Below are 55,676 nucleotides of genomic sequence, written 5' to 3' on the forward strand. Positions count from 1 at the left end.
CCCCCCCCCCCCCCCCCCCCCCCCCCCCCCCCCCCCCCCCCCCCCCCCCCCCCCCCCCCCCCCCCCCCCCCCCCCCCCCCCCCCCCCCCCCGCCGCCGTACGGACGCGGGAGACGTGACCGGGGATCAGGCACCCATCGCGTGCAGGCCGCCGTCCACGTGGACGATCTCGCCGGTGGTCTTCGGGAACCAGTCCGACAGCAGGGCCACGATGGCCTTGCCCGTCGGCTCCGGGTCGTTCATGTCCCACTCCAGCATCGAGCGGGAGTTCCAGACGTTCGCCAGGTCCGAGAAGCCCGGGATGGACTTCGCGGCCATCGAGCCGATCGGACCGGCCGAGACCAGGTTGCAGCGGATGTTCTCCTTGCCCAGGTCGCGGGCGAGGTAGCGGCTGGTGGCCTCCAGCGCGGCCTTGGCCGGACCCATCCAGTCGTACTGCGGCCAGGCGAACTGCGCGTCGAAGGTGAGGCCGACGACGGCCGCGCCCTCGTGCGGGAACAGCGGCTTGCAGGCCATGGTCAGCGACTTCAGGGAGAAGGCCGAGACGTGCATGGCGGTCGCGACCGACTCGAACGGGGTGTTCAGGAAGTTGCCGCCGAGGGCGTCCTGCGGCGCGAAGCCGATGGAGTGGACGACGCCGTCGAGCCCGCCGAGCTCGTCACGGACCAGGTCCGCCAGGCGGGCCAGGTGCTCCTCGTTGGTGACGTCGAGCTCGATGACCTTGGCGGGCTTCGGCAGCTTGCGGGCGATGCGCTCCGTCAGCGTCGGCCGCGGGAACGCCGTGAGGATGACCTCGGCGCCCTGCTCCTGGGCCAGCCTGGCGGCGTGGAACGCGATGGAGGACTCCATCAGCACCCCGGTGATGAGGATGCGCTTGCCCTCGAGAATTCCGCTCATGGTGATCAGTGACCCATGCCCAATCCGCCGTCAACGGGAATGACGGCTCCGGTGATGTACGCGGCGTCGTCGGACGCCAGGAAGCTCACGGCTGCCGCGATCTCCTCGGGCTGCGCGTAACGGCCGAGCGGCACCTGGCCCACGATGCCGGCGCGCTGCTCGTCGGTGAGCACCTTCGTCATGTCGGTGTCCACGAAACCGGGGGCGACGACGTTGAAGGTGATGTTGCGGGAGCCCAGCTCACGGGCGAGCGAGCGGGCGAAGCCGACCAGCGCGGCCTTGGAGGCGGCGTAGTTGGCCTGCCCTGCCGAGCCGAGCAGTCCGACGACCGAGGAGATCAGGACGACGCGGCCCTTCTTGGCACGGAGCATGCCACGGTTCGCGCGCTTGACCACCCGGAAGGTGCCGGTGAGGTTGGTGTCGACGACCGACGCGAAGTCCTCCTCGGACATCCGCATCAGCAGCGTGTCCTTGGTGATGCCGGCGTTGGCCACCAGCACCTCGACGGCACCGTGCTCGTCCTCGATCTGCTTGTAGGCCTGCTCCACCTGCTCGGAGTCGGTGATGTCGCACCGCACCGCCAGAACACCGAGCGAGGTGAGCGCCTGCGGCGGCTCGCCCGACCGGTACGTGATCGCGACCTTGTCGCCGGCCTCCGCGAAGGCTCGGGCGATGGCGAGGCCGATGCCCCGGTTTCCTCCGGTGACGAGAACCGAGCGGCTCAACGGATCACCCTTTCGCTAGCGGTCTGAATACCAAAAACCTATAGGTCGCATCCCCCGTACGGAGAATCGACCCCCGACAGGGCCTTGAGACGGGCTCTGTCGAGTCCCTACAGAAAGAGGTAGGCACAAGGGCCCGGATCGCGACATGATCGGGGCGACCGGCCCCGACCCCGGGAGGACTTCCGTGCCCCATTCCATCGACGCGGCCTTCACCGCGCTGCCCTTGCGGGCGCTCGCCGACGCGGCGCTCGCCCGGGCCCGCGCGCTGGGCGCCGACCATGCCGACTTCCGGCTCGAGCGGATCCGCAGCGCCTCCTGGCGCCTGCGGGACGCCAAGCCCTCCGGCGGATCCGACACCACCGACCTCGGCTACGCGGTCCGCGTGGTGCACGGCGGCAGTTGGGGTTTCGCCTCCGGTGTGGACCTGACCATGGACGCCGCCGCCAAGGTGGCCTCGCAGGCCGTGGCCATGGCGAAGCTGTCCGCCCAGGTGATCAAGGCCGCCGGTTCGGACGAGCGGGTGGAGCTCGCCGACGAGCCGGTGCACGCGGAGCGGACCTGGATCTCCGCCTACGACGTGAACCCCTTCGAGGTGCCGGACGCGGAGAAGGCGGCGCTGCTCGCCGACTGGAGCTCGCGGCTGCTGGCGGCCGAGGGGGTCGCGCACGTGGACGCCTCGCTCCTCGCCGTGCACGAGAACAAGTTCTACGCCGACACGGCGGGCACCTCGACCACGCAGCAGCGGGTGCGGATCCACCCGCAGCTCACGGCCGTCGCCGTGAACGGCACCACCGGCGAGTTCGACTCCATGCGCACCATCGCCCCGCCGGCCGGGCGCGGCTGGGAGTACCTGACCGGCACCGGCTGGGACTGGAACGCCGAGCTGGAGGAGATCCCCGGCCTGCTCGCCGAGAAGATGCGGGCGCCCAGCGTGCAGGCGGGGCGCTACGACCTCGTGGTGGACCCGTCCAACCTGTGGCTCACCATCCACGAGTCCATCGGCCACGCCACCGAGCTCGACCGGGCCCTGGGCTACGAGGCGGCGTACGCGGGAACCTCCTTCGCCACCTTCGACCAGCTGGGCAAGCTCAAGTACGGCTCCCCGATCATGAACGTGACGGGTGACCGCACCGCCGAGCACGGGCTGGCCACGATCGGCTTCGACGACGAGGGCGTCCAGGCGCAGAGCTGGGACCTGGTCAAGGACGGCACGCTGGTCGGCTACCAGCTGGACCGGCGGATCGCGAAGCTGACCGGTCTCGGGCGCTCCAACGGCTGTGCCTTCGCCGACTCCCCCGGGCACGTGCCCGTGCAGCGGATGGCGAACGTGTCGCTCCAGCCGGATCCGGGCGGCCTGTCGACCGAGGACCTCATCGGCGGGGTGGAACGCGGGATCTACGTGGTCGGCGACCGCTCCTGGTCGATCGACATGCAGCGCTACAACTTCCAGTTCACCGGGCAGCGGTTCTTCCGGATCGAGAACGGCAAGCTGGCCGGGCAGGTGCGCGACGTCGCGTACCAGGCCACCACGACCGAGTTCTGGGGCTCGATGGAGAAGGTCGGCGGCCCGCAGACCTACGTCCTGGGCGGCGCCTTCAACTGCGGCAAGGCGCAGCCGGGCCAGGTCGCGGCGGTCTCGCACGGCTGCCCGTCCGCGCTGTTCCAAGACGTGAACATCCTGAACACCACGCAGGAGGCCGGGCGATGAGCTCGTCGATTCGAACGACCAAGCCCCACGAGATCGTCGAGCGGGCGCTGGAGCTTTCCACCGCAGACGGCTGCGTCGTCATCGCCGACGAGGAGTCGAGCGCCAATCTGCGCTGGGCGGGCAACGCCCTGACGACCAACGGCGTCACCCGTGGCCGGACCCTGACGGTCATCGCCACGGTCGACGGCAAGGAGGGCACGGCCTCGGGGGTCGTCTCGCGCTCCGCCGTCACGGCGGCCGACCTGGAGCCGCTGGTCCGGGCCGCCGAGGCGGCCGCGCGCGGGGCCGGCCCGGCCGAGGACGCCCAGCCGCTGGTCACCGGGACCCCGGCCTCGCCGGACTTCACCGACGTCCCGGCCGAGACCAGCTCGGCGGTGTTCGCGGACTTCGCCCCGGCCCTCGGCGAGGCCTTCGCCCGGGCCCGTGCGGGGGGCCGGGAGCTGTACGGCTTCGCCCACCACGAGCTTGTCTCCACGTACGTCGGCACCTCGACGGGCCTGCGGCTGCGCCACGACCAGCCCAACGGCACCCTGGAGCTCAACGCCAAGTCACCGGACCGCCAGCGCTCGGCCTGGGCCGGCCGCGCCACCCGGGACTTCAAGGACGTGGACCCGACCGCGCTGGACGCGGAGCTCGCCGTACGGCTGGGCTGGGCGGAGCGGAAGATCGACCTGCCCGCCGGGCGGTACGAGACCCTGCTGCCGCCGACGGCCGTGGCGGACCTGCTGATCTACCAGATGTGGTCGGCGACGGCCCGGGACGCGGTGGAGGGCCGTACGGTCTTCTCCAAGCCCGGCGGCGGCACCCGGCTCGGCGAGAAGCTGTCCGAGCTGCCGCTGACCCTGCGCAGCGACCCGAACGCGGAGGGCCTGGAGTGCCCGCCGTTCGTGATCGCGCACAGTTCCAGCGACGACGCGTCGGTGTTCGACAACGGTCTGCCGGTCCCGGCGACGGAGTGGATCCGTGACGGCGAGCTGAACCGGCTGATGACGACCCGGCACACGGCGGGCATGACCGGGATGCCGCTCTCCCCCGGCTTCGGGAACCTGATCCTGGACGGCGGCGGCGAGAAGTCGCTGGAGGAGATGGTGGCGGGGACCGAGCGGGGCCTGCTGCTGACCTGCCTCTGGTACATCCGCGAGGTGGACCCGGCCACGCTGCTGCTCACGGGGCTGACCCGGGACGGCGTCTATCTGGTGGAGAACGGGCAGGTCGTGGGCGAGGTCAACAACTTCCGGTTCAACGAGTCCCCCGTGGACCTGCTGTCGCGGGCCTCGGAGGCCGGGCGGAGCGAGAAGACCCTGCCGCGCGAGTGGAGCGACTGGTTCACCAGGGCCGCGATGCCCGCGCTGCGCATCCCCGATTTCAACATGAGCTCGGTCAGCAAGGGCGTCTGACCCACCTAGACTGAGTCCTGCAATGCCCTCGTGAGAAGGAGTCGAGAGACCGTGACGGACATCGTCGACGAACTGAAGTGGCGTGGGCTCTTCGCCCAGTCCACCGACGAAGAAGCGCTGCGCAAGGCGTTCGCGGACGGTCCTGTCACGTTCTATTGCGGCTACGACCCGACGGCGGCCTCGCTGCACGTCGGGCACTTGGTGCAGGTGCTCACCATGCGCCGGCTCCAGCTGGCCGGGAACCGGCCGCTCGCGCTGGTCGGCGGGGCCACCGGCCAGATCGGTGACCCGCGGCCGACGGCCGAGCGGACCCTGAACGACCCGGCCGTCATCGCGGAGTGGGTCGGCCGGCTGCGTTCGCAGATCGAGCCGTTCCTGTCCTTCGAGGGCGAGAACGCGGCGGTCCTGGTGAACAACCTGGACTGGACGGCGGGCATGTCCGCCATCGAGTTCCTGCGGGACATCGGCAAGCACTTCCGCGTCAACAAGATGCTGACGAAGGACTCGGTCGCCAAGCGGCTGGAGTCCGACCAGGGCATCAGCTACACGGAGTTCAGCTACCAGCTGCTCCAGGGCATGGACTTCCTGGAGCTGTACCGGCGCTACGGCTGCGTTCTCCAGCAGGGCGGCTCCGACCAGTGGGGCAACCTGACGGCCGGTCTCGACCTGATCCACAAGGTCGAGCCGGGCGCGGTCGTGCACGCGATGGCGACCCCGCTGATGGTCAAGGCGGACGGCACCAAGTTCGGCAAGACCGAGGGCGGGGCCGTCTGGCTCGACCCGGAGATGACCACCCCGTACGCGTTCTACCAGTTCTGGCTGAACGTGGACGACCGGGACATCTCCACCTACATGCGGATCCTCTCCTTCAAGTCCAGGGAGGAGCTGGAGGAGCTGGAGGCGCAGACCGCCGAGCGGCCGCAGGCGCGTGCCGCGCAGCGGGCGCTCGCGGAGGAGCTGACGACGCTGGTGCACGGCGCCGACCAGTGCGCCGCCGTGATCGCCGCGTCGAAGGCGCTGTTCGGTCAGGGCGACCTGGCGGAGCTGGACGAGGCCACGCTGGCCGCGGCCCTGTCGGAGCTGCCGCACGCCAAGGTCGCCGAGCCCGGCCTGGTCGTCGACCTGTTCGCGGAGACGGGCCTGGTCGCCAGCAAGTCGGCCGGCCGGCGGACCGTGAAGGAGGGCGGCGCCTACGTGAACAACGTGAAGGTCACCGCCGAGGACGCGGTGCCCGCCGCGGAGGACCTGCTGCACGGGCGCTGGCTCGTCCTGCGCCGCGGCAAGAAGAACCTGGCCGCGGTCGAGGTCACCGGCGCCTGACGCCTCGTAGCGCCGCACGACACGGAACACGGCACGGAACACGGCGGAGGGGCCGGTTCGGACACACGGTCCGGCCGGCCCCTCCGTCATGCTCCGCCGCGTCTCATGTCGTCCGCCGTTTGCCGCCCCGCATCGCCACGTAGATCATGTCGCCGAGGCCGACCACGACGACCGCTCCGGCGAGCTGCAGCAAGTGCCGGACCCAGTCGATGCCCCGGGTCTCGCCGACGCCGATCCAGGTGGCCACGGCGTTGCCGAGGACACCGCCGATGATGCCGAAGACGGTGGTGAGCCAGAGGGGCTGGTGCTGCTTGCCCGGCAGGATGGCCCGGGCAATCAGCCCCAGCACGAAACCGACGATGATCGCCCACAACCAATGCATGTCGAGCCTCCTCCTGGCGCGTTGTGCGCACGTGGGCCCAGTCTCGGCCCGCCCGGCGTACGGCGCATTTCGGGCAGCGCATTAGGGGGCACTCCCCAGGGGGCCCCTCTCCTCGCGGACACGGGCCCGCGTACCGTGGGGAGGGTCCCGGGACGGGGAGCGCCCGGCAGGTGATCAGGTGGTGGAACGTGGAGCGAACGAAGCGGCAGAAGCGGAACGGGGCCGAGGTCTTCCGGATCACCGGCGCGCGGATGGGGCTCGCCGAGGACGTGCGGGGCCGCCAGCGCCGATACGTGATCTCGATGGCCGTGCGGACCCTGTCGGTCATCGCGACCGTGCTCTTGTGGAACGTGCAGCGTCCCGTGGCCGTCGTGACGCTCATCGCGGGCGCCCTGCTGCCCTACGTGGCCGTGGTCATCGCCAACGCGGGGCGCGAGTCGACGCCCTCGCTGCCCTCGCACTTCATCCCGGCTCCCGTGCGGCCGGCACTCGACGGGGGAAACCTCAAGAAAAGCTCAGATCAATCATGAAGTTCCGGTGCACTCCACCGGGTCCTGCGTGACATACTGCTCACGCGCTCCGCATCCCCCGTCGGAGCGACGGACCGACGCCGGGCAGCTCCCCCCGTGGCTGCTCGGCGTCGCCTTTCCGTTCTAGGGTTGGGCCGTGACTTCCTCTGACATCTCCGGCCCGGACGAAACCCCCACCTGCTCCGCCAAGGGCTGCCGCGCCGCGGCCGTATGGGTCCTGGCGTGGAACAACCCGACGCTGCACACGCCGGAGCGGCGCAAGACCTGGCTGGCATGCGAGGAACACCGCGAACACCTCTCCCAGTTCCTGGGGGTCCGCGGTTTCCTCAAGGACGTCGTGAAGATCGACGAGTGGGTGCAGCCGGAGGGCTCGGAGCGCCTGCGCTGACCCGGGGGCGTCAGCCGCCGATCGCGGACATCGGGCGGTCGGGCTGCAGGAAGGACGGGTCGTCGAGGCCGGACCCGGCCTTCTTGCCCCACATGGCCACCTTCCACAGCCGGGCGATCTCCTCGTCCGGGGCGCCCGAGCGCAGGGCGGCGCGCAGGTCCGACTCCTCGGTGGCGAACAGGCACGTACGGACCTGGCCGTCGGCCGTGAGCCGGGTACGGTCGCAGGCGCCGCAGAACGGGCGGGTGACCGAGGCGATGACGCCGACGGTGGCCGGGCCGCCGTCGACCACCCAGCGCTCCGCCGGGGCGGAGCCGCGCTCGTCGGCGCCTTCCTCGGTGAGCGTGAAGCGGGTGCGCAGGGATGCGAGGATGTCCCCGGCGGTGATCATGCCCTCGCGCTTCCAGCCGTGCTGGGCGTCGAGCGGCATCTGCTCGATGAAGCGGAGCTCGTACTCGTTCTCCACGGCCCAGGCCAGCAGGTCGGGGGCCTCGTCGTCATTGAGCCCCGGCATGAGCACGGCATTGACCTTGACGGGGGTGAGGCCGGCCTCGCGGGCCGCGGCCATGCCGTCGATGACGTCGTGGTGCCGGTCGCGGCGGGTGAGGGTCTTGAAGACCTCGGGCCGCAGGGTGTCCAGGGAGACGTTCACCCGGTCCAGGCCGGCGGCCTTCAGGGCCTGCGCGGTGCGCTTGAGACCGATGCCGTTGGTGGTGAGCGACATCTTGGGGCGGGGCTCCAGGCCGGCGCACTGCTCGACGATCCCGACCAGGCCGGGGCGCAGCAGCGGCTCGCCGCCGGTGAAGCGGACCTCGGTGATGCCGAGCCGGGTGACCGCGATGCGGATCAGCCGGACGATCTCGTCGTCGCTGAGCAGGTCGGACTTGCCGAGCCACTGCAGTCCCTCTTCGGGCATGCAGTACGTGCAGCGCAGGTTGCACCGGTCGGTGAGCGAGACGCGCAGGTCAGTGGCCACGCGGCCGTAGGTGTCGAGAAGCACTGTGGGCCCCCTCCCCTGTCCGGATCCGTAGAGGTACGCGCGATGTTGGATCTACGTCACGCGTTCTAATTCCGAGCCTACGCGACGCCTGTGTCATGCAGAGGTGCCCAAATGAACGAGACGTAACGTGGCCGCGTCGTAGGGACCTACGACGCGGCCACGCTGGGTGTTCGGACGATCTCAGTGCGCCCCTGTTCCGGTGAGGGAACGGACTTCCAGCTCGGCGAACTTCTGGGGGTCGGCCTTCTCCTTGGAGAGTACGGTCCCCAGCCAGCCCAGCAGGAAGCCGAGGGGGATCGAGATGATGCCCGGGTTCTCCAGCGGGAACCAGTAGAAGTCGGCGTCCTTGAACATCGAGGTGGGCTTGCCGGAGACGACCGGGGAGAAGAGCACCAGGCCGACCGCCGAGATCAGACCGCCGTAGATGGACCACAGCGCGCCCTGGGTGGTGAAGCGCTTCCAGAAGAGGCTGTAGAGGATCGTCGGCAGATTGGCGGAGGCGGCGACCGCGAAGGCGAGCGCGACGAGGCCGGCCACGTTCAGGTCGCGGGCGAGGGCGCCCAGGCCGATGGCGACGGCGCCGATGACGACGGTGGACCAGCGGGCGGCGCGCACCTCCTCCTGCTCGGTGGCGTTGCCCTTGCGGATCACGTTCACGTACAGGTCGTGCGCGAAGGACGAGGAGGAGGCGAGGGTGAGGCCCGCGACCACGGCGAGGATGGTCGCGAAGGCGACCGCGGAGATCACGGCGAGCAGGATGGCACCACCGGTGGAGTCCGGTCCGCCTCCGATCTCCTGGGCGAGCAGCGGGGCCGCTGTGTTGCCGGCCTTGTTGGAGGCGAGGATGTCGGCCCGGTTGAGCAGGGCGGCGGCGCCGAAGCCGAGGGCGATGGTCATCAGATAGAAGGCGCCGATGATGCCGATGGCCCAGTTCACGGACTTGCGGGCGGCCTTGGCCGTGGGGACGGTGTAGAAGCGGATCAGGATGTGCGGCAGACCGGCGGTGCCGAGGACCAGGGCGATGCCGAGCGAGATGAAGTCCAGCTTCGTGGTCGCGTCCTTGCCGTACTTCAGACCGGGTTCGAGGAACTTCACCCCCTGCCCGCTGTTCTCCGCGGCCTTGCCCAGCAGCTCGGAGACGTTGAAGTTGAACTTCACCAGCACCAGGAAGGTGATCAGCAGGGCGCCCGCGATCAGCAGGACGGCCTTGATCATCTGGACCCAGGTGGTGCCCTTCATCCCGCCGATCGTCACGTAGAGGATCATCAGTACGCCGACCAGCGCGACCACGGCCACCTTGCCGCCGTCACTGGTGATGCCCAGGAGCAGCGAGACGAGCACGCCGGCGCCGGCCATCTGGGCGAGCAGGTAGAAGATCGAGACCACGATGGTGGAGGTGCCGGCGGCGGTGCGCACGGGCCGCTGGCGCATCCGGTACGCGAGGACGTCGCCCATCGTGTAGCGGCCCGAGTTGCGCAGCGGCTCGGCGACGAGCAGCAGGGCGACCAGCCAGGCGACGAGGAAGCCGATGGAGTAGAGGAAGCCGTCGTAGCCGAAGAGGGCGATGGCCCCGGCGATGCCGAGGAAGGACGCGGCGGACATGTAGTCGCCGGAGATGGCGAGACCGTTCTGGAAGCCGGTGAACTGGCGGCCGCCCGCGTAGAAGTCGGCGGCGTCCTTGGTCTGGCGGCCGGCCCAGATGGTGATGATCAGGGTCGCGACGACGAACAGTCCGAACAGGGTGATGATCAGCGGTCGGTGCTCGGAGGCGCCCGCGGCGACCGTCGTGACGTGGAGCGTGCCGTTCATCGCGCTCATTCCGCGGCCTCCATCCGCGCCTTGATGGCTTCCGCCTTGGGGTCGAGCTTGGCGGCGGCGTGCCGCGCGTAGAGCCAGGCGATGAGGAAGGTCGTCGCGAACTGGGCGAGGCCGAGCACGAGGGCGACGTTGATGTTGCCGAAGAGCTGGGTCCCCATGAAGTCGCCCGCGTAGTTGGACAGCAGGACGTAGAGCAGGTACCAGGCGATGAAGGCCACGGTGAGCGGGAAGGCGAAGGAGCGGTAGGAGCTGCGCAGTTCGGCGAACTCCGCGCTCTGCTGCACGCTCGCGAACTCATCGGCCGTGGGGCCCGCCGGTGGCGTTCCCGCGCTGCCCGGCGGCGGCGCTGCTTCGGTGGTCACGGGGGACTCTCCTTGTGACGCGGGTGCGGTGGGGACAACGGACAAAACAACCTCCGTGTGGGGGACGGTGGTGCTGATCCCCCCTGTCAACGGCACGGCCGGCGCGTCGGGACGGTTCAACACCCGGGGATTCTTCCGGAACTGATTGCTCGAACTGATGGCGCAGAGGGGAACGGCGACGCTAGGTTCACTTGTCATGGACCCGTCCGACGCGACCGCGTACGGACGGATTTTTCAAGGATGATCTGGAGAACCCATGGCTCATCTGGGATCCGGCCGCCGGCGACTCGCCGTACCGGTCGGCCTGGCGCTCACCGCTTCGCTCGCCTTCCTGCCCTCGGTCGCGGCCTCCGCCGCCCCGCTGGGCAACACGGCGGACGCGTCGACGACTTCGAAGGCCGACACCTCCGGCCCCAAGCTGTCGTACGTGGCGAACGTGAACGCGTACGCCACGGTGACGGCGGCGAAGAAGGCCATCGAGCGGGCCGGCGGAACGGTGGTGACGGCCTATGAGCAGATCGGGGTCGTCGTCGCACATTCCCAGAACCCGGACTTCGCCAAGCAGCTGCGGGCCCAGCGCGGCCTGTTCGTGTCGGTCGGCGCCACCCGGACGGCCCCGCTGCAGGCGGTGCAGACCACCGACGAGGGCGCGACCCAGCAGCTGAGCGCGGCGGACGCCGCCAAGGCGGCGGCCCAGGCCCAGGAGGGTCAGGAGCCGCTCGAGCCCAACCAGTGGGACCTGCGGACGATCAAGGCCGACGAGGCTCACAAGATCAACGATGGCAGCCAGGACGTCACCGTGGGCATCATCGACACGGGTGTCGACGACACCCACCCCGATCTCGCCCCGAACTTCTCCAAGGGCCAGTCGGCCAACTGCGTCGGCGGTGTCGCGGACACCACCGAGGGCGCCTGGCGCCCGTACGCCGACGGCAGCGACCACGGCACGCACGTGGCCGGCACCATCGGAGCCCCGCGCAACGGCGTCGGCATCAGCGGTGTCGCGCCCGGCGTGAAGATCGCCGCGATCAAGGTGAGCGAGCCCGGGACCAGCCTCTTCTACACCGAGGCGGTCGTCTGCGGCTTCATGTTCGCCGCCGAGAAGGGGATCGAGGTGACCAACAACAGCTACTACGTCGACCCCTGGCTCTTCAACTGCAAGACGGACGACGACCAGAAGGCGCTGGTGGAGGCCATCGGCCGGGCCACCAAGTACGCCGAGCGCAAGGGCACGCTGCACGTGGCCTCGGCCGGCAACTCCAACCAGGACCTGGCGGCCGACTCCCTCGTCGACGAGACCAGCCCGAACGACACCACCCCGGTGCCGCGCACCATCGACCCGAGTTTCTGCCTCGACCTGCCCACCCAGCTGCCGGGCGTGGTCACCGTCTCGGCGACCGGCGACAAGGGTCTGCGCTCGTACTACTCCAGCTACGGCCTCGGGGTCGTGGACGTCGCCGCCCCCGGCGGCGACAAGTGGCAGGTCCCCGCCACCCCGGACGCCAACGGGCGCGTGCTGTCGACCATCCCGGGCGGGCTCTACGGCTACAAGCAGGGCACCTCGATGGCGGCCCCGCACGTCGCGGGCGTCGCGGCGCTGCTCAAGAGCGCCCACCCGTCGGCCACGCCGTCGCAGCTCCAGGCGATGCTGAAGGCGCAGTCCACGAAGGCGGCCTGCCCGAGCCAGATATACAACAGCGCGGGCACGCTGATCGACGCCACCACCTGCGAGAGCAAGTGGGGTCAGACCGGCTACTACGGCTACGGCGTGGTCGACGCGCTCAAGGCCGTGAAGTAACGCCCTTCGGCGGGACAGCGGACGGGCCGGGCGGGGATCACCCCCGCCCGGCCCGTCCGTTTCATCCGGTCAGGGCTTGATCAGCACCTTGAGGGCGCTGCGGTCGTCCATCGCGCGGTAGCCGTCCGGGACCTCGTCCAGGGACACGGCCCGGTCGAAGACGGGCGCCGGGTCGATCGCGCCGCTGAGCACGTCCTCCAGCAGCTCCGGGATGTAGGCGCGGACCGGGGCGACGCCACCGCGCAGGGTGATGTTGCGGTCGAACATGACGCCGAGGTCGAGGCCGGTGCCGCTGCCGTGCGGGACGCCGACGTAGCCGACGGCGCCGCCGTCGCGGGTGATGTTCACGGCGGTGCGCATGGACATCTCGGTGCCGACCGCCTCGATGACCGCGTGCGCGCCCCGGCCGCCGGTGAGTTCGCGCACGGCCGCCTCGGCGGCCTCCCCGCGCTCGGCGACGACGTCGGTGGCCCCGAAGAGCTTGGCTATGTCCGTACGGGCGGTGTGGCGGCCCAGTGCGATGATCCGCTCGGCGCCGAGGCGCCGGGCGGCGAGGACCCCGCACAGGCCCACCGCGCCGTCGCCGACGACGGCGACCGTGGAGCCCTTGCGCACGCCCGCGCCCAGCGCCGCGTGGTGCCCGGTGCCCATGACGTCGGAGAGTGCGAGCAGGCCGGTCAGCAGGTGGTCGTCGGAGACGGCCGCGGCGGGCAGCTTCACCAGGGTGCCGTCGGCGTGCGGCACGCGGACGGCCTCGCCCTGGCCGCCGTCGTGGCCGACCGAGCCCCAGAAGCCGCCGTGCTCGCAGGAGGTGAACAGGCCCTCGGAGCAGTAGTCGCAGGTGCCGTCCGACCACATGAAGGGCGCGACGACGAGGTCGCCCGCGCGCAGGCCCGAGACGGCGGAGCCGGTCTCCTCGACGATGCCCAGGAACTCGTGGCCGATGCGCTGGCCCGGCCGGCGCTCGGCTTCGCCGCGGTAGGCCCACAGGTCGCTGCCGCAGATGCAGGCGCGCAGGACGCGGACGACGGCGTCCTCGGGGCGCTGGATCGCAGCGTCGGGCACCTCCTCCACGCGGATGTCGTGCGGGGCGTGGATGACGGTGGCGCGCATGGTGGTGCAGTCCTCCGGCTCGGGGTCGTTCAGTCTTGTACGACTGAGGGCCGTCCTACCGTACGCCTGCTTCGCGGGCGGTCACGCCGGTGGCCAGGAGGTACTGGGCGGCCAGATAGGTCGCCATGATCCAGAAGTCCGGGCGGGGCAGCTGGGGCCACTCGGCGACTCCGGTGGCGATGAGGGTGTCGGAGAGCAGGAACAGCGCCCCGCCGATCCCGGCCCGCAGGCCCAGCGCGCTGGAGCGCAGCGCCATGGCGGTGAGCAGCAGGCTGTAGCCGGCGACGGGGATCCGCAGGTCGGCCGGCAGGTCGGCCCACAGCAGGGCGACGGTCCCGAGGAGGGCGAGGGCGTACGCGCCCGCGAGCAGCGGGTTCGCGGCCCGCTTGCCGAAGAGGACGAGGTAGCACACGTGCCCGACGGCGAAGGAGCCCATGCCGGCGAGGAAGGCGGGCTCGGCGTCGAAGAGCAGGGCCAGGTCCCCGCCCCAGCCGAACAGCAGGGCGGCGATCAGCAGGCGGGGCGCGCCGCGGCCGGTCCCGTGGCGGACGACCACGTAGGCGACGAGCAGCGGCATCAGCAGCGGCTTGGCGATGACGTGCCCGAGGTGCCAGCCGGCCAGCAGCGACCCGAGGTCGACGGTGGCGGCGAGGGCGAGGGCGGTGAGCGCGGCGCGGCCGAGGCGGGCCCGGCCCGCCGACGGCCGGCCGGTGGCCAGGGAGGGCGCGGGGCTGCCCGGGGACTTCGCGGTGCTCACGCGGTGGTCTCCCGTACGGACGACCGGGAGTCGGCGGCGGTGTCGGCGGCAGCGGCAACCGGGGCCGCGGCGTCGGCAGGGACCGGGTTCGCGGCGACGGGCGCCGGTTGCCAGCCCGGACCGCGGAAGACCCGGCCGGCCCGCTCGCGCCAGTTCCCGGCGGCCCGCACGTCGCGGGCGATGGCGGCGTACTCGTGCGTGGCCACCCGCAGCGGGTTGTAGGTGTCGATGTTCTTGGTCAGCCCGAAGACGGGCTTCTCGCTCTCCCCCACCCACGAGCCGAACATCCGGTCCCAGACGATGAGGATGCCGCCGAAGTTCCGGTCCAGGTAGCCGCCTTGGGAGGCGTGGTGGACGCGGTGGTGGGAGGGCGTGTTGAGGACGTATTCGAAGGGTCGCGGCAGCTTGTCGATGCGCTCGGTGTGGATCCAGAACTGGTAGACGAGATTGACCGAATAGCAGAACGCGATGGCCGCCGGGTGCACGCCGAGGGCGATCATCGGCACGTAGAACGGCCAGGAGGTGGCGCTGGTCCAGGGCTGGCGCAGGGCGGTGGTGAGGTTGAACTTGCGGCTGCTGTGGTGCACGACGTGGCAGGCCCACAGGATGCGGATGACGTGGTGGCCGCGGTGCTGCCAGTAGTAGCAGAAGTCCTGGGCGAGCAGGATGAGCGGGAACGTCCACCACAGGAAGGGCACGCGCAGCGGGGTCAGTTCGTACACGGCGGTGTAGATCGCGACGACCGGAATCTTCCAGAGAAGGTCGAAACCGATGCTGCCGAGCCCCATGCCGACGCTGGTGACGGCGTCCTTGGTCTCGTACCCGGCGGCGTCCTCGTCGGGATGGATGCGGTAGCTCACCACCTCGATGACGGTGAGCAGTACGAAGGCGGGTATGGACCACAGCACGACATCGGGCAGGTTCGGCATGTCCGCACCATAGAGGCGCCTTCCGGGGTGCCGCTAGAGGTTGTTACCGATCGGTATCCGACCGGGTTACCAGCGGTTCGCGCGACGGGCCCGGGCGGGGGCAGGGCGGGGGCAGGGCGGGCGGATGACGGGGGTCGAGACGGTTCCCTTACGGCCGGCCGAGGCCCGGCGCCGGCTCCAGCCGTTCGGCCCCAGCACCGCCCGCACCCTGGTCCCGCCCGAGCGGATCCGGCGCCTGAGCCCCTTGTGATCCGCCCAGCCGGGAAGGATGGTCACCAGACCCGGACCGAGCCCCCTCGGGCGAAGGCCGGGCTGGTGGCCTGCGGGGGGACCGTCGTCAGGGGCTGCGCGATCTCCGAGACCAGGGGGCCGTGCTGGGCGGCGACCGCGTCCAGGAGGGAGAGGTCGAAGCCGTAGACGCGGGCCGCGTTGCCGCCGACCATCGCGGCGACCTCCTCGCGAGGGAGGCCCGCGTAGGCGATGCGGAGGCCTTCGCGGGAGAAGGGGGTGGTGCCCTCGTCGTGGGGGTAGTCGCTGCCCCACATGATCTTGTCGAGGCCGATCCGGTCCCGCAGCGGGACCTCGTGGGGGCGCATGAAGCTGGCTCCCACGAAGCAGTTGTCCCGCCAGACCTCGCTCGGGCCCCTGCCCATCGAGTCCGCGAGGCCCGCCCCGAATTTGGACTCGGCCGTGGCCGATGCGGCGACCAGGCGGCCGTGGTAGTAGTCCAGCATCTCCAGCACCCCGGGGATCCAGCCGGAGCCCTGCTCCGTCAGGACCAGCTTGAGGCCCGGGTGGCGGCGGAAGGCACCGCCGAAGATGAGGTGCCACAGGGCGCGGTGCGAGAACCAGGTGGTCTCCACCATGAAGACCGCGCGGGCGGCGGGTTCGTCCCCCAGCGGGGGCGAGGCCGAGCCGCCGTGGTGGTTGACCGGGACGTCCAGCTCGTCGCACACCGCCCAGATGGGGTCGTAGGCGGCGGAGTAGAGCTCGGGGACGCCGCTGCCGGGCGGGGCGCCCGGCAGGAGGACGCCGCCCGTGAGGCCGGATTCCCGCGTGCGGCGGATCTCGCGGACGGCCTCGTCGACGTCGTTGAGCAGGATCTGGACCACGCCCGCGCGCCGGCCCGGTGCGTCCGCGCAGAAATCGGCCAGCCAGCGGTTGTGGGCCCGCAGCCCCGCCCAGCGGAGCTGGAACTCGGCGGCCGTCGGCGCCGGGGCCATCAGCGAGGCGCTGGGGAAGAACGGCGGGATCGTGTTCGGGAAGAGCACCTCCGCCACGATGCCGTCGGCCTCGAGTTCGGCCAGGCGGCGCTGGGAGTTCCAGTTGCGGTCCGCCGTGTCCGCGAGGAGGTCCTCGTACGGGTTCACGTACGCGGCGGCCCAGGCGTCGAACTCCTCGTGGTGGCGCTTCTCCAGGTACGGCTTGTAGTCCAGCAGGTCGGCGCCCGCGTGGCAGTCCGCCGAGATGACCGTGTAGCGGTCCTGCGTGGAGCGGTCCTGCGTGTAGCGGTCCTGCGTCATGACGAGACCCCCAGCACGGGAAAGTCGTGGTCCGTCAGCCAGTGGCGGCCCACCTCGCGCGAGCGGGCCCAGGAGGCCTCCACCGCCGCCTGGTCCGGGGACTGGCCCAGCTCCGCCGGGGTGGGACCGATCCGGCGGGCGATCGGGGCCAGCCGGGCGGTGTCGAAGCCGAAGACCTCGGCCGCCGCCAGGCCCAGCATCCGGCGGCTCTCCGCGACCGGGATGTCGTGGAAGGTCTTCTTCAGCCAGCTCCGGGTGTTCGGCCAGGTGCCCTCGGGGTGCGGGAAGTCCGAACCCCACAGGATGTTGTCCACGCCGATCTCGTAGCGCTGTGCCAGCTCCCGGCGCTTGGTGTTCGTCGCGCAGATGAACACCTGGCGGTCCAGGTACTCGCTCGGCGGCCGCTTCAGCTCCTCGAACGGCGAGAGCTTCTTGCCTCCGTGCGCGCCCAGGTAGAGCCGGTCCATGAACCACAGTTGGTTCGGCAGCCACCAGCAGCCCGACTCGGCGACGCCGAACCTCAGGCCCGGGTGCCGCTCGAAGACCCCCGACCAGAGCAGGAACCACAGCGGGCGGGCCGGCCACCAGGTGACCTCGGAGACGAAGATGCCCAGGTGGTCGCCGTACTCGTGGCGCGGCGAGGAACCGGAGTGGGTCACTATCGGCATCCGCGTCTCGGCCGCCGCCGCCCAGACGGGGTCGTAGCGGCGGTCGTGGTAGGGCGCCTTGTCCACCCACATCGCGGGGATCATCAGCGCGCCCAGTCCGGACTCCTTGGCCCGGTGGATCTCCGCGACCACCTTGGACGGCTCGCCCGTGATGGGGAGCAGGGCGACTCCGCAGTGGCGTTCGGGGTTCTGGGAGACGAACTCCGCCAGCCAGCGGTTGTGCGCCTGCGCGCCCGCCATGCCGAGCTCGGGGTCCTGGTCGCCGGAGAGGCCGAGGCCCACCCCGAAGGGAGCCGCGGTCTGGCTGTCGACGGCGTCCGCGTCGGGGAAGACGACTTCGGCGGCCACGCCGTCGCCGTCGAGTTCCTTCAGCCGCTGCCCCGTGTCCCAGCCCCCCCGGAGGCCTTCCTCGTGGTCGTGGAACCACTTCTCGGCGAAGGCCTCGTTGCGGACGCCCAGGCGGGTGGCCTCGGCGCGGCGGGCGTCGCGCTCGCCGAGGAACTCGTCGAACTGGCGGTGGAAGCGGGAGTCGAGGTAGGGCCGGTACTGCTCCGTGGGCAGGCCCGCGTGGCAGTCGGAGGAGATGATCAGGTAGGGGTCTTCGGCGGGGTTCTTCGGATTCCTGTCGGACACGACTCAACGCCCCTCAGTCGAGGATGAAGCTTTCCAGGTAGGCGGGGTTGGACCGGTCGAGCATCGACTGCGACCGGGCGCGGATCTGCCGGTCGCTGTGTTCACTGGCCGGGAGCATCCAGAAGCGGTCGGCGCGGATGCCGTCGACGACGTGCTCGGCGACCTCCTCGACGGGGGTGAAGTGCACCTCGTGGCCGGCCTTCTTCATCGCGGCCTCGTACTGGTCGAGGCTGCGGTACGGGGACTTGCGCGGCCGCTCCTTCGCATAGCGCTCGGGCCGGTTGCGGTGCGACTCCCACAGCCCGGTGCGCAGCATGTGCGGTCCGGGGAAGAGGACGGAGGCCCCGATGTCCGCGCCCTCCGCCTTGAGGTGGGCGTAGAGCGACTCGGTCATGGTGACCACGGCCGCCTTGGTGACGGCGTACACGGAGGCGGTGGGCAGCGGGGCGATGCCGCCGTCGCCGGAGGAGGTGTTGACGACGTATCCGGGGGCACCCGCGGCGATCATGCGGGGGACGAAGGCCTGGATGCCGTGGAAGACGCCCCACACGTTGACGGAGAAGGCCCACTTCCAGTCGTTGGGTTCGTGCTCCCACATCCGGCCCTCGGCGCCGGAGCCGACGCCCGCGTTGTTGCAGAGCACGTGCACGGCGCCGAAGGTCTCGTACGCCGCGTCGGCCAGCGCCAGCACGGAGTCCCGGTCGCTGACGTCGACGGCCCGGGCGAGCACCCGGGCCCCGTCCGCGTCCAGTTCGCCGGCGGCCTCGCGCAGGGCGCCTTCCTCCACGTCGGCGAGGACCACCCGCAGTCCCTCGGCGGCGAAGCGGCGGGCCATCGCGAGGCCGATGCCGCTGGCGGCGCCGGTGACGACGGCCACCTGTCCCGGTTCGAGTCGCACGTCAGACGCTCCCCTCGGGCGGCCCGTCGAGGATCTGCATCGGGTCGTCGTAGCGCTGGTGGATGTAGGGGAGCAGGGCCTGGGCACTGACCCGTTCGACGACCTTGCCCTGCTGGTCGGTGGTCTTCTCGCCGATGGTGATCTCCACGATCCGGCGGACGGGGAGGTCGGCGACCGGATCGAACATCGACTCGCGGAGCACCACGTCCCCGGTGACGTGCTCCAGCTTGCGGACCCTCTCGTTGCGCGTGCAGTGCACGAGCACCGGGTCGGCGTCGAATCCCGAACCGTCCACGGCAGGCAGGAACTTGAAGTAGAAATCCGTCTTCAGGGTCGGCTCGGGCAGCGGCAGCTCGCGGTCCACCGCCCCGCGCACCTCCACGAAGGCGATCCCGTGCCGGGCGAGGGAGGCCCGTACGACGAGTCCTTCGCGCTCGACGGTGACCTCGCCCAGCTTCTTCGGCTCGCCGAAGACCTCGCGTCCGCCGATCAGGGCGCGCTCGTGTGTCATCGGCATGACCAGCGGGTACCAGCCCTCGACCCCGCCGTGCCGGGCGGCGACGGCCACCGAGCCGGCGCCGAGCGGGTAGCCGGGCAGGTCGACCTTGCTGATGTTGGCCCGTACGAGGGGCCGGTCGGCCGGCTTGAGAGGCGGCGGCAGGACCGCCGCCACCACGTCGGGGTCGCTCTCCCAGACGGCCACCACGCCGGTGGACCAGATGTCGGGGAGCTTGGAACTCTTCTCGCGCGCCGCCGCGATCTCGGCCTCGGTCCGCGCTCCGTACCGTACGCGTGCCATGTCTCGCACCACCCTTCGGTCGGTTCTGTAACACAGTTACACCGCCACCGATGAAGGGTAAAGACCCCTGCACACACCGAAACTGACACTGTGCCAGTTCCCGAGACTCGACAGATGGGTGGGCCGGATCCATGGCCAGAAGCACACTGACCCGCGAGGAGGTGCTGGACGCCGCCGCGTCCCTGGTCAAGCAGCACGGTCCGGCCGCCCTCACCATGCGCAAGCTCGCCGCCGAGCTGGGCACCGCGGTGACGTCCATCTACTGGCACGTCGGCAACCGCGAATCGCTGCTCGACGCCCTCGTCCAGCGGACCGTGGAGGAGATGGGCGCGATCAGCCCCACCGGCCGCACTCCGGCCGAGCGGATCCTGTCGGTGGCCCGGATCCTGCGCCGTGAACTGCGGACCCGCCCGCACCTGATCGCGATGGTCCACGAACGCGGGCTCACCGAGCGCATGTTCCTGCCCGCCCAGCAGGCGCTCGTCCACGAGGTGCACGCCGCGGGGCTGCGCGGGGCCCGGGCGGCCGACGCGGTGCGCGCCGTCCAGTTCCAGATCGTCGGCTTCCTGCTCGTCGAGCGCAATCGCGAACGCTCCCCCGCGCAGTCCCCGGCCGAGAGCGAGCTCTGGGACCCGGCCGCGGCCCCGCACGACCCGGCCCTCGCCCGCGCCCTGGCCCGCCCGGCCGATCCGGAACGGCTGTTCCTGCTGTCCGTACGGTCCCTCGTGCACACCCTGCTCGCACGGGGCGCCGCCGGCTGAGCTCCCCCGAGGTCGAAGCCCTCGCGGGCACCGCCGCTTCGAGGCGGTCGCTGTTCCTCGCGCTGGTGGACGGCGAGGTCGCGCCCGCCGGTGCGAGCGGCTGCGTATACCGGCTGTTGCCGGGGCCGGTTGACGGCTGCGGCCTCGAACAGCTCGCGGCGGGCGACCTCGTCGCCGCCCTGGGCTGACAACCGGGGGCAGGCCCGGCCGGGGAGCGGGGCCCGGGCCGTCCGGCGGCCCTGGGCGGTCCGGGGAGGGCGGTCGTCGCGGACATGGCTGTCAGTCGGGGCCGATATCCTCTGTGACCATGCTCTACGACCGTACGACCGCAGAGACGACGTGGCCGACCGCGTACCCACAGGGGTACGCGGTCGTCGACGTGGAGACCACCGGGCTCGCTCGGGACGACCGGATAGTCTCCGCCGCCGTCTACCGGCTCGACGCGCAGGGCAACGTGGAGGACCACTGGTACACCCTGGTCAATCCGCAGCGGGACCCGGGACCGGTGTGGATCCATGGTCTGACCAGTGCGATGCTCTCGGACGCGCCGCTCTTCAAGGACATCGCCGAGGAGTTCGCCGGCCGCCTCGCGGACCGGGTGCTGGTCGCGCACAACGCCATCTTCGACTGGCAGATGATCGCCCGGGAGTACGCGCGGGCCGCCGGGACCGCGCCGGTCCGTCAGCGGCTGTGCACCATCGCCCTGTCGAAGGAACTGAACCTCCCGCTGCCCAACCACAAGCTGGAGTCGCTCGCCGCGCACTTCGGCGTGGTCCAGCAGCGCGCCCACCACGCGCTCGACGACGCCCGGGTGCTGGCGGAGGCGTTCCGCCCGTCGCTGCACGCGGCGGCGCGAGACGGCGTACGGCTGCCCCTGCTGGAATGCCGCCCCCTGACGGAGTGGTCGGATTCCGCCGCCACGCCGCGGGTGGGCTACCAGGCCTCGTACCGGGGCAGCAGCTGGCGGCCTTCGCGCAAGCGGCCGCCGTGCCCGCACCCGAATCCGGGGCGCTACGAGGACGGCGAGCCGTTGAAGCAGGGCATGCGGATCGCCTTCTCGGGTGACACCTCGGTGGAGCGGGAGCTGTTGGAGGACCGTGCGGTCGAGGCGGGCCTGCACATCGCGACGAGTGTGTCGCGGCTCACCAGCCTCCTGGTGACGAACGACCCCGACTCGGCGACCTCGAAGACGGTCAAAGCGAAGTCCTTCGGCACGCCGGTCGTCGACGAGGCGGCCTTCACCCAGCTGCTGCGGGACGTGGCCCCGGCGGAGTCCTGAGCCCGGGAAGTGTGGAGCCGATCGGGCCGTTGCGCCGGTTGGGTGCAGGCGCGGCGACTCACCCGGCTGGATCTTGTTCCGGCCCCTCCCCGTGCGCAGCATTCGGCGCATGGCACGTTGTGAGGTCTGCGGAAACGATTACGGCATGTCCTTCGAGGTGCACGCGCAGGGCGCGGTGCACGTCTTCGACTGCTTCTCCTGCGCCATCCACCGCATGGCGCCCCTCTGCGAGCACTGCCGGGTGTCGATCATCGGACAGGGCGTCGAGGTCGAGGGCCAGTGGTTCTGCGGGGCGCACTGCGCCCGCGAGGAGGGGAAGGTGGGCATCGTCGACCACGTCTGACTCCCGCGCATCCCGCGCGCCCCATGCGCCCCGCGCCCCGAATCCCTTCCCCCTCCCCTCTCCCCCTCGACTTCCCCGCTCACGCACCCCCGTCCCGTACGCCACGACCCCGGACGGCCACCCGGCCGCCGGGGTCCCGCGCGCTCGGGGTACCGTCGTGGGCGTGTACCGCTTTGTGCTGACCCGGCAGTGGGTGTGCCTCACCCTGATCGCCCTCGCCCTCATCCCCGTGATGATCAAGCTGGGGTTCTGGCAGTACCACCGCCATGAGCACCGGGTCGCACAGAACCAGCTGATCGACGCGAACCTGCGGGCGAAGCCGGTCCCTATCACGGAGGTCACCTCCCCCGGCCACCGGGTCCCCCGCGCGGACTTCTGGCGGACGGTCACCGCGACCGGCACCTACGACACCGCGCACGAGGTGGTCGTACGGATGCGGACCTCGAACGACGACAAGGTCGGCTTCCACGTCGTGACACCGCTCGTCCTCGGTGACGGCCGGGTGGTGCTGGTCGACCGTGGCTGGGTGCCGGGCGGCGACGACCCCCGCGCCTACCCGCCGGTGCCGGCCGCGCCCGCGGGCGAGGTCACGGTCACCGGCCGGCTGAAGGCCGACGAGACCAGCGGCGGCAGCGGCATCAAGGACCGCAAGGGCCTGCCGGACCGCCAGGTGATGCTGATCAACAGCGAGCAGCAGGCGGAGTACCTGGGCCGGCCGGTCCTCGGCGGATACCTGGAACTGACCGCTCCGGCCCCCTCGGAGGGCAGCCCCGAGACCGTCGCCGATCCCGACCACGACTCGATCGGCCCCCACATGGCGTACGCCGTCCAGTGGTGGCTGTTCACCGGCGCGGTCCCGGTCGGCTGGGTGGTCCTCGTACGGCGGGAGAAGCGCGACCGCGAGGAAGCGGCCGCGAAGGCCGAGGCCGAAGCCGCCGAGCAGGAGCCGGCGACGGCGTAGCGTGTCGGCATGGATCTTGGACTGAAAGACCGTGTCTACATCGTCACCGGGGCCACGCGCGGCCTCGGCTTCGCCGCCGCCCGTGAGCTGACCGCCGACGGTGCGAAGGTTCTCGTGACGGGCCGGGACGAGAAGCGGGCCGCCGACGCCGCCGCCGCGCTGGGCCCGGACGCGGCCGGGGTGGCGGCCGACAACTCCGACCCGGCGGTGGCCGACCGGCTCATCGCCACCGCGCGCGAGCGCTTCGGCCGCTTCGACGGCATCCTCATCAGCGTCGGCGGTCCGGCCCCGGGCTCCGCGGCCGACAACACCGACGCGCAGTGGTCGGCGGCCTTCGAGTCGGTCTTCCTGGGTGCGGTCCGCCTCGCGCGGGCGGCCGCCGCCGAGTTGGGCGAGGGCGGGGTCATCGGCTTCGTCCTGTCGGGCTCGGTCCACGAGCCGATCGCCGGTCTGACCATCTCCAACGGCCTGCGGCCCGGGCTGGCGGGCTTCGCGAAGTCCCTGTCGGTGGACTTGGGCCCGCGCGGGATCCGGGTGGTGGGCCTGCTGCCGGCGCGGATCGACACGGACCGGGTGCGGGAGCTGGACGCGCTGTCCGGCGACGCCGACGCGGCGCGGGCCGGGCACGAGTCCCGCATCCCGCTGCGGCGCTACGGCGCGCCGGAGGAGTTCGGGCGCACGGCGGCCTTCCTGCTCTCCCCGGCGGCCTCGTACCTGACCGGCGTCATGCTCCCGGTGGACGGCGGCTCCCGACACGGCTTCTGACCCGCCGTCTCCCGGGGTTCCGCCCGTGCGGACGGCATCAGCCAAATTTAGCCCCGCCAGGGGGTCCCCCCGGACGGAGTCTGGGGGAGTTTGAGGCGCGGGGGTCCGGGGGCGGAGCCTCCGGCAACGGTGCCGCACCGGCCCGCGCAGCGGTCCACGCAGCGGGCCCACCCGGCCGGTCGAGCCCGCAGGGCGCACGGCAGGGCTACGTCACGCGCTGGGCTCGGTGCGATGTCACCTTCAGGCGGGCCTCCGTCGGCAGTTCGGCGAGGCCCGCCGAGGTGCGGGCGTGGGTCAGGACCGGGCCCGCGACGGCGGCCAGGGCGTCGGCGGGGACGGCGTGGGGTTCCAGTTCCAGCGCGACCCGCAGCGCGGGCGACCCGCGCCGCCCGCGCAGCGCGACCCGGCAGCCGGCGACCCCCTCCAGGGCGCCGGCCTCCGCGGCCACCGCTTCCTCCAGCGCCCGCCCGCGCAGCAGGGCGAACGACCCGTCCCCGGTGTCCACGACCACCGCCTGCAGCCGCGAGCTCCTCAGCTGGGACAGCAGCCACCACAGCGCCAGCAGCACGCACAGCCCGAGCGCGGCGAGCATCACCCACCACCACCAGCCCTCGGCGTGCCAGTACCGGCGCCTGGCCTCTTCGGTGAGCAGCGGCGCGTGGCGGCCGCCCAGCGGCCACGAGGCCGTCAGGAGCGTGACCCCGGCCGCCAGCAGCACCGCTCCGGCCACCGCGAGCAGGATCCGGTTCACCGTCCCGAGCATCCCGCTCACCTCGACCTCCTGACCCGTACGCGGAGCTGCGGCGGGTGTGCGAGGCCCAGTTCCCCGATGCCGACGGCGAGCACCGCGTCCAGGTCGGCCCGTACGTCGTCCAGCTCGCGGAAGTGCGAGGTGGCCAGCACCGTGCTGCGGGACCGGCCCACCTTGACCCGGACCGACCGCACCCCGGACACCTCCATGGCCCGGTCCCGCAGTACCTGCGCGGCGTCCTTGCGCCCGATCCCGGCCCGGACGCCGGCGCCTGCTTCCTGGGTCCGCATCGGCAGGATCCGGCGGAGCCCGGGGGTGAGCGCCAGCAGCAGGAGCACCGCCCCCGCCAGGGCCAGGGCCCCGCCGGTCAGCTGCACCGGGAGGTCAGCGGGGGTGCGCGTCTCCAACTGGTGGGCCAGTTCGCGGCGCCAGCGCATGCCGGGGCGGTGGGCCCGTACGGCGGCCAGGTCGTACAGGAACAGGACCGCAACCCCCAGCACCGCCAGGGCGGTGAGCGCGGCGGGGACGCGCCGGGCGGAGCGGAACCGGGCGGCCCGTCCGGCCGCGCGGGCCGTCACCGCAACCGCCGGTCCCGCCCGGCGGCGGTCCGGGTGTGGGGATGGGTCAGGGGGTGGGTGAGGGGGGAGTGCAGGTGCTCGATGTCGATGTCCACCTCGGGTACGGACATCGCCGCGCACTCCTCGATGCGCAGTGCGACCCGGCGGCGTACGGCCGCGCACTGGGCGGCGAGGTCGGAGGGGTACGCGAGCTCCAGGCTCACCCGTACCCGTGCGATGTCGTGGTGCACGGTGACGGTGGCGTGCGGGGGCGCGCCCGCGATCGTGTCGAGTGCCTCCCGCGCGGCCTGGGCGGCGATCTTGGCGACGACCCGGTCGGCGATGCGGGTGGCCCCGCGGTCGGCGGGGGCCACCCGGGGCGGGGTGGCCCGGGGCGGGATCGGCTGAGGCGGGGTGGGCTGAGGCGGGGTGGTCACCGGCGCCTCACCCGCGCCGGTCGTCGCGGCGGCGGAACAGGTCCCCGGGGTCCAGGTCTCCGTCGAGGAAGCGCCCGGCGACGAAACCGATGGCACCGAGGGCCGCCACCAGCAGGAAGGCTCCAAAACCGCCGAAGTAACCGGCGAACGCCAGGGCCATGCCGGCGAACAGGCCGGCGATCGCCATGCTCATTGCGGGCTCCTCTCGGCTACTGGAGACGGGACTCCGGCTCCTCTTCGGGCTCCTCGGGCAGCTTGACGTCGCTGACGGCGATGTTGACCTCGACGACCTCCAGGCTGGTCATCCGCTCGACCGCCGCGATGACGTTCTCACGGACCGCCCGCGCCACGTCGCGGATCGCCACGCCGTAGTCGACGACGATCTCCAGGTCGAGGGCCGTCTGGAGCTCGCCGACCTCCGCCTTGACCCCGCGGGCGGCGGCGGATTTCGCCCCGCCGGGGACGCGCTCGCGGACGGCGCCGAACGTACGGGAGAGGCCGCTGCCGCTGCCCATGGCGTGCACGCCGACCACCTCGCGGGCGGCCAGCCCGGCGATCTTCTCGACCACCCCGTCGGCGATGCTCGTGCGCCCCCGGTCGCCGGGCTGCCTGGCGGAGCCGCCGCCTGTGCTGGATTCGGTCATGGCGTTCCCTTCCCTGCGTGCGGACTCACTCCGCACCACGTTAGGCGCCCGACCGCCCCTCCGCCCCGGAACTACGCCGGTCGGCACCATCCGGCCCCGCGCTCAGTCCGAGAGCCCCGCCAGGTCGCGCAGGCGGCGGGCCTGGGCGGCGCGCTCGGCGGCGCGCTGATCGTCGTACGGGCGGGACGTGGCGGCGTGCAGCAGGGCCTTGGTCTCGATCACGGCGTCCCGCGGCGGCGCCAGCAGGGCGGTGGTGAGGTCCTGGACAGCGGCTTCGAGCTCGTCCGCCGGGACCACGAGATTGGCGAGGCCGACCCGCTCCGCCTCCTCGGCATGCACGAAGCGGCCCGTCGCACAGATCTCCAGTGCGCGCGCGTAGCCGACCAGGGAGGTCAGCGGCTGGGTACCGGCCAGGTCGGGGACCAGGCCCAGGCTGGTCTCGCGCATGGCGAACTGCACGTCGTCCGCGACCACGCGTAGATCGCACGCGAGCGCGAGCTGGAAGCCGGCGCCGATCGCGTGCCCCTGCACGGCGGCGACGGAGATGATGTCGCTACGCCTCCACCAGGTGAATGCCTCCTGGTACTCGGCGATCGTGGAGTCGAGCAGTTCGTCCGAACCGCGTGCCAGATCGAGGAAGGACGGCTCGCCCTCGAAACCCTCGGGGGTGAACGCCTGCCGGTCGAGCCCGGCGGAGAAGGACTTGCCCTCACCGCGCAGCACGACGACCCGGACGGTGCCCGGCAACGACCTCCCGGCCTCGGCCAAAGCCCGCCAGAGCGCGGGGGATTGGGCATTTCGCTTGGCCGGATTGGTCAGTGTCACCGTGGCGACCGTGTCGTCGACGGTGAGTCGTACGCCGTCCTTGTCGAGCAGAGCCATCTCTATGCCTCCGGTGTGCAGTCGGCCGCGGACTCGGCCTAAGTGACTGCACAGTAACCACCCAGTCGACCGGGGGCCGACCGGGGGTCACCGAAGGAACCGTCGGAACATATGACCTTGAAGCCGTTGGAGCGTTGTAACCGATGGGACCAGGGTCAGGCCGTAGCCGCCTTCTTGCCGCGCGTCGCGCCACCGCGACCACGAAGCGAAACCCCGGACTCACTGAGCATCCGGTGGACGAATCCGTAGGACCGGCCGGTTTCTTCGGCCAGCGCCCGGATACTCGCACCGGAGTCGTACTTCTTCTTCAGGTCTGCCGCGAGCTTGTCGCGCGCGGCGCCGGTTACCCGGCTGCCCTTCTTCAGAGTCTCGGCCACCCGTGCCTCCTCATGGGAAGTGCGCTCTGGACTTCTCATGATCACCCCTCCCCCGCTTCCTGGCCACCCATTCAGCAAGGTCGGTACGGCGGCATTTCTCAAGCAGTGGACACCCGCGCAGAACGGAATCTTCTCTTCCGCCGCATGACCTGCGTCACACTTCGCCGCCCTCGCCGGGAATCGCCAGGTCAGGGGCGGGGCGGCGGGAAACGAAAGGCCCCGGTCGCGCACCCTCGCGGGTGCGGCCGGGGCCGTCGTACGACGCGCAACGGTACGAGACCGTCTCACTCAGATGATGGATCACCCCTGAGCCGAATGATCCATAAGGAACTGGATCAGAGCGGACCGGAGCCGGCGCTGGGCCGGAGCAGGGCCCGCGGGGGTCAGGCGAGGGCCACCAGGTCCCGGTAGTCCGGTCCCCACAGGTCCTCGACGCCGTCCGGGAGCAGGATGATCCGCTCCGGCTCCAGCGCCTCCACGGCGCCCTCGTCGTGCGTGACGAGGATGACCGCGCCCTTGTACGTGCGCAGCGCGCCCAGGATCTCCTCGCGGCTGGCCGGGTCGAGGTTGTTCGTGGGCTCGTCGAGCAGGAGCACGTTCGCCGAGGAGACGACCAGCGTGGCCAGGGCCAGGCGGGTCTTCTCGCCGCCGGAGAGCACCCCGGCGGGCTTGTCCACGTCGTCACCGGAGAAGAGGAAGGAGCCGAGCGTCTTGCGAACGGCGACCAGGTCGAGGTCGGGTGCGGAGGAGCGCATGTTCTCCAGGACCGTGCGCTCCGGGTCCAGGGTCTCGTGCTCCTGGGCGTAGTAGCCGAGCTTGAGGCCGTGTCCCGGGGTCACCACGCCGGTGTCCGGCTTCTCGGTGCCCGAGAGCAGGCGCAGCAGGGTGGTCTTGCCGGCGCCGTTGAGGCCGAGGATGACGACGCGGGAGCCCTTGTCGATGGCCAGGTCGACGTCGGTGAAGATCTCCAGCGAGCCGTACGACTTCGAGAGTCCCTCGGCGGTCAGCGGGGTCTTGCCGCAGGGCGCCGGGTCCGGGAAGCGCAGCTTGGCGACCTTGTCGGAGACGCGGACCGCCTCCAGGCCGGACAGCAGCCGCTCGGCGCGCTTGGCCATGTTCTGCGCGGCGACGGTCTTGGTCGCCTTGGCGCGCATCTTGTCGGCCTGCGAGTTCAGGGCCGCGGCCTTCTTCTCCGCGTTCTGGCGCTCGCGCTTGCGGCGCTTCTCGTCGGCCTCGCGCTGCTGCTGGTAGAGCTTCCAGCCCATGTTGTAGACGTCGATCTGGGCGCGGTTGGCGTCCAGGTAGAAGACCTTGTTGACGACGGTCTCGACCAGGTCCACATCGTGGGAGATCACGATGAAGCCGCCGCGGTAGTTCTTCAGGTAGTCCCGCAGCCAGACGATGGAGTCGGCGTCGAGGTGGTTGGTGGGCTCGTCGAGGAGCAGGGTGTCGGCGTCCGAGAAGAGGATGCGGGCCAGCTCGACGCGGCGGCGCTGGCCACCGGAGAGGGTGTGCAGCGGCTGGCCGAGCACCCGGTCGGGCAGACCGAGGGCGGCCGAGATGGTGGCGGCCTCGGACTCGGCGGCGTACCCGCCCTTGGTGAGGAACTCGGTCTCCTGGCGCTCGTACTGGCGCAGCGCCTTCTCGCGGGTGGCGCCGGAGCCGGTGGAGATGCGCTCCTCGTTCATCCGCATCTTCTTCAGCAGGACGTCGAGACCGCGCGCGGACAGGATCCGGTCGCGGGCCAGGACGTCGAGGTCGCCGGTGCGCGGGTCCTGCGGGAGGTAGCCGACCTCGCCCGAGCGGGCGATGGAGCCGGCGGCGGGCTGGCCCTCGCCCGCGAGGCACTTGGTGAGGGTGGTCTTGCCGGCTCCGTTACGGCCGACCAGGCCGATGCGGTCGCCCTTGGCGACGCGGAAGGAAGCGGACTCGATGAGGACGCGGGCGCCGGCGCGCAGCTCGACGCCGGTGGCGGTGATCACGGAAATACTCCAGGGCGGGTCGGGACGGCGGAAGGGGGGCAGGACGCGATGCTTCGACGCCGCTAATCCGCGAGGAGATTTGCCATGAGAGACATTCTACCGGGGGTGCGCAACTACTTTCCGGGGCGCGGGCGGGGCGGACGGCCCGCCGGGCCGCTGCCGCGTGTCCCTCGTTCCGGTCAGGGCGCACACCGACGTTCCGGTCAGGGCGCACACCGGCGGGACCGGCGACATGGCCCGGTGCGACGCCTTCCGCTGACTGTCGGCGGCGCCTGCCATGCTGGTGTGACGCGGGTCACCGTCACGAGAGGGAGTGATCGTCATGGCAGGCGTTCCGTCCATCTGTCCCACGCTGGTCTACCGCGACGCGAAGGCGGCCATCAGGCTGCTGACCGAGGGCTTCGGGTTCAGCCAGGTCGCCGTGTACGAGGGTGAGGACGGCTCGGTGGTGCACGCGGAGCTGGCGTACGGAAACGGCATGGTGATGCTGGGCAGCAAGGGCACCGGCGGGGTCTTCGACAAGGCCATGGAGGGCGCCGGCCCCGCGGGGGTCTATGTCGTGGTCGAGGACGTCGACGCCCACCACCGGCGGGCCGCCGAGCACGGTGCGGAGATCCTGATGGAGCCCACCGACCAGAACTACGGCTCCCGCGACTACATGGCCCGGGACGCCGAGGGCAACATCTGGAGCTTCGGGACGTACGCGCCGCAGGTCTGAGACCGGCGGCGCGTCCGCCCCTGTTCGCAGAGGCCGTACGGGGCTACGCGCCACCGGTGTGGACCTGGAAAGCGGCCCGGCGGACCGCCTTGGCCAGGGCCGGGTCGGGGTGGGCCGCGGCCAGCGCCACCAGGACCTGCACGGTGCGCGGGTGGCCGACCGCGCGGACCTCGTCCAGCAGCCGGGGAACGGTGGTCCGCACGGCCGAGTCCAGGTGGCGGGCCAGCAGCCCGGCCTCGCCGTGGTCGGCGATGGCGGCCGCGGTGTCCACCCAGAGCCAGGTCGACTCCTCGGCGGTGAGGACGTCCTGCGCCTCGTCGGGGTCGATCCCGTCGTGCTCGGCGAGCCAGAGCAGGGCGTAGGGGCGCAGGGTGGCCTCGCGCACGGCGGCGCGCACCTCGGGCTCGGCCGGGGCGCCGACCACGCGCAGCGCCTCGAAGGCGAGTCCGCGCATGAGGGCGTCCTCGCCGCGGGCGGCCTGCAGCAGCTCGGCCACGGCGTGGCCGACGGGCCGGGCGGCCAGCCAGGCTTGGTACTCGGCGCGGGCCGGGCCCGGAGTGAGCCGGGCGCAACCGTGCAGCATGGCGGCGGCGGACTGCTCGATGTTCCCGGCGGGGCTCTGCGCGGCGACGCAGATCTGCTCCAGCTTGACCCAGACGGCCCAGCTGCCGAGCGGGGTGAGCGTGGCCCGGGCTGGGCCGAGGGTGACGGCGTCCACGGCGGCGAGTCCGCCGAGCGCCCAGCGCAGCAGCCGGGCGAGCGGAACGGGGCGGGGCTCCGCGGAGCCGGAGGCCGCGTGCTGGGCCTGCGCGGCGGGGGCGGGAGCGTCCGGTTCGCCGGAGGCGGGCGTCCCCACGGCCGCGGGCTCCGCGTCGTAGGGGATTTCGCACCGCTCGTCGCGCAGTTCGGTGACGCGCTGTCCGAGCAGGTCGAGCAGGTCCGGGACGGTCACCGGGCCGGCGGACAGCTGGAGCAGGGAGAGGAGCTGGGGCATCGCCTCGACGACCTCGGCGACGGCCGCGGGGGCGATGTCGGCGGGGGCCGGGTGGACCAGCGACCAGGCGTCGAAGAGGGCGACCCAGCCGCGCAGTACGGCGCTGTCGTCGCGGTCCCACGCGCGCAGCCGCCAGCCGGGCCGGGCGTGGCCGCCGTGCACCTCGACCAGGCCGGCGAGTCGGGCGCGGTCCCAGCCGACCCGGATCTGGCCGTGCGTCAGGCCCAGTTCCCCGGCGGCGCGTTCGACGTCGGAAGCCGGCAGGGCGCCCGTGGGGGCGGGTCGGCCCCCGCCTCCGGCGCCGAGATTGCGCTCGGCCCAGCGGGTCAGGCGTACGGCGTCGGCGAGGGAGGCCCGGGCCCGGTTCGCGAGGTCGGCCGTGGCGGGCGTGCCCGCCGGAGGCCTCGGGGCGGGCCGGGTGCGCCGGTCGGTCACCGCCTTGCGGGCCGCGGCGACGGAACGCGGCGAGACGAGTCGGAGTCTGGAGTCGCGAGCCAACTGCTCATCAGGCTTTCGGGACGTCACGGAAGCAGTCTCGCCCGTCACTGGCCGAAAGCCCAAACGGAATCAGCCGTTGTCACCGGCCACCCGCGGTGCAGACCGGGACAAGCCGCCCGCAGGGCCTTGTCCGTCACATGGCCTTCACATGACAGGCCCTCACATGAGGGGAGTGAGGAAGCGGCGCAGGGCTTCCTCGTAGCCGGCCGGGTCCGCGTTCCACATCGCCCCGTGCCCCGCCCCGCGCACGGTGCGCAGGGTGACGAGGTCGGGGCGGGCGGCGGCCAGCCTGCGGGAGGGACCCCAGGGGGCGAGCACGTCGTCCGGGCCGTGGAAGATCAGTACGGGGACGCGCAGCGCGGCGGGGTCCGCGCCCGGCGGCCGGCGGTCGGCGCGCAGTCCCGCACGGCTCTCGGCGGCCCGGACCGCCAGCGGCAGCACGGCGGCCGGGGTGCGGCGCGCCGCGGCGAGCGCGCGCAGGGTGGCGTGCCAGTCCAGCACCGGCGAGTCCAGCACCAGCCCGGAGATCCGGTGGGCCAGCGCCGAGCGCTCGGCGGCGTGCAGGGCCATCGTGGCGCCGGTGGACCAGCCGTGCAGGACCACGCGCCGGGCGCCGTAGCGCACGGCGTAGCGGATGGCGGCGTCCACATCCCGCCACTCCGATTCGCCGAGGTGACCGAGGCCGTCGGGGGAGGCGGGGGCGCCGAGGTCGCCGCGGTAGCCCAGGTCCAGGACGGGCAGCCGCTCGCGGTGCAGGAAGGGCATGACCACCATCGGCTGCTCGCGGCTGGTGCCGAGCCCGTGCACGGTGATCACCCAGGTGTCCCGGGCCGCGGGCACGAACCAGGCGGGCAGCGCGCCGAGCTCCCCGGGGACGTCCACGTCGGCGTGGTCGAGCCCGAGGGCGGTGCGCGGGTCGCCGAGGTGCACCTGGGGGGTGAGGGTGACCCGGGTGCCGGGGGCGAGGGCGCCGTGGGTGACGGAGAGCAGCCGCCGTACGACGGTGTCCGGGTCGTGGGCCGCGTCCGGGAGCACGGGCCCGACCACGGCGTGCACCCCGGGCGCGACCAGGCCGTAGGTGCCGGGGCGCAGGGAGGCGAGCGAGCGGGTCAGCACGATGCGGCCGGCGGCGGTGGAGTGGACGCTGAGCCGCGGCCCGCCGGGGAGCGGGCGTCCGGGCCGGGGCCGCAGGGCGGCGTCCGCCGCGTACCGGCCGGCCGCGACGGCGGCCGCGCCGGCGCCCAGCAGGGTCGTGGCGACGGCGGCTGCCGTCGCTGTCGCGGTACGCACCGCTCCAGTGTCGGGGCGCGGACTCCGGCGGGCCACCGGAGGGATTCGTTCCGCCGGCGGCGCGGACGGGGCGGGCACGGAGTGATCTGGGTCTCTTTCACCTCGCGGACGCGGGGGTCGCATGCACCCCGGAACCGGGGCGGAGGGGCTCATTCACCCGGCTTTGACGTGCATTAATAGCGATATCTCCGGCAGAATCAGGACGAATCTCCCGATCGCGCCCCGTGCCAGTACACCGCTCCGCCCGAGCCAGTTCACCTTCCGTTCATCCAGGTTGCCTACGGTCGCCGAGCCACTGACGTCAAACAGAAGCCTGGGTAAATGGAGCACATAACGCTTCTCCTCGGGATCGTGATCATCACCGCTCTCGTGTTCGACTTCACGAACGGTTTTCACGACACGGCCAACGCGATGGCCACCACCATCTCGACCGGCGCCCTCAAGCCCAAGACGGCGGTGGCCATGTCCGCCGTGCTCAACCTCGTCGGCGCGTTCATGTCCGTGGAGGTCGCCAAGACGATCTCCAAGGGCCTGGTCAACGAGGAAGGCATCCAGCCAGAGGTGATCTTCGCCGCCCTGGTCGGCGCGATCCTCTGGAATCTGGTCACCTGGCTGGTCGGACTGCCCTCCAGCTCCTCCCACGCCCTGATGGGCGGCCTGATCGGTGCCGCGGTCGCCTCCGCCGGTATCGGCGCGGTCAACGGCGACACGCTCGTCACCAAGGTGCTGATCCCGGCGATCGCCGCCCCGCTGGTGGCCGGCATCGCCGCGTACCTGGCCGCCAAGGTCACCTACAAGCTGGGTGACAAGGTCGGCGAGAAGACCTCCGCCAAGGGCTACCGCGCCGGTCAGATCGCCTCGGCCGGTCTCGTCTCCCTCGCGCACGGCACCAACGACGCGCAGAAGACGATGGGCATCATCACCCTGGCCCTCATCGCCGGCGGTGCGATCGCGCCCGACTCGAACCCGCCGGTCTGGGTCATCGTCTCGGCCGGTCTGGCCATCGCGATGGGCACCTACCTGGGCGGCTGGCGCATCATCCGCACCATGGGCAAGGGCCTGACCGACCTGGAACCGCAGCAGGGCTTCGCCGCCCAGACCTCGGCCGCGTCCGTCATCCTCGCCTCCTCCAACCTGGGCTTCTCGCTCTCCACCACCCACTCGTGCTCCGGTGCGGTCATGGGAGCGGGCCTGGGCCGCAAGGGCGGTGTGGTCCGCTGGTCCACCGCGACCCGCATGTTCGTGGCCTGGGGCCTGACCCTGCCGGCCGCCGCGCTGGTCTCCGCCGGTGCCGAGCTGGTCATGCGCACGGGTGACGTCGGCATCGCCGCGGTCACCGTCTTCCTGGTCGGCTCCTGCCTCGCCATCTGGCTCATCTCGCGCCGCCAGGTCGTCGACCACCACAACGTCAACGACGTGCCGGCCGCCGCCGAGGAGCCGGGTGTCGTCACCACGGCGATCGCGGCCGTCACCGTCCCGCCGACCGTCGCCGCCGCCGGTACGACCGCCGCGGTCACGGACGAGGACCTCAAGGCCACCATCCCGGCCGCGACGACGACCCCGGCTGCTCCCGCCGCCGCGGTCTGACCGAGACAAGACACACCGAGACACACCGAGACCGAGACATTCAGAAAGCGGCAGTATGAAGATCGACTGGGAAGCACTCGGCTCCGTCTTCGGGGTCAGCCTCTCCGCCACCGTCGCCCTCGTGGCCCTCTTCACCCTGGGCCTGATGGGCCTGTCCAAGCACGAGGCCGCCACCGAGCAGGGCGGCACAGCGACCCTGGCCCGCAGCGGCGCGTACGTCTGCTTCGCGCTCGTCGCGGCGGCCGTGACGTACGGGATCTACCTGATCGTCGCCTGAGCTGAGGCACCGCGTGGTGAAGGCTCCCTCCGGGTTCGTCCCGGGGGGAGCTTTCGCATGCCCCGCCCCTCCCCTACCTCTCACCTCCCTCTGCCGCACCGCAGGTCAACGGCGAGTTGACGGGCCTTCGACGTGCGTGGTGGACTGCCCGAGCCAACACGGCGGCATGGAGAGGAAGTCCGGTGCGAATCCGGCGCGGTCCCGCCACTGTCACCGGAGAACGCACGCCGCGCGTGCGTCCCGGGAGCCAGGAACTCTCGCCGCCGGACACGTCGAACCAGGGCGCGGACCCTGAGTGAGGACATACCTGCCACCATGCGTGCCGATCGCGTCTTCGCGTACGGCGTCACGGCGGGCCTGATCGGCGACCGGATCCTCGGTGATCCCCGCCGAGGGCACCCCGTGGCCGCCTTCGGACGAGCCGCCGCCGCCGTCGAGCGCGCCCTGTGGCGCGACGACCGCGCCCGCGGCCTCGTCCACACCCTGATCTGCGCCGGGGGCGCGGCCGCCGTCGGCGCGCTGGGCGCCCGCGCCGTGCGCTCCCGGCCCGCGGCCGCCCGTATCGCCCTGACCGCCGCGGCCACCTGGGCCGTCGTGGGCGGTACGTCGCTGGGCCGCGAGGCCCGCGCCATCGGCGGGGCGCTCGCCGCGGGGGACGCCGAGGTGGCCCGGGAGCGGCTGCCGCACCTGTGCGGGCGCGACCCGCACTCCCTGGACGAGCAGCAGATGGCCCGCGCCGTCGTGGAGTCCGTCGCCGAGAACACCTCCGACGCCGTGGTGGGGGCCCTGGTGTGGGGCGCCGTCGCCGGTGTCCCCGGACTGCTGGCCTTCCGCGCCGTGAACACCCTGGACGCGATGGTCGGCCACAAGTCGCCCCGCTACCTGCGTTACGGCTGGGCCTCCGCCCGGCTCGACGACCTGGCGGGCTGGCCGGGCGCCCGGCTCACGGCGGTCGCCGCCGTACTGGCCGGCCCCGACCGGCGGGGAGCCGTACGGGCCTGGCGCGCGGACGCCGCCGCGCACCCGAGCCCGAACGCCGGTCCCGTGGAAGCCTCCTTCGCGGGGGCCCTCGGCGTACGGCTGGGCGGGACCCTCGCCTACGGCGGGCGGGTCGAGCACCGGGCCGTGCTGAACGGCGGGGCGGGGCGGCCGGTGGAGGTCGCGGACATCGAGCGGGCGGTACGGCTGTCGCGGCAGGTGACCTGGCTGGCGCTCGGGGCCTGTGTGGCGGCCCGGATGCTGCTGTCGCGCACGACGAAGAGGGGGCGGCGCGCATGAGCGGCGCGAAGCGGGGCGGCGGACTGCTCGTCGCCGGTACGACGTCCGACGCGGGCAAGAGCGTGGTCACGGCGGGCATCTGCCGCTGGCTGGCCCGCGAGGGCGTGAAGGTGGCGCCCTTCAAGGCGCAGAACATGTCGCTGAACTCGTTCGTCACGCGGGAGGGCGCCGAGATCGGGCGCGCCCAGGCGATGCAGGCCCAGGCGGCCCGCGTGGAGCCGACGGCGCTGATGAACCCGGTGCTGCTCAAGCCCGGCAGCGACCGCAGCAGCCAGGTGGTGCTGCTGGGCAAGCCGGTCGGGGAGATGAGCGCACGCGGCTACCACGGGGGCCGGCAGGAGCAGCTGCTCGGCATCGTCACGGACTGCCTGGAGCAGCTGCGGGGCACGTATGACGCGGTGATCTGCGAGGGGGCGGGGAGTCCGGCCGAGATCAATCTGCGCCGGACCGACATCGTGAACATGGGGATCGCGCGGGCCGCGCGGTTCCCGGTGGTCGTGGTCGGGGACATCGACCGGGGCGGGGTCTTCGCGTCCTTCTTCGGGACGACGGCGCTGCTCTCCCCGCAGGACCAGTCGCTGATCGCGGGGTACGTGGTCAACAAATTCCGCGGTGACGTGTCGCTGCTGGAGCCGGGCATGGAGATGCTGCGCGGCCTGACGGGGCGGGCGACGTACGGGGTGCTGCCGTTCCGGCACGGGCTGGGCATCGACGAGGAGGACGGGCTGCGAGTCTCCCTGCGCGGCGCGGTACGGGAGTCCGTGGTGGCGCCGCCCGTGGGCGAGGACGTGCTGCGGGTCGCCGTGTGCGCGGTGCCGCTGATGTCGAACTTCACGGACGTCGACGCGCTCGCGGCGGAGCCGGGGGTCGTGGTGCGGTTCGTGGACCGGGCCGAGGAACTGGCCGACGCGGACCTGGTCGTCGTACCCGGTACCCGGGGCACGGTGAAGGCCCTCGCCTGGCTGCGCGAACGCGGGCTCGCGGACGCGTTGCTGCGGCGGGCCGCCGAGGGGCGGCCGGTCCTGGGCATCTGCGGCGGGTTCCAGGTGCTGGGCGAGCACATCGAGGACGAGGTCGAATCGCGGGCGGGGTCGGTGGACGGCCTCGGACTGCTGCCGGTACGCGTCCGCTTCGCGCGGGAGAAGACCCTGGCGCGGCCGGTCGGTTCGGCGCTGGGCGAGCCCGTCGACGGGTACGAGATCCACCACGGCGTGGCCGAGGTCCTGGGCGGCGAGCCGTTCCTGGACGGGTGCCGGGTCGGCTCGGTGTGGGGTACCCACTGGCACGGCTCGCTGGAGTCCGACGGCTTCCGCCGGGCGTTCCTGCGGGAGGTGGCTTCGGCGGCCGGGCGCCGGTTCGTCCCGGCCCCGGACACGTCGTTCTCCTCCCTGCGGGAGGAACAGCTCGATCTGCTGGGCGACTTGATCGAGGAACACGCGGACACGGACGCGCTGCTGAAGCTGATCGAGGGCGGAGCCCCGGGTGGCCTGCCGTTCCTCCCGCCGGGCGCGCCGTGAGGGGCCGGGCCCCGCGGGGCTGTTCCCCTACCCGCAAAATTCAGCCTCGCCAGGGGGTCCCCCCGGACGGAGTCTGGGGGAGTTTGAGGCGCGGGGTCCGGGGCGGAGCCCCGGCGACGGCGCCGCGCACGGCAACGGTCCGCACCACCCACGAAGGAGTGAGCAAGGCATGAGCACGCCCTATCCGTTCACCGCAGTGGTCGGCCAGTCCGACCTGCGGCTGGCGCTCCTGCTCAACGCCGTGAGCCCCGCGGTCGGTGGTGTGCTCGTGCGCGGTGAGAAGGGGACCGCCAAGTCCACCGCCGTGCGCGCGCTGTCGACGCTGCTGCCGCCGGTGGAGGTGGTTCCCGGCTGCCGGTTCTCGTGCGCGCCGACCGCGCCGGACCCGCTCTGCCCCGACGGCCCGCACGAGCCCGGCTCCGGCGGCGCCCGGCCGGCCCGCATGGTGGAGCTGCCCGTCGGCGCCTCCGAGGACCGCCTCGTCGGCGCCCTCGACATCGAACGGGCCCTCGCCGAAGGCGTGAAGGCCTTCGAGCCCGGTCTGCTCGCCGACGCCCACCGCGGGATCCTCTACGTCGACGAGGTCAACCTCCTCCACGACCACCTGATCGACCTGCTTCTGGACGCCGCGGCGATGGGCGCCTCGTACGTGGAGCGCGAGGGCGTCTCCGTGCGCCACGCCGCCCGCTTCCTGCTCGTCGGCACGATGAACCCCGAGGAGGGCGAGCTGCGGCCGCAGCTGCTCGACCGCTTCGGCCTGACCGTCGAGGTCGCCGCCTCCCGCGAGCCCGCGCAGCGGGTGGAGGTGGTGCGGCGCCGGCTCGCGTACGAGGACGATCCCGCGGGCTTCGCCGCCCGCTGGGCCGGTGACGAGAGCGAGGTCCGCGCCCGGGTGGTGGCCGCGCGGGCGTTGCTGCCGCAGGTCCGGCTCGGGGACACCGCGCTGCTCCAGGTCGCCGCGACCTGCGCCGCCTTCGAGGTCGACGGCATGCGCGCCGACATCGTGATGGCGCGGACCGCCACCGCGCTGGCCGCCTGGGCCGGGCGGACCACCGTACTGAAGGAGGACGTCCGGCAGGCCGCGCTGCTGGCGCTCCCCCACCGGCGGCGCCGCAACCCCTTCGACGCGCCGGGCCTGGACGAGGACAAGCTGGACGAGATCCTCGACCAGTTCGACGACGAGGATCCGGAGCCCGACCCGGACCCGGACCCGGACCCGGACACGGGCGCGGACACGGACACGGACCCGGATCCCGAGGGCCCGGACGACGACAACGGCGGCGGCCCCGACGGCGGTGGCGGGGTGCCCCCGCAGGGTGGCGGTCCCCGGACGTCCGACGCCCCGCCGGAGCCGGAGTCCACCGAGAGCGCACCCGCCGACGCCCCCGAGGCCCCGCAGCCCTCCGCGCGAGGAGCCGGCGGGCCCGAACAGGCCGCCGTACGGGCCGCCGAGCCGTTCCGGACCAAGATGCTGAGCGTGCCGGGGCTCGGCGAGGGCGCGGCCGGACGGCGGTCGCGCGCCCGCACCGCCCACGGCCGGACCACCGGGGCCCAGCGCCCCCGCGGCCAGCTGACGAAGCTGCACCTGGCGGCCACCGTGCAGGCGGCCGCCCCGTACCAGCAGGCACGCGGCCGCACCGGGCGCGGTCTGGTGATCCGCAAGGACGACCTGCGCCAGGCCACGCGGGAGGGCCGCGAGGGCAACCTCGTCCTCTTCGTCGTCGACGCCTCGGGCTCCATGGCCGCCCGGCAGCGCATGAGCGCCGTCAAGGGCGCCGTGCTGTCGCTGCTCCTGGACGCCTACCAGCGCCGGGACAAGGTCGGCCTGATCACCTTCCGGGGGGCCACCGCCGAGCTGGCGCTGCCGCCGACGTCCTCGGTGGACGCGGCCGCGGCCCGGCTGGAGCAGCTGCCGACGGGCGGCCGCACCCCGTTGGCCGCCGGGCTGCTGAAGGCCCACGAGGTGCTGCGGATCGAGCGGCTCAGGGATCCCTCGCGCCGGCCGCTCCTCGTGGTCGTCACCGACGGGCGGGCCACCTCGGCCGGGCCCGCGGGCGGCGACCCGCGCGAACTCTCGGGGCGCAGCGCCCGGCTGCTGGCCGCCGGGGGCGTGGCCTCCGTGGTCGTGGACTGCGAATCCGGGCCGGTCCGGCTGGGGCTGGCCGGGGTCCTGGCCACCGACCTCGGCGGGCCCGCCGTCACGCTCGACGGGCTGCGGGCCGACTCGCTGGCCGGACTCGTGAAGAACGTACGTACCGCAGTGGCATCCACTGCCTCACCCGACAGCAGCAACAGGAGGGCCGCGTAATGCCTCAGGGACAGCCGTCCGTCGTTCCGGACGACGGACTCACGACGCGCCAGCGCCGCAACCGCCCGCTCGTCTTCGTCCACACCGGCCCCGGCAAGGGCAAGTCCACGGCGGCCTTCGGGCTGGCGCTGCGCGCCTGGAACCAGGGCTGGCCGATCGGGGTGTTCCAGTTCGTCAAGTCGGCGAAGTGGAAGGTCGGCGAGGAGAACGCGCTCAAGGTGCTCGGCGCCTCCGGCGAGGGCGGCTCCGTCGTCTGGCACAAGATGGGCGAGGGCTGGTCCTGGGTCCAGCGGGACGCGCAGCTCGACAACGAGCAGGCGGCCAAGGAGGGCTGGGAGCAGGTCAAGCGCGATCTGGCCGCCGAGACGCACAAGCTGTACGTGCTCGACGAGTTCGCGTACCCGATGCACTGGGGCTGGATCGACGTCGACGAGGTCATCGAGGTGCTGCGCAGCCGCCCCGGTACGCAGCACGTGGTGATCACGGGCCGCAACGCGCCGGAGAAGCTGGTGGAGTTCGCGGATCTCGTCACCGAGATGACCAAGGTCAAGCACCCGATGGACACCGGCCAGAAGGGCCAGAAGGGCATCGAGTGGTGACCTCGTTCAACGTTCCCCGGCTGGTCATCGCCGCTCCGTCGTCCGGCAGCGGCAAGACCACCGTCGCCACGGGCCTGATGGCGGCCTTCTCGGAGCGCGGCCTCGCCGTGTCCCCGCACAAGGCCGGGCCGGACTACATCGACCCCGGCTACCACGCGCTGGCCACGGGGCGGCCGGGGCGCAATCTGGACGCCTTCATGTGCGGGCCGGAGCTGGTGGCTCCGCTGTTCGCGCACGGGGCCGCCGGGTGCGACCTCGCCGTGGTCGAGGGCGTGATGGGGCTCTACGACGGGGCCGCGGGCCGGGGTGAACTGGCCTCGACGGCGCAGGTCGCGAAGTTGCTGCGGGCACCGGTGGTGCTGGTGGTCGACGCGTCCTCGCAGTCGCGGTCGGTGGCGGCGCTGGTGCACGGCTTCGCGTCCTTCGACCCGCAGGTGCGGCTGGGGGGCGTCATCCTGAACAAGGTCGGCTCCGACCGGCACGAGGTGATGCTGCGGGAGGCCCTGGAGGAGGCGGGGACGCCGGTGCTGGGCGTCCTGCGGCGGGCTCCGCAGGTGGCCACGCCCTCGCGCCACCTGGGGCTGGTGCCGGTGGCCGAGCGGCGCGCCGATGCGCTGGCCGCGGTGGCGGCCCTGGCCGAACAGGTCCGGGCCGGCTGCGACCTTGAGGCCCTGATGTCCTTGGCCCGCACTGCCCCGGAGTTGGCCTGCGAGGCCTGGGCTCCGGCGACTGCGCTGGCGCGCAGCCGGGGCTCCGCCCTGGACGCCGCGCCTCAATCGCCGGAGGGGCTTGAATCGCCCTCCGGGCAATTCAGCCCGCCGGGCGGAGGCTCGCCGGGCGGACTGCATCAGCCAGATCCAGCCCCTCCGGCGTTTGAGGAGCGGGGTCCGGGGCGGAGCCCCGGCAGGCGGCCGGTCGTCGCCGTCGCGGGCGGGCCGGCGTTCACCTTTTCGTACGCCGAGCACGCGGAGCTGCTCACCGCCGCCGGGGCGGAGGTCGTCACCTTCGACCCGCTCAGGGACGAGGCGCTGCCCGAGGGAACCGCCGGCCTGGTGATCGGCGGCGGCTTCCCCGAGGTGTACGCGCCGGAGCTGTCCGCCAACGAACCGCTCCGCAAGGCCGTCGCCGACTTCGCGGCGGCCGGAGGCCCGGTGGCCGCCGAATGCGCCGGGCTGCTGTACCTCGCGCGGTCGCTGGACGGCAAGCCCATGTGCGGGGTGCTCGACGCCGACGCACGGATGTCGGATCGGCTCACCCTGGGCTACCGGGAGGCGGTGGCGGTGTCCGACAGCGCGCTCGCGCGGGCCGGGACCCGGCTGCGCGGCCACGAGTTCCACCGGACGGTGATCGCGCCGGGCGCGGGGGCCGCGCCCGCGTGGGGGTTCACGCATCCGGAACGCCGGGTCGAGGGCTTCGTACAGCAGGGTGTGCATGCCAGCTATCTGCACACGCACTGGGCGGCGGAGCCGTCCGTGGCCCGCCGTTTCACGGAAGCCGCGGCAGCGCGACGGTGACCTCCGTCCGCTGGCCGGGATCAGTCCGCGATGCCCACCACCAGCCAGATTCCGGCCACCCCGCCCACCGTACACATCAGCGTGGACAGGGCGGGGTGCTTGTGGTGCGCCTCGGGCAGGATCTCGGCGGCCGCGAGGTACAGCAGGACGCCGCCGAAGAAGCCGAGGTAGGCGCCGAGCGGTTCCTCCGGAAGGGTGAACAGCAGAGTGGACGCCGCGCCCACGACGGGGGCGAGGGCGTCCGCGAAGAGCATCATCAGGGCCTTGCGGCGGGCGTTCCCGTAGAGGCTGGTGAGCGTGTACGTGTTGAACCCGTCGGCGAAGTCGTGGGTGATGACGGCCAGTGCCACGGCCACACCCATCCCCCCGCCGACCTGGAAGGCCGCGCCCAGGGCCACGCCGTCGGCGAGGCTGTGGCCGACCATCGCGGCGGCCGCCGTGAGCCCGACCTGGGGGGTGCGGGCTCCCGCCCCGGTCCCGGTCCCGGCCCCGGCCCCGTTCTTGGCCCCGTGCGCGGCCTGACGGACGGCCAGGAGCCGCTCCACGACGTGCGCTGCGAGGAATCCGGCCACGAAGAGCAGCAGGGCGAGCGGGACGCCGAAGATCTCCGCCCCCGCCGCGTGGATGGCCTCCGGGAGCAGGTCGAGGCCGACGACGCCGAGCATGAGCCCGCCGGCCAGGCCCAGCACGAGGTGGCGGCGGTCGGTGACGCGCAGCGCCGTCCACCCGCCCGCCAGGGTCATCAGGAACGCGCCCAACGCCACGATCACGGCCATGTGCCCCTGAATACAGACTCCTCGCTCCGCGCGCACGTCCGCGCGCGGGTGGCGGGCGTCGCGCTGTTGACGACTGACCGGTGCCGGTGACGTGCCGGTGACGGTGACTGTGACTGTGACTACGGAGGGAGGACCCCCAGTGGGCGAGTACACGACGCAGCTGGTGGTCGGGGTCGGCGGACGCGCGGGGGTTTCCGTCGCGGAGGTCTGCGCCCTGGTCGAGGAGACGCTGCGGGGGGCCGGGCTGGCCACGCAGGCGGTGACGGCGCTGGCCACGGTGGAGTCGAAGGCGGGCGAGGCCGGGCTGGTGGGCGCGGCGAAACGTTTCGGCGTACCCCTGATCGGCTATCCCGCGCAGCAGCTGGCCGCGATCACCGTGCCGCACCCCTCGGACGCGGCGCGCACCGCCGCCGGGACCCCCTCGGTGGCGGAGGCCGCGGCCCTCGCGGCCGGCGGGGAACTCCTCGTGCCCAAGCGGCGGTCGGTGGCGGCGACCTGCGCGGTGGCCACGGCGCAGGCACACGACCTGCGCCACCACGGGGACGCGGAGGTGATCGACGCGGGCTCCGCGCTGGTGGACCTCGCGGTCAACGTACGGACGGACACTCCCCCGGACTGGCTCAAGCAGCGGATCGCCGCCTCCCTCGGGGACCTCGCCGCGTACCCCGACGGCCGGCCGGCCCGCGCGGCGGTGGCGGCCCGGCACGGGCTGCCGGTCGAGCGGGTGCTGTTGACCGCCGGGGCCGCGGAGGCCTTCGTACTGATCGCCCGCGCCCTGGGCGCCGTACGGCCCGTCGTGGTGCACCCGCAGTTCACCGAGCCGGAGGCGGCCCTGCGGGACGCGGGGCACCGCGTGGAACGGGTGGTGCTGCGGGCGGCGGACGGGTTCCGGCTGGACCCGGCGGCCGTGCCCGAGGACGCGGACCTGGTGGTGATCGGCAACCCGACCAACCCGACGTCCGTCCTGCACCCCGCGGCGACGCTGGCCGCACTGGCCCGGCCGGGCCGGATCCTGGTGGTGGACGAGGCGTTCATGGACGCCGTCCCGGGCGAACGCGAGGCCCTGGCGGGACGGATGGACCTGCCGGGACTGGTGGTGCTGCGGAGCCTGACGAAGACGTGGGGGCTGGCGGGGCTGCGGATCGGCTACGTGCTGGCCGAGCCGGACGTGATCGCGAAGCTGGCGGCCGCCCAGCCGCTGTGGCCGGTGTCGACCCCCGCGCTCGTGGCGGCCGAGGCCTGTGTGGCCCCTGCGGCGCTGGCCGAGGCGGAGGAGGCGGCCCGGCGGATCGCGGTGGACCGGGACCACCTGCTGGCCGGGCTCGCGGAGTTCGACGAGGTGACGGTCGCGGGGGTGGCGCAGGGGCCGTTCGTCCTGATCCAGGTGGCGGGCGGTGCGGAGGTCCGCACCCGGCTGCGTGCCCTCGGCTTCGCCGTCCGCCGCGGGGACACCTTCCCGGGGCTGGACCGCTCCTGGCTCCGGCTGGCGGTCCGCGACCGGGCGACGACGGGCCGGCTGCTCCAGGCCCTGGACCACGCCCTGGCGCTCACCGCGCCTTGAGCCGATCCCCGAGCCGGCCGGAGCACGGCGTGGCCACCGGGCCGGGCAGCCGCCGGTACGGCACGGGGTGGCCGGGGCGGCCGGGGCGGCCGGGGCGGCCCGGCGTGGGCGCCCTGAGGGACCCGACCGCCGCTCCCGAAGGGCACGGCTCGGGCAGCGCGCCTACGATGACGGCTGCGGGCAGAACACACCGGCCCCGCGCAAGCCGTGTGGCAACAGGGGGCAGCGATGAAGGCATCCGCGCGCATAGGCGCGGCCGCGGCCGGGCTGGCCGTCGTGGGCGGCGGGATCCTCGTCGTGCCGGGACTGCTCGACAAGGGTTCCGCGCCGGCCGCGGAGCAACGGCTCCGGGGCACCCCCGACACCGGGCCCGCCGAGCCGAGCGGCGCGCCACCGGTCCCGGCCCCGGCCCCGGCCGGGAGCCCGTTCACGCTGGTGGCGACCGGCGACATCATCCCGTACCCCTCGATCATCCAGCGGTCGGCGCAGGACGCCGGCCAGGCCGGGGAGTACGACTTCCGGAAGATACTCGCCGGGGTCAAACCCCTGGTCTCCGCCGCCGACCTGGCGATCTGCCACCACGAGATACCGTACGGGCGCCCCGGCGGCCCCTACACCGGCTATCCCCTGTTCAAAGCCCCGCACCAGCTGGCGGACGCCCTCAAGGATGCCGGGTACGACGGCTGTTCCACCGCCTCGAACCACACCTTGGACGGCGGCTACGAGGGCCTCACCCGCACCCTGGACCACCTCGACCGGGTGGGCATCGCGCACGTCGGCTCGGCCCGCAGCGCGGAGGAGGCCAAGGCCCCGGCCCTCCTGACGGCCGGTGGCGCGAGGGTCGCCCACCTCTCGTACACCTACGGAACGAACGGCATCCCGCTCCCCCACGACAAGCCGTGGGCCGTCAACCTGATCGACGAGAGCCGGATCACCGCCGACGCCCGCGCCGCCCGGGCGGGCGGCGCGAACGTGGTGGTGCTGAGCGTCCACTGGGGCACCGAGTGGCAGACGGCGCCCGACGAGCAGCAGAAGCAACTGGCGCGGGCGCTGACCGCCTCCCGCTCGGCCGACGGCCTGCCCGACATCGATCTGATCATCGGCACGCACAACCACGTGCCGCAGCCCTACGAGAAGATCAACGGCACCTGGGTGGTCTTCGGCATGGGCGACCAGGTCGCCAGCTTCGTACCGGCCGGCAAACTGCGCGGCAACCAGTCCTCCGTCCCCCGTTTCACCTTCGCCCCGGCGCCGGCCCGTCCCGGCCGCTGGGAGGTGGTGAAGGCCGAATACCTCACGCAGTACTCGGACATGGGGCCGCCCTTCCGCGTCGTCTGCGCCTCCTGCGCGGCCTCCGACACCACGCTCCCGGCCGCGAAGCGCAGCGAGTACGCCCGGATCGACCAGCAGGTCACCGAGGCCGTGATGTCACGCGGCGCGGGCGGGCAGGGGCTGGAGCACGCCACCCGTTGAGCAGGCCACCCGTCGAGCAGGCCACCCGTCGAGCACTCCCCTCCGTGTGCTCTCCGGGCGGCTCGGCCCGCGGCTCTCCGAGGCCCGCCCCGCTACGAGGCCCCGCTACGAGGCCCTGCCCCGCCGGGTGAGGAGGAGCGCGCCCCCGCCGATGCCGAGCAGGGTCAGCGCCCCGCCCGCGATGTAAGGGGTCAGTGAACCGCCGCCGGTCTCGGCCAGGTTGGCGTCGGCGGCGACCCCGGATGCGATGGCCGTGCCGGTGCCGGTCTGGGGCTTGACGTCCGGCTTCGCGGGCGGGGTCGAGGACGGGGTCGGCGCCGGGCCCGTCGGGGACGCGCAGTGCGCCTCGGCGAGCACGATCTCGCCCTCCACCTGCGCCACGTTCAGGTTCAGCGGGTTCACCGACACCTTCAGGCGGAGTGCGGCCGCGGCGGCCGTGGTGGAGGTGGTCTGCGTACCGGACAGCTCCAGGCTGACCAGGCCCACGCCCGGCACCTCGACCTTGGTGGGGCCGCCCGCCGCGAGGGTGACCCTCTTGCCGAGCGCCGTCACCGTCCCGAGGACGTTCGCGCTGGCCACCGGCTTCTTGCCCGCCTCGCAGACGGCCTTGGAGGTGACCTTCTCCACCTCGATCAGGGAGAGGAGCGGCAGCCCGGGCACGTGCACCGAGGCCTTGGCGAGATTCGCCTCGGCCTCGGCCCGGGTCTTGTCGGCGGTCGCCTTGGAGGTGGCCACGTCGGCGCGCAAGACGCTGACCGGCTTGTTCCCCTCGACCCCGTCGAGGGTGACGGTGAGCGCCGTCTTCTCGGCCGTCGCCGGGGCGCTGACCTCGTTGAGGGTCGCCTTCAGCGGGACGTGCACGGTCTTGTTGAGCAGGCCGACGTCCAGTCCGGCGCGCAGGACAACGGCGCCGGCCTTGCCCTCGCCCCCGGCTCCGCCGCCTCCCGTGGCGGAAGCGGGCGGGGCGGTGAGCAGGGCTACCGCTCCCGTGGCGAGCAGGACGGCCGCGGGCATGCGGAAGGTGTTGCTGTTCAAGGTGGTGGAACCCCCGGGGAGATGGGTGCCGTCGCGCCGCCAATGGGGGACATTGCGCGCGCCGACGGCCTCGACCCCGGAATCTTTACGCACTGTGGGTGAACGGGTGGCAACCTGAAGTGAGTTCACCCCAAAGGGTGGTTTCCACGCATGTATTCGATTTTCTTCGCCTCATGAAGAACGGGAGTTCCCTCCCGCCCCAGGAAGGGCTGCCGAGCGGGCACTTACAACGACCGCCGGGCCCCGGACGTCACGTGCCGTCAACGCCCGCGTCCACCGACGCTCAGCCCCTGACCTTGCCGTTCACGACGACCCGCAGCGGCTGCGCCAGCGCGCGTACGTCGGCCCGCGGATCGCTGCCGTAGACCACCAGGTCCGCCGGCGCGCCCTCCGTCAGACCCGGCCTGCCGAGCCACTCGCGTGCCGCCCAGGCCGTCGCCGAGAGGGCGTCCAGCGGCGGGATCCCGGCCTTGACGAGCTCCGAGACCTCCGCGGCGACCAGGCCGTGCGGCAGGGAACCCCCCGCGTCGGTGCCGACGTAGATCGGGATGCCCGCGTCGTAGGCGGCCCGGACGGTGTCGTAGCGCCCTTCGTGGAGCCTGCGCATGTGCGCCGACCAGCGCGGGAACTTCGCCTCGCCGCCCGCCGCCATCTTCGGGAAGCCCGCGATGTTCACGAGCGTGGGGACGATCGCGACCCCCCGCTCCGCGAACAGCGGGATGGTGTCCTGCGTGAGGCCGGTGGCGTGTTCGACGCAGTCGATGCCCGCCTCGACCAGGTCGCGCAGCGAGTCCTCGGCGAAGCAGTGCGCCGTGACGCGGGCGCCCAGCCGGTGCGCCTCGGCGATGGCCGCCTCGACCTCGGCGCGCGGCCAGCAGGCCGTCAGGTCCCCGGCGTCGCGGTCGATCCAGTCGCCGACCAGCTTCACCCAGCCGTCGCCGCGCCGCGCCTCGCGGCCCACGTACGCGACGAGGTCGGCGGGCTCGATCTCGTGGGCGTAGTTGCGGATGTAGCGGCGCGTACGGGCGATGTGCCGACCGGCCCGGATGATCTTCGGCAGGTCTTCGCGGTCGTCGATCCAGCGGGTGTCGGAGGGCGATCCGGCGTCGCGGATGAGGAGCGTCCCGGCGTCGCGGTCGGTGAGGGCCTGGCGCTCGGCGGTCGCGGCGTCGACCGGACCGTGGGCGTCCAGACCCACGTGGCAGTGCGCGTCGACCAGCCCGGGCAGGGCCCAGCCGGTCACCGTGGTGACCTCGCCGGCCCCGCGCGGGCGCTCGTAGGAGACCCGGCCGCCGACCACCCAGAGCTCGTCCCGGACCTCGTCGGGCCCGACGAGCACCCGCCCCTTCACGTGCAGCACATCGCTCATGTCGGCACTGTACGTGCGGACGGGGCACGGGCTCCCGCGAGGGCCCCGCCCGGCACCCGCTGGGCTCCGCAGCGGGTGTCAGGGCGCGGTGGACAGGGCATCCAGGAGCCGGTCCACGTCCGCCTCCGTGGTGTAGAGGTGGAACGAGGCCCGCAGGGCGCCCGCACGGGCCGATGTGACGATGCCGGCCGCCTGCAGGGCGGGCTGCCGGCCGGCGAGGCCCGGCACCGAGACGATGGCCGCCTCGCCGGGCACGGGCTCGTGGCCGAGGCGGGCGAGCCCGGCCCGGTAGCGGGCGGCCAGGGCGGTGTCGTGGGCGTGGACGGCCTCGATGCCGATCCGCTCGAGCAGGGCCAGCGAGGCCTCGGCGGCGTGGTAGGCGAGGAAGGCCGGGGACTCGTCGAACCGCCGCGCCCCGTCGGCCAGTTGCGGCATCGGCCCGTAGGTGGCGTCCCACATGGACTGCGCCGCCACCCATCCGGCGTGCAGCGGGGTCAAGGTCTGCTGGGCTTCCTGCGACACGGTGAGGTACGAGGCCCCGCGGGCGCCGAGCAGCCATTTGTAGCCGGCGGTGACCGTGTACTCGTACGGCGACGCGTCGAAGGGCAGCCAGCCCGCGGCCTGGGTCGCGTCCACCAGCATCCGCGCCCCGTGCGCCGTCGTCGCGGCGCGCACCGCGGCCAGGTCGGCCATCCGCCCGTCCGCGGACTGTACGGCGCTCAGCGAGACCAGGGCGGTGTCCGGCCCGACGGCCTCGGCGACGGACTCGAGCGGCGCGAAGCGCACCTTGAGGTCGCCCCGCACCACGAAGGGGTTGATGACGGAGGCGAAGTCGCCCTCCGCGCAGAGGACTTCGGCGCCGGACGGGAGCGACGCCGCGACGAGGCCGACATGGGTGGCCACGGCCGAACCGAGGGCCACCCGCTCGGTGTCCACCCCGACCAGCCGGGCGAAGGCGGCCCGGACCCGGCTCACGCGGTCGAAGTCGCCGAATCCGGCGGGGGTCGCCGCCCCCGCCGCCTCGGCCAGCTCCCGTACGGCCGCGACGGCGCGGCGCGGGAGGACGCCGCAGTTGGCGGTGTTGAGGTAGGCGGTGGAGGGAGCGAACTCGGCACGTGCCGCTTCGGCGAGAGGAAGATCCATGCCTTCAACTCTGCGCCAGGAAGAACTCAAAGTCCATTGCCGGATTCCCTTCCTTCACCCCAAGTCATCCTTATGACTTGGGCACCGCGCACGCTCCGTCGGGCTCGCACGCCCCGGCCGCGCCGGCCGGTTCCTCGATCTCGCGCCCGGCCCACGCCTGCTCCAGGGCCCGGGTGAACACCTCGGCCGGCTGCCCGCCGGAGATCCCGTAGCGGCGGTCGAGGACGAAGAAGGGCACGGCGTTCGCGCCCAGCTCGGCGGCCTCGCGCTCGTCGGCCCGGACCTCGTCGGCGTAGGCGGAGTCGTCGGCGAGGACGGCGCGGGCCTCGGCCTCGTCCAGCCCGGCCTCGATGGCGAGCGCGACCAGCACCTCGGGGTCGAAGACGGAACGCTCCTCACCGAAGTTGGCCCGGAAGACGAGGTCGAGCAGCTCCTCCTGCCGGCCCCGGGCGTCGGCCAGGTGCAGCAGGCGGTGGATGTCGAAGGTGTTGCCGTTGTCACGGCCCTCGGTCCGGTACTCCAGCCCCTCGGCGCGGGCGCTGGCAGCCACGTGCTCCTCCATGCCGCGCGCCTCGTCGAGGGTGCGGCCGTACTTCTTGGCGAGCACCTCCACGACGGGGGCGGTGACACCCTTGGCGCCGCCCGGGTCGAGCTCGAAGGACCGGAAGACGACCTCCACCTCGTCACGGTGCGCGAATCCGGCCAGCCCCTTGGTGAAACGGGCCTTGCCGATGTAGCACCAGGGGCAGGCGATGTCGCTCCAGATCTCGACGCGCATGATCCTTCTTCTCTCCGGGTTCGGGGCAAACGGTTTGCGGTTCAACCATCCGCCGCCCCTTCTCATTCCCCGGACGGGGCGTACGCCGGCCAGTGCAGCCCCGGATGACTCATGGTCATCCGGGGCTGCATACACACCTTCGGAGGCTCGTCCTAGCGCTGGGGCGGGCGCTCGCCGTCGGTGGGGGGCTGGTTGCCGATCTGGTCGTTGAGCTTCTGTTGCGCCGTGTCGACCTGGCTCTGGTACTTGTTCTGTGTCCTCGCGTCGAAGGCATCTCCGGCCTTCTCGACTCCTTGGCGGGCCTGGTCCGGGTGCCCCTTGATCAGACCTTTGAGCTTGTCGAGCATGGACATGAAGAGTCCTCTCTACGGATTGCCTGTCGCTCCCAGCTTCTCCGCGAACGCCCGTCCGTGCATCCGGAGCGTCTGGTCAGCCGGTCTCCGCCCGGCCTCGTCCCCCGGGCGGGGCGGGCGGGGCGGGCCGGGGGCCGACGTGCAGCCACAAGGTGCGGTGGCTGCCGGAGCGGGCGGCGGACGGGTCCGGGAGCCAGCCGTGGGTGGCGTAGAAGGCCTGGGCGCGCAGGTTGTGCTCGTAGACCTCCAGGCGGGCCCGGCGGATTCCGGCGCGGCGCCAGGCGTCCAGGCAGGCGGCGTGCAGGGCGGCTCCGGTGCCCCGGCGCCAGTGGACCGGGTCGACGTGGAGCTGGGTGAGGGTGGTCTCGCCGTCCTTCGTGCGGAAGGCGGCGACCCCGGTGAGCTCGCCCGCCTGCTCGGCGCAGAGCACCCCGCCCTCGGCGGCGTCGCGGGCGACGGCCCGGCACCAGCCCTCGCGGGTCCGCGCCAGTTCGGCGTCGCCGGCGTAGGCCTCCTCGGGGATGTGGCCCCGGTAGTAGGTGGCGCGGGCCCGGGTGTGCAGGGCGGCGATGGCGTCGAGGTCGGCGGGCTGCGCGGTTCTGATCACGGGGACCACGGGGATCATGGGGATCACGGGAAAGGAAACGCGCCGGGAGCCTCGGCGGTTCCCGGCGCGTCGGCAGTGCCGCGGCGTGGCTACTTCTTCAGCCACGCCTCCATCATCTTCTGGGCGATGGGGGCGGCCAGCCTGCCGCCGCCGATCTCGGAGCGGTCGGTGTCGGAGTTCTCGATCACCACGGCCACGGCGATCTGCTTGTCTTTCAGCTTGCCGTACGAGGTGAACCACGCCAGCGGGGCGAGGCTGTTGTTGACGCCGCGCTGGGCGGTGCCGGTCTTGCCGCCCACTTCGGCGCCCGCCACCTGGGCCGGCTTGCCGCCGCCCTCGGTGGCGACCGTGCGCATGGCGTCCCGGACCATGGAGGCGGTCTTCTCGCTCATGACCTGCTGGGACTTCGGGTCCTTGAAGCTCTCCAGCACGTTGCCGTTGGCGTCGGTGACCTCGGAGACCATGTGCGGCGCGACGAGCTTGCCGCCGTTCTCGATCGCGGCCGTCACCATCGCCATCTGGAGCGGGGTGGCCTGCACGTCGAACTGGCCGATGCCCGTCTGCGCGACCTGGTCGATCGACATCTTCTTCGACGGGTACTTGCTCGGCGGGTTGGTGCGGACCGGGGTGTCGATCTGCGCGTTGAAACCGAGCTTCTCGGCCGTCGCGCGCATCTTGTCCTGGCCGAGCTTGGACGCGAGCTCGGCGAAGACGTTGTTGCAGGACAGCCGCAGGGCGGTGCGCACCGAGACGTTGTTGCAGGCCGCGGAGCCCGCCTCGCTGGGCAGCGGGGTGCGGGTGCCGGGGATCGTGTACGGGTCGGGGATGCCGGTCTGCTGGTCGATGTTGGTGACCAGCCCGTTCTCGATCGCCGCGGCGAGGGTGACCAGTTTGAAGGTGGAGCCGGGTGCCTGGGGCTTGCGGAGCGCCACGTTCTCCATGGCCTTGCCCTTGTCGGCGGAGAGCTCGGTCCAGGCCTTCTCGTCATTGGCGCCGGCGATGCTGCCCGGGTCGAAGGAGGGGTTGTTCACCACGGCGAGGATCTCGCCGGTCGCGGGGTCGATGGCCACGGCGGCGCCCTGCTTGCCCTGGAGGGCGTCGTAGGCGGCCTTCTGCACGTCCTTGTCGATGGTGGTCAGGACGTTGCCCGGAGCGGCCCGCTTGTTGGTGAGCATGTCCATGACCGTCTTCAGCCGGCTGTCGGAGCCGTTGAGGACGTTCTTGTAGATGCCCTCCAGCATGGTGGTGCCGTAGGCCTGGGAGCTGTATCCGGTGACCGGCGCGTAGAGGGGACCGTCGACATACGTCCGCTTGTAGCCGAAGTCCTTGCCGCCCGTCTTGGCCGAGCCGGTGATCGCCTCCCCACCCACGATGATGTTGCCCAGCGGGTTCTCGTACTGCCCGATGAGGTTCCGACGGTTGTGCTTGTCGTCTGCGAGGGCCTGGCCTTGGTATGCCTGCACCCAGGTGACGCGGACCAGCAGGGCCAGCACCAGAAGCAGACAGAAGACCGACGCACGCCTGATCGTCTTGTTCATCCCCCAGAAGGACGTCTCAGCGGCCCCGGCCGTTCCGCTCTGCCCCGATTGTGGCCGGCTTCTCAGCTTTTCCTCATGAAGCCCCCCTCGTAGGCCGCGATGACCGCCTGGGTGCGGTCGCGGGAGCCGGTCTTGGCGAGGACCGCCGTGACGTGGGTCTTGACCGTCTGCGGTCCGACGCCGAGGCGTTCGCTCATCTCGTGGTTGGACAGTCCGGTGGCCATCAGGCTCAGTACGTCGGCCTCGCGGTCGGTGAGCCGGGCCACCCAGGGTGCGGTGCGGGGCGGGGCGGCGGCCGTGTGGGCGGCAGCGAGGGACCGGACGGCGGCCGGGAAGAGGAGCGAGTCGCCGCGGGCGACGAGCCGGACCGCGCCGATCAGCTCGTCGGGGTCGGCCCGCTTGAGGAGGAAGCCGGCGGCTCCGGCGCGCAGCGCGTCGTAGACGTAGGCGTCGTTCTCGAAGGTGGTGACGACCACGATCCGGGGCGGTTCGGCCATGGTGGCGAGGATCTTTTCGGTGGCCCGGATGCCGTCTATCTCGGGCATCCGGACGTCCATCAGCACCACGTCGGGAGCCAGCGAGCGGACCAGCGGGATCGCCTCGGCCCCGGTGGCCGCCTCGCCGACGACCTCCAGATCGGCTTCGGCCTCGAGGATGACCCGTAGCGCGGTGCGGACCATCCGCTCGTCATCGCAGAGCACGATGCGCAGCGGCGGCCGGCCCGCCGGGGTGGGCCCGGTCATCGGTCGCCTCCGGCGAGCGGAAGGACGGCCCGCAGCCGCCACAGGTCCTCGTGCGGGCCCGCCTCGACGCTGCCGCCGAGCAGTGCGGCCCGTTCCGCGGAGCCGCGCAGTCCACGGCCCCCGGTGGTGCGGGGCTCGCGGTCGCCGGGGGCGGCGGGCGGATTGGTCATGGTGATCTCCAGTTCACGGTGTGCGGTGTCGTGGCCGGCCTGGACGCGGATCCGCAGATCCACGGGGCCGGCGCCGTGGCGCAGCGCGTTGCTGAGGCCCTCCTGGACGATCCGGTACGCCTCGCGGGAGGTGATCGCCGGAAGCTGCGCCCAGTCCCCGAGGGGCCCGGTGTCCTGGTGTGCGGTGATGGTGGTGCCCGCGGCCCGGGTGCGGGCCAGCAGCCCGTCGAGGTCGACGGCGAGGGTGGGCGCGGGCGCGGCGTCCGGCCGGGCCGGGTCCCCGTCCCGCAGCAGCCCCAGTACGGCGTCCAGCTCGCCCACCGTCCGCCGGGTGGTGTCCTCGATCGCGGCCAGCGCCTCCCGTACGAAGTCGGGGTCGCGCTCCAGCATCCGCCGGGCGGCGACCGCCTGGAGGGTGACGGCGCTCAGCGCGTGCCCGACCGCGTCGTGCAGCTCCCGGGCCAGCCGGTTGCGCACGGCCAGATCGGCGGCCCGCTCCTCGGCGGCGGCCAGCCGGTCCGCCCCCGTCGGCCCGAGCAGTACGGGCGCCATCCGGGCCAGCAGCGCCCCGGACCCCTTGGCGGCGAGGGCGAGCCCGGCCAGCAGGCCGACCCCCATCAGGGGGGCGACGTACGGGTGGGCGTCCGTGGCGAACCAGCCGAGCCCGAGCCGGACCTCCTGCAGCCCGCTCACGAAGGGCAGCGCGATCAGCACCACCCCCATGGGCGGCACGGCGAGGCTCAGCGCGCTGATCAGCGCGCCGACCCCCAGGTGCAGGGTCCACCAGGCCGAGGTCCGCCCCCGGGCGGCCCAGGACCGCGCCGGCCCCTCGGCCAGCCGCTCCCCCGGTACGTCGCACATGGCCCGGACCGCCGTCACGGACAGCGGCCGGACCAGCCCGAACACGGCGGTGGCCGCGACGAGGGGCAGCGCTGCCGCGTAGGCGACGAGCGCCAGCGGGAAGGAGGCGAGGGCGTTCTTCCCGCCGGCCGCCATGCCGACCCCCACCTGGGTGAGGAGGAAGTACGGCATCAGCAGCGCCCCGCCGAGTATCAGGTGGACCCAGCGCAGCCGGGCCCGCGCCCCCAGCAGCCCGTTCACGGCGAACGGCGGGAGCTGAGGAACCGGTTGAGGACGGCGGCTGCGAGCAATCCGGTGATCATCTGGCCAGAGTAGGTCAGGTGGATCAGCGCGGAGGGCTGTTCTCCTTGGCCGAAATCCGGGCCCAGTACGGCCATCACCATCCACGCCCCCCAGCTCAGCGTCGCCGCCGAGCCCGTCCACGCCAGGACCAGCGGCCACCCCGCCCGGCGCGCCCCGCCCCGGGCCAGCAGCAGCGCCCCGGCGGCGGCGACGAGTGCGCATATCCCGTGGACCGCGGAGACCGTGCCCCTCTCGGCGGAGTGCGCCGCGACCTCCGCCGCGCTCAGCCCGGCCGTGCCTCCGAAGGCCCAGTACAGGTACACGGCGCCCACCGCTGTGCCCGTCGCCGCCGCGGCTCCCGCCACCACCCCCGTGGATGACGGGAGCCGCTGCCCCGGCACGCCCTGCCGCAGCAGCCGGCCCCAGCGCTCCCGCGCATAGGGCACGAACAGCGCGGCCAGGGCGAGTCCTTGGATCGTGAAGCCGGTGTAGACGACGTTGAACACCCAGGGATCCAGGAAGGGCTCCTGGGCCGCCTTCGTGGCCTCCTCCACCCCGAAGCCCAGGGCCCGTATGAGTATTTGGCCCGGGAACGCCAGGAGGATCGGGGTCAGCAGTCCGGTGGCGACGAAGACCGGGACGATGAGCAGCCGCGCCGGGACCCTCATGCCCCAGGGCCGGGTGAGCACCAGCACGAGCAGGATCACGCAGGCGTCCATGGCCAGCGTGACGGCATTGGCCACGGTGAAGAACACCCCGGGCTCGGCGAGCACACTGCCGTCCGGTATCCCGACCCGGCTCCCCGCCAGCCAGGCTGTCTTGAGCGTCAGATACGGCACGGTGGCGGCCAGGGCCACCGCCGACAGGATCCGCCGCCCGGTCCCCGGAGCGGGGGCCGGCGACTGCGTCGCGTACGTCGTGTGAACGGCTCGTGTGGTCATGACCCAACGGTCCCGTGCGCGGCTCCCCGCCACCTCCCCCTCAAAGGGGAACCGCCTCCCCCGGCCGGGGGAGGAACCACCCC

General features: G+C 72.7%; 56 protein-coding genes and 1 riboswitch. Of the genes, 22 read left to right on the top strand and 34 right to left on the bottom strand.

Annotated features, from left to right (window positions below; all coding sequences use genetic code 11):
* Nucleotides 1–125 precede the first annotated feature (125 nt).
* Entirely contained in the window at nt 126–896 is a 771-nt protein-coding gene (gene fabI, locus ACZ4TV_RS18295; RefSeq protein WP_468135692.1) for an enoyl-ACP reductase FabI, read from the bottom strand.
* Nucleotides 897–901: 5 nt separating this feature from the next.
* Nucleotides 902–1,621, bottom strand: coding sequence for a 3-oxoacyl-[acyl-carrier-protein] reductase (gene fabG / locus ACZ4TV_RS18300; protein WP_468135693.1), 720 nt, complete (start codon nt 1,619–1,621; stop codon nt 902–904).
* A gap of 145 nt (nt 1,622–1,766) precedes the next feature.
* Between fabG and ACZ4TV_RS18305 the strand changes: the two genes are divergently transcribed.
* From ACZ4TV_RS18305 to tyrS, 3 genes are read left to right on the top strand one after another with little or no spacing between them, the layout of a single operon-like run.
* Complete coding sequence (locus ACZ4TV_RS18305; protein WP_468135694.1) at nt 1,767–3,329, top strand: TldD/PmbA family protein; 1,563 nt, start codon at nt 1,767–1,769, stop codon at nt 3,327–3,329.
* Entirely contained in the window at nt 3,326–4,726 is a 1,401-nt protein-coding gene (locus ACZ4TV_RS18310; protein ID WP_468135695.1) for a metallopeptidase TldD-related protein, read from the top strand. Before ACZ4TV_RS18305 ends, ACZ4TV_RS18310 begins: the two co-directional genes overlap by 4 nt.
* A gap of 51 nt (nt 4,727–4,777) precedes the next feature.
* Nucleotides 4,778–6,046, top strand: a complete 1,269-nt coding sequence (gene tyrS, locus ACZ4TV_RS18315) for a tyrosine--tRNA ligase (protein WP_468135696.1) — start codon at nt 4,778–4,780, stop codon at nt 6,044–6,046.
* 103 nt (nt 6,047–6,149) lie between these two features.
* On the opposite strand, the gene ACZ4TV_RS18320 is transcribed toward tyrS, so the two are convergent.
* Complete coding sequence (locus ACZ4TV_RS18320) at nt 6,150–6,428, bottom strand: GlsB/YeaQ/YmgE family stress response membrane protein (protein ID WP_468135697.1); 279 nt, start codon at nt 6,426–6,428, stop codon at nt 6,150–6,152.
* 188 nt (nt 6,429–6,616) lie between these two features.
* On the opposite strand from ACZ4TV_RS18320, the gene ACZ4TV_RS18325 reads away from it, so the two are divergent.
* Both ACZ4TV_RS18325 and ACZ4TV_RS18330 read left to right on the top strand, forming a co-directional pair.
* Entirely contained in the window at nt 6,617–6,958 is a 342-nt protein-coding gene (locus ACZ4TV_RS18325) for a DUF3099 domain-containing protein (protein ID WP_468135698.1), read from the top strand.
* 151 nt (nt 6,959–7,109) lie between these two features.
* Complete coding sequence (locus ACZ4TV_RS18330; protein ID WP_468135848.1) at nt 7,110–7,346, top strand: hypothetical protein; 237 nt, start codon at nt 7,110–7,112, stop codon at nt 7,344–7,346.
* A gap of 10 nt (nt 7,347–7,356) precedes the next feature.
* Here ACZ4TV_RS18330 and moaA read toward each other — a convergent pair whose 3' ends face one another.
* The 3 genes from moaA to ACZ4TV_RS18345 all read right to left on the bottom strand — a co-directional run bounded on the left by moaA (nt 7,357) and on the right by ACZ4TV_RS18345 (nt 10,526).
* Nucleotides 7,357–8,346, bottom strand: a complete 990-nt coding sequence (gene moaA / locus ACZ4TV_RS18335; RefSeq protein WP_468135699.1) for a GTP 3',8-cyclase MoaA — start codon at nt 8,344–8,346, stop codon at nt 7,357–7,359.
* A gap of 180 nt (nt 8,347–8,526) precedes the next feature.
* Nucleotides 8,527–10,164 carry a solute symporter family protein gene (locus ACZ4TV_RS18340; RefSeq protein ID WP_468135700.1) on the bottom strand — a complete coding sequence of 546 codons (1,638 nt, stop codon included), beginning with the start codon at nt 10,162–10,164 and terminating at the stop codon, nt 8,527–8,529.
* On the bottom strand, nt 10,161–10,526 hold the full coding sequence (locus tag ACZ4TV_RS18345) for a DUF485 domain-containing protein (protein WP_468135701.1): 366 nt from the start codon (nt 10,524–10,526) through the stop codon (nt 10,161–10,163). The genes ACZ4TV_RS18340 and ACZ4TV_RS18345 overlap by 4 nt, the downstream gene beginning before the upstream one ends.
* A gap of 256 nt (nt 10,527–10,782) precedes the next feature.
* Here ACZ4TV_RS18345 and ACZ4TV_RS18350 point away from each other — a divergent pair, with 256 nt between their 5' ends.
* Entirely contained in the window at nt 10,783–12,324 is a 1,542-nt protein-coding gene (locus ACZ4TV_RS18350) for a S8 family serine peptidase (protein WP_468135702.1), read from the top strand.
* 69 nt (nt 12,325–12,393) lie between these two features.
* On the opposite strand, the gene ACZ4TV_RS18355 is transcribed toward ACZ4TV_RS18350, so the two are convergent.
* The 7 genes from ACZ4TV_RS18355 to ACZ4TV_RS18385 form a co-directional block, all read right to left on the bottom strand.
* Nucleotides 12,394–13,437: a zinc-dependent alcohol dehydrogenase family protein gene (locus ACZ4TV_RS18355; RefSeq protein ID WP_468135703.1), complete on the bottom strand. Its 1,044-nt coding sequence runs from the start codon at nt 13,435–13,437 to the stop codon at nt 12,394–12,396.
* A 55-nt stretch (nt 13,438–13,492) separates the two neighbouring features.
* A complete protein-coding gene (locus ACZ4TV_RS18360) occupies nt 13,493–14,194 on the bottom strand; it encodes a lysoplasmalogenase (RefSeq protein ID WP_468135704.1) in 702 nt (233 codons plus the stop codon).
* Entirely contained in the window at nt 14,191–15,123 is a 933-nt protein-coding gene (locus tag ACZ4TV_RS18365; protein WP_468135705.1) for a sterol desaturase family protein, read from the bottom strand. The genes ACZ4TV_RS18360 and ACZ4TV_RS18365 overlap by 4 nt, the downstream gene beginning before the upstream one ends.
* Before the next feature lie 272 nt (nt 15,124–15,395).
* Nucleotides 15,396–16,646, bottom strand: coding sequence for an amidohydrolase family protein (locus tag ACZ4TV_RS18370; protein WP_468135706.1), 1,251 nt, complete (start codon nt 16,644–16,646; stop codon nt 15,396–15,398).
* Entirely contained in the window at nt 16,643–17,947 is a 1,305-nt protein-coding gene (locus tag ACZ4TV_RS18375) for an amidohydrolase family protein (RefSeq protein WP_468135707.1), read from the bottom strand. Before ACZ4TV_RS18375 ends, ACZ4TV_RS18370 begins: the two co-directional genes overlap by 4 nt.
* A 13-nt stretch (nt 17,948–17,960) precedes the next feature.
* On the bottom strand, nt 17,961–18,845 hold the full coding sequence (locus tag ACZ4TV_RS18380) for an SDR family NAD(P)-dependent oxidoreductase (protein WP_468135708.1): 885 nt from the start codon (nt 18,843–18,845) through the stop codon (nt 17,961–17,963).
* A gap of 1 nt (nt 18,846) precedes the next feature.
* Nucleotides 18,847–19,644, bottom strand: a complete 798-nt coding sequence (locus ACZ4TV_RS18385; RefSeq protein WP_468135709.1) for an acetoacetate decarboxylase family protein — start codon at nt 19,642–19,644, stop codon at nt 18,847–18,849.
* Nucleotides 19,645–19,775: 131 nt separating this feature from the next.
* Here ACZ4TV_RS18385 and ACZ4TV_RS18390 point away from each other — a divergent pair, with 131 nt between their 5' ends.
* The 6 genes from ACZ4TV_RS18390 (at nt 19,776) to ACZ4TV_RS18415 (ending at nt 23,753) form a co-directional block, all read left to right on the top strand.
* The gene (locus ACZ4TV_RS18390; RefSeq protein ID WP_468135710.1) at nt 19,776–20,405 is read left to right on the top strand and encodes a TetR/AcrR family transcriptional regulator; all 630 of its coding nucleotides are present in this window, start codon (nt 19,776–19,778) and stop codon (nt 20,403–20,405) included.
* Nucleotides 20,406–20,470: 65 nt separating this feature from the next.
* The gene (locus ACZ4TV_RS18395) at nt 20,471–20,593 is read left to right on the top strand and encodes a hypothetical protein (protein ID WP_468135711.1); all 123 of its coding nucleotides are present in this window, start codon (nt 20,471–20,473) and stop codon (nt 20,591–20,593) included.
* 113 nt (nt 20,594–20,706) lie between these two features.
* Entirely contained in the window at nt 20,707–21,684 is a 978-nt protein-coding gene (locus ACZ4TV_RS18400; RefSeq protein ID WP_468135712.1) for a DEDDh family exonuclease, read from the top strand.
* Between the two features lie 109 nt (nt 21,685–21,793).
* Complete coding sequence (locus ACZ4TV_RS18405; RefSeq protein ID WP_468135713.1) at nt 21,794–22,027, top strand: hypothetical protein; 234 nt, start codon at nt 21,794–21,796, stop codon at nt 22,025–22,027.
* Between the two features lie 163 nt (nt 22,028–22,190).
* Entirely contained in the window at nt 22,191–22,988 is a 798-nt protein-coding gene (locus tag ACZ4TV_RS18410) for an SURF1 family cytochrome oxidase biogenesis protein (protein ID WP_468135714.1), read from the top strand.
* Nucleotides 22,989–22,997: 9 nt separating this feature from the next.
* Nucleotides 22,998–23,753, top strand: coding sequence for an SDR family oxidoreductase (locus ACZ4TV_RS18415; protein ID WP_468135715.1), 756 nt, complete (start codon nt 22,998–23,000; stop codon nt 23,751–23,753).
* A 205-nt stretch (nt 23,754–23,958) separates the two neighbouring features.
* On the opposite strand, the gene amaP is transcribed toward ACZ4TV_RS18415, so the two are convergent.
* The 8 genes from amaP to ACZ4TV_RS18455 all read right to left on the bottom strand — a co-directional run bounded on the left by amaP (nt 23,959) and on the right by ACZ4TV_RS18455 (nt 29,383).
* Entirely contained in the window at nt 23,959–24,516 is a 558-nt protein-coding gene (amaP, locus tag ACZ4TV_RS18420) for an alkaline shock response membrane anchor protein AmaP (RefSeq protein WP_468135849.1), read from the bottom strand.
* Between the two features lie 5 nt (nt 24,517–24,521).
* Nucleotides 24,522–25,082 (bottom strand): DUF6286 domain-containing protein, encoded by a 561-nt coding sequence (locus ACZ4TV_RS18425; RefSeq protein WP_468135716.1) that lies wholly within the window; start codon nt 25,080–25,082, stop codon nt 24,522–24,524.
* On the bottom strand, nt 25,079–25,498 hold the full coding sequence (locus ACZ4TV_RS18430; RefSeq protein WP_468135717.1) for an Asp23/Gls24 family envelope stress response protein: 420 nt from the start codon (nt 25,496–25,498) through the stop codon (nt 25,079–25,081). Before ACZ4TV_RS18430 ends, ACZ4TV_RS18425 begins: the two co-directional genes overlap by 4 nt.
* A gap of 7 nt (nt 25,499–25,505) precedes the next feature.
* Nucleotides 25,506–25,691, bottom strand: coding sequence for a hypothetical protein (locus tag ACZ4TV_RS18435; protein WP_362302281.1), 186 nt, complete (start codon nt 25,689–25,691; stop codon nt 25,506–25,508).
* A 16-nt stretch (nt 25,692–25,707) separates the two neighbouring features.
* Entirely contained in the window at nt 25,708–26,142 is a 435-nt protein-coding gene (locus tag ACZ4TV_RS18440) for an Asp23/Gls24 family envelope stress response protein (RefSeq protein WP_468135718.1), read from the bottom strand.
* Between the two features lie 102 nt (nt 26,143–26,244).
* Complete coding sequence (locus ACZ4TV_RS18445) at nt 26,245–27,024, bottom strand: enoyl-CoA hydratase/isomerase family protein (protein WP_468135719.1); 780 nt, start codon at nt 27,022–27,024, stop codon at nt 26,245–26,247.
* Nucleotides 27,025–27,179: 155 nt separating this feature from the next.
* Nucleotides 27,180–27,401, bottom strand: coding sequence for a helix-turn-helix domain-containing protein (locus tag ACZ4TV_RS18450; protein WP_030010789.1), 222 nt, complete (start codon nt 27,399–27,401; stop codon nt 27,180–27,182).
* Between the two features lie 383 nt (nt 27,402–27,784).
* Nucleotides 27,785–29,383: an ABC-F family ATP-binding cassette domain-containing protein gene (locus ACZ4TV_RS18455; protein ID WP_468135720.1), complete on the bottom strand. Its 1,599-nt coding sequence runs from the start codon at nt 29,381–29,383 to the stop codon at nt 27,785–27,787.
* Nucleotides 29,384–29,705: 322 nt separating this feature from the next.
* Here ACZ4TV_RS18455 and ACZ4TV_RS18460 point away from each other — a divergent pair, with 322 nt between their 5' ends.
* Nucleotides 29,706–30,101 carry a VOC family protein gene (locus ACZ4TV_RS18460; RefSeq protein ID WP_468135721.1) on the top strand — a complete coding sequence of 132 codons (396 nt, stop codon included), beginning with the start codon at nt 29,706–29,708 and terminating at the stop codon, nt 30,099–30,101.
* Between the two features lie 43 nt (nt 30,102–30,144).
* Here ACZ4TV_RS18460 and ACZ4TV_RS18465 read toward each other — a convergent pair whose 3' ends face one another.
* Both ACZ4TV_RS18465 and ACZ4TV_RS18470 read right to left on the bottom strand, forming a co-directional pair.
* A complete protein-coding gene (locus tag ACZ4TV_RS18465; protein ID WP_468135722.1) occupies nt 30,145–31,620 on the bottom strand; it encodes a hypothetical protein in 1,476 nt (491 codons plus the stop codon).
* 132 nt (nt 31,621–31,752) lie between these two features.
* The gene (locus ACZ4TV_RS18470) at nt 31,753–32,883 is read right to left on the bottom strand and encodes an alpha/beta hydrolase family protein (RefSeq protein ID WP_468135723.1); all 1,131 of its coding nucleotides are present in this window, start codon (nt 32,881–32,883) and stop codon (nt 31,753–31,755) included.
* Between the two features lie 321 nt (nt 32,884–33,204).
* On the opposite strand from ACZ4TV_RS18470, the gene ACZ4TV_RS18475 reads away from it, so the two are divergent.
* From ACZ4TV_RS18475 to ACZ4TV_RS18505, 7 genes are all read left to right on the top strand, one after another.
* Nucleotides 33,205–34,470 (top strand): inorganic phosphate transporter, encoded by a 1,266-nt coding sequence (locus ACZ4TV_RS18475; protein ID WP_468135724.1) that lies wholly within the window; start codon nt 33,205–33,207, stop codon nt 34,468–34,470.
* A gap of 55 nt (nt 34,471–34,525) precedes the next feature.
* Nucleotides 34,526–34,747 (top strand): hypothetical protein, encoded by a 222-nt coding sequence (locus ACZ4TV_RS18480; RefSeq protein WP_468135725.1) that lies wholly within the window; start codon nt 34,526–34,528, stop codon nt 34,745–34,747.
* Between the two features lie 123 nt (nt 34,748–34,870).
* Nucleotides 34,871–35,026: riboswitch (cobalamin riboswitch) on the top strand.
* 36 nt (nt 35,027–35,062) lie between these two features.
* A complete protein-coding gene (locus ACZ4TV_RS18485; protein WP_468135726.1) occupies nt 35,063–36,025 on the top strand; it encodes a cobalamin biosynthesis protein in 963 nt (320 codons plus the stop codon).
* Entirely contained in the window at nt 36,022–37,542 is a 1,521-nt protein-coding gene (locus tag ACZ4TV_RS18490; protein ID WP_468135727.1) for a cobyric acid synthase, read from the top strand. Before ACZ4TV_RS18485 ends, ACZ4TV_RS18490 begins: the two co-directional genes overlap by 4 nt.
* A 169-nt stretch (nt 37,543–37,711) precedes the next feature.
* Nucleotides 37,712–39,850: a putative cobaltochelatase gene (locus tag ACZ4TV_RS18495; protein ID WP_468135728.1), complete on the top strand. Its 2,139-nt coding sequence runs from the start codon at nt 37,712–37,714 to the stop codon at nt 39,848–39,850.
* Complete coding sequence (gene cobO / locus ACZ4TV_RS18500; RefSeq protein ID WP_375933616.1) at nt 39,850–40,449, top strand: cob(I)yrinic acid a,c-diamide adenosyltransferase; 600 nt, start codon at nt 39,850–39,852, stop codon at nt 40,447–40,449. The genes ACZ4TV_RS18495 and cobO overlap by 1 nt, the downstream gene beginning before the upstream one ends.
* Complete coding sequence (locus ACZ4TV_RS18505) at nt 40,443–41,963, top strand: cobyrinate a,c-diamide synthase (protein ID WP_468135729.1); 1,521 nt, start codon at nt 40,443–40,445, stop codon at nt 41,961–41,963. Before cobO ends, ACZ4TV_RS18505 begins: the two co-directional genes overlap by 7 nt.
* Before the next feature lie 20 nt (nt 41,964–41,983).
* Here the strand turns inward: ACZ4TV_RS18505 and ACZ4TV_RS18510 are convergent, their stop codons facing one another.
* A complete protein-coding gene (locus ACZ4TV_RS18510; protein WP_468135730.1) occupies nt 41,984–42,739 on the bottom strand; it encodes a ZIP family metal transporter in 756 nt (251 codons plus the stop codon).
* Nucleotides 42,740–42,878: 139 nt separating this feature from the next.
* Between ACZ4TV_RS18510 and cobC the strand changes: the two genes are divergently transcribed.
* Together cobC and ACZ4TV_RS18520 are read left to right on the top strand one after the other, a co-directional pair.
* The gene (gene cobC, locus ACZ4TV_RS18515) at nt 42,879–44,300 is read left to right on the top strand and encodes an Rv2231c family pyridoxal phosphate-dependent protein CobC (protein ID WP_468135731.1); all 1,422 of its coding nucleotides are present in this window, start codon (nt 42,879–42,881) and stop codon (nt 44,298–44,300) included.
* Nucleotides 44,301–44,528: 228 nt separating this feature from the next.
* Nucleotides 44,529–45,773 (top strand): CapA family protein, encoded by a 1,245-nt coding sequence (locus tag ACZ4TV_RS18520; protein WP_468135732.1) that lies wholly within the window; start codon nt 44,529–44,531, stop codon nt 45,771–45,773.
* Between the two features lie 105 nt (nt 45,774–45,878).
* Here the strand turns inward: ACZ4TV_RS18520 and ACZ4TV_RS18525 are convergent, their stop codons facing one another.
* The 10 genes from ACZ4TV_RS18525 to ACZ4TV_RS18570 all read right to left on the bottom strand — a co-directional run bounded on the left by ACZ4TV_RS18525 (nt 45,879) and on the right by ACZ4TV_RS18570 (nt 55,593).
* A complete protein-coding gene (locus ACZ4TV_RS18525) occupies nt 45,879–46,808 on the bottom strand; it encodes an SCO1860 family LAETG-anchored protein (RefSeq protein WP_468135733.1) in 930 nt (309 codons plus the stop codon).
* Nucleotides 46,809–47,091: 283 nt separating this feature from the next.
* Nucleotides 47,092–48,177, bottom strand: a complete 1,086-nt coding sequence (locus ACZ4TV_RS18530; protein ID WP_468135734.1) for an amidohydrolase family protein — start codon at nt 48,175–48,177, stop codon at nt 47,092–47,094.
* A gap of 78 nt (nt 48,178–48,255) precedes the next feature.
* A complete protein-coding gene (locus ACZ4TV_RS18535) occupies nt 48,256–49,320 on the bottom strand; it encodes an aminotransferase class V-fold PLP-dependent enzyme (protein ID WP_468135735.1) in 1,065 nt (354 codons plus the stop codon).
* A gap of 70 nt (nt 49,321–49,390) precedes the next feature.
* Nucleotides 49,391–50,098: a DsbA family oxidoreductase gene (locus ACZ4TV_RS18540; RefSeq protein ID WP_468135736.1), complete on the bottom strand. Its 708-nt coding sequence runs from the start codon at nt 50,096–50,098 to the stop codon at nt 49,391–49,393.
* A gap of 152 nt (nt 50,099–50,250) precedes the next feature.
* Nucleotides 50,251–50,451, bottom strand: coding sequence for an antitoxin (locus ACZ4TV_RS18545; protein WP_468135737.1), 201 nt, complete (start codon nt 50,449–50,451; stop codon nt 50,251–50,253).
* 76 nt (nt 50,452–50,527) lie between these two features.
* Entirely contained in the window at nt 50,528–51,058 is a 531-nt protein-coding gene (locus ACZ4TV_RS18550) for a GNAT family N-acetyltransferase (RefSeq protein ID WP_468135738.1), read from the bottom strand.
* A gap of 89 nt (nt 51,059–51,147) precedes the next feature.
* Nucleotides 51,148–52,596 (bottom strand): peptidoglycan D,D-transpeptidase FtsI family protein, encoded by a 1,449-nt coding sequence (locus ACZ4TV_RS18555; RefSeq protein WP_468135739.1) that lies wholly within the window; start codon nt 52,594–52,596, stop codon nt 51,148–51,150.
* A 62-nt stretch (nt 52,597–52,658) separates the two neighbouring features.
* Nucleotides 52,659–53,339: a response regulator transcription factor gene (locus tag ACZ4TV_RS18560; protein ID WP_468135740.1), complete on the bottom strand. Its 681-nt coding sequence runs from the start codon at nt 53,337–53,339 to the stop codon at nt 52,659–52,661.
* A complete protein-coding gene (locus tag ACZ4TV_RS18565; RefSeq protein ID WP_468135850.1) occupies nt 53,336–54,541 on the bottom strand; it encodes a sensor histidine kinase in 1,206 nt (401 codons plus the stop codon). The genes ACZ4TV_RS18560 and ACZ4TV_RS18565 overlap by 4 nt, the downstream gene beginning before the upstream one ends.
* Nucleotides 54,542–54,606: 65 nt before the next feature.
* Nucleotides 54,607–55,593: a hypothetical protein gene (locus tag ACZ4TV_RS18570; protein WP_468135741.1), complete on the bottom strand. Its 987-nt coding sequence runs from the start codon at nt 55,591–55,593 to the stop codon at nt 54,607–54,609.
* Nucleotides 55,594–55,676 lie beyond the last annotated feature (83 nt).

Source organism: Streptomyces sp. NPDC028910 (assembly GCF_055564955.1).

What these genes read in the sequence shown, in the direction of transcription:
- fabI (WP_468135692.1), bottom strand. Translation starts at nt 896, where the DNA reads ATGAGCGGAATTCTCGAGGGCAAGCGCATCCTCATCACCGGGGTGCTG.
- ACZ4TV_RS18305 (WP_468135694.1), top strand. Translation starts at nt 1,767, where the DNA reads ATGATCGGGGCGACCGGCCCCGACCCCGGGAGGACTTCCGTGCCCCAT.
- ACZ4TV_RS18310 (WP_468135695.1), top strand. Translation starts at nt 3,326, where the DNA reads ATGAGCTCGTCGATTCGAACGACCAAGCCCCACGAGATCGTCGAGCGG.
- ACZ4TV_RS18320 (WP_468135697.1), bottom strand. Translation starts at nt 6,428, where the DNA reads ATGCATTGGTTGTGGGCGATCATCGTCGGTTTCGTGCTGGGGCTGATT.
- ACZ4TV_RS18340 (WP_468135700.1), bottom strand. Translation starts at nt 10,164, where the DNA reads ATGAGCGCGATGAACGGCACGCTCCACGTCACGACGGTCGCCGCGGGC.
- ACZ4TV_RS18350 (WP_468135702.1), top strand. Translation starts at nt 10,783, where the DNA reads ATGGCTCATCTGGGATCCGGCCGCCGGCGACTCGCCGTACCGGTCGGC.
- ACZ4TV_RS18355 (WP_468135703.1), bottom strand. Translation starts at nt 13,437, where the DNA reads ATGCGCGCCACCGTCATCCACGCCCCGCACGACATCCGCGTGGAGGAG.
- ACZ4TV_RS18365 (WP_468135705.1), bottom strand. Translation starts at nt 15,123, where the DNA reads ATGCCGAACCTGCCCGATGTCGTGCTGTGGTCCATACCCGCCTTCGTA.
- ACZ4TV_RS18370 (WP_468135706.1), bottom strand. Translation starts at nt 16,646, where the DNA reads ATGACGCAGGACCGCTACACGCAGGACCGCTCCACGCAGGACCGCTAC.
- ACZ4TV_RS18385 (WP_468135709.1), bottom strand. Translation starts at nt 19,644, where the DNA reads ATGGCACGCGTACGGTACGGAGCGCGGACCGAGGCCGAGATCGCGGCG.
- ACZ4TV_RS18390 (WP_468135710.1), top strand. Translation starts at nt 19,776, where the DNA reads ATGGCCAGAAGCACACTGACCCGCGAGGAGGTGCTGGACGCCGCCGCG.
- ACZ4TV_RS18405 (WP_468135713.1), top strand. Translation starts at nt 21,794, where the DNA reads ATGGCACGTTGTGAGGTCTGCGGAAACGATTACGGCATGTCCTTCGAG.
- ACZ4TV_RS18415 (WP_468135715.1), top strand. Translation starts at nt 22,998, where the DNA reads ATGGATCTTGGACTGAAAGACCGTGTCTACATCGTCACCGGGGCCACG.
- amaP (WP_468135849.1), bottom strand. Translation starts at nt 24,516, where the DNA reads ATGCTCGGGACGGTGAACCGGATCCTGCTCGCGGTGGCCGGAGCGGTG.
- ACZ4TV_RS18435 (WP_362302281.1), bottom strand. Translation starts at nt 25,691, where the DNA reads ATGAGCATGGCGATCGCCGGCCTGTTCGCCGGCATGGCCCTGGCGTTC.
- ACZ4TV_RS18440 (WP_468135718.1), bottom strand. Translation starts at nt 26,142, where the DNA reads ATGACCGAATCCAGCACAGGCGGCGGCTCCGCCAGGCAGCCCGGCGAC.
- ACZ4TV_RS18445 (WP_468135719.1), bottom strand. Translation starts at nt 27,024, where the DNA reads ATGGCTCTGCTCGACAAGGACGGCGTACGACTCACCGTCGACGACACG.
- ACZ4TV_RS18460 (WP_468135721.1), top strand. Translation starts at nt 29,706, where the DNA reads ATGGCAGGCGTTCCGTCCATCTGTCCCACGCTGGTCTACCGCGACGCG.
- ACZ4TV_RS18475 (WP_468135724.1), top strand. Translation starts at nt 33,205, where the DNA reads ATGGAGCACATAACGCTTCTCCTCGGGATCGTGATCATCACCGCTCTC.
- ACZ4TV_RS18480 (WP_468135725.1), top strand. Translation starts at nt 34,526, where the DNA reads ATGAAGATCGACTGGGAAGCACTCGGCTCCGTCTTCGGGGTCAGCCTC.
- ACZ4TV_RS18485 (WP_468135726.1), top strand. Translation starts at nt 35,063, where the DNA reads ATGCGTGCCGATCGCGTCTTCGCGTACGGCGTCACGGCGGGCCTGATC.
- ACZ4TV_RS18490 (WP_468135727.1), top strand. Translation starts at nt 36,022, where the DNA reads ATGAGCGGCGCGAAGCGGGGCGGCGGACTGCTCGTCGCCGGTACGACG.
- ACZ4TV_RS18495 (WP_468135728.1), top strand. Translation starts at nt 37,712, where the DNA reads ATGAGCACGCCCTATCCGTTCACCGCAGTGGTCGGCCAGTCCGACCTG.
- cobO (WP_375933616.1), top strand. Translation starts at nt 39,850, where the DNA reads ATGCCTCAGGGACAGCCGTCCGTCGTTCCGGACGACGGACTCACGACG.
- ACZ4TV_RS18510 (WP_468135730.1), bottom strand. Translation starts at nt 42,739, where the DNA reads ATGGCCGTGATCGTGGCGTTGGGCGCGTTCCTGATGACCCTGGCGGGC.
- ACZ4TV_RS18520 (WP_468135732.1), top strand. Translation starts at nt 44,529, where the DNA reads ATGAAGGCATCCGCGCGCATAGGCGCGGCCGCGGCCGGGCTGGCCGTC.
- ACZ4TV_RS18530 (WP_468135734.1), bottom strand. Translation starts at nt 48,177, where the DNA reads ATGAGCGATGTGCTGCACGTGAAGGGGCGGGTGCTCGTCGGGCCCGAC.
- ACZ4TV_RS18535 (WP_468135735.1), bottom strand. Translation starts at nt 49,320, where the DNA reads ATGGATCTTCCTCTCGCCGAAGCGGCACGTGCCGAGTTCGCTCCCTCC.
- ACZ4TV_RS18540 (WP_468135736.1), bottom strand. Translation starts at nt 50,098, where the DNA reads ATGCGCGTCGAGATCTGGAGCGACATCGCCTGCCCCTGGTGCTACATC.
- ACZ4TV_RS18545 (WP_468135737.1), bottom strand. Translation starts at nt 50,451, where the DNA reads ATGTCCATGCTCGACAAGCTCAAAGGTCTGATCAAGGGGCACCCGGAC.
- ACZ4TV_RS18555 (WP_468135739.1), bottom strand. Translation starts at nt 52,596, where the DNA reads ATGAACAAGACGATCAGGCGTGCGTCGGTCTTCTGTCTGCTTCTGGTG.
- ACZ4TV_RS18560 (WP_468135740.1), bottom strand. Translation starts at nt 53,339, where the DNA reads ATGACCGGGCCCACCCCGGCGGGCCGGCCGCCGCTGCGCATCGTGCTC.
- ACZ4TV_RS18565 (WP_468135850.1), bottom strand. Translation starts at nt 54,541, where the DNA reads ATGCCGTACTTCCTCCTCACCCAGGTGGGGGTCGGCATGGCGGCCGGC.
- ACZ4TV_RS18570 (WP_468135741.1), bottom strand. Translation starts at nt 55,593, where the DNA reads ATGACCACACGAGCCGTTCACACGACGTACGCGACGCAGTCGCCGGCC.